This is a genomic window from Clostridium beijerinckii (assembly GCF_018223745.1).
Classification (GTDB): domain Bacteria; phylum Bacillota; class Clostridia; order Clostridiales; family Clostridiaceae; genus Clostridium; species Clostridium beijerinckii.
In genome coordinates this window covers 2,642,059-2,699,729 of the sequence record NZ_CP073653.1, presented here as the reverse complement: position 1 = coordinate 2,699,729, position 57,671 = coordinate 2,642,059, and the positions used below count along the sequence as shown (strand labels likewise).

Annotated in this window: 49 protein-coding genes (2 of these 49 only partly in view); 6 read left to right on the top strand and 43 right to left on the bottom strand. The window is 29.4% G+C overall.

The annotated features are described in order from the left end of the window. The 7 genes from KEC93_RS12375 to KEC93_RS12345 all read right to left on the bottom strand — a co-directional run. Positions 1–551: the 5' portion of a DUF3793 family protein gene (locus tag KEC93_RS12375; protein WP_039769757.1), read on the bottom strand. 85 nt of this gene lie to the left of the window's left edge; 551 of the gene's 636 nt are visible here — the first part of the coding sequence; the start codon lies at positions 549–551; the stop codon falls past the left edge of the window. 22 nt (positions 552–573) lie between these two features. Next, positions 574–990: a flavodoxin gene (locus KEC93_RS12370; RefSeq protein WP_023976532.1), complete on the bottom strand. Its 417-nt coding sequence runs from the start codon at positions 988–990 to the stop codon at positions 574–576. A gap of 142 nt (positions 991–1,132) precedes the next feature. After that, positions 1,133–1,993 carry a DMT family transporter gene (locus KEC93_RS12365; RefSeq protein ID WP_077869251.1) on the bottom strand — a complete coding sequence of 287 codons (861 nt, stop codon included), beginning with the start codon at positions 1,991–1,993 and terminating at the stop codon, positions 1,133–1,135. Positions 1,994–2,069: 76 nt separating this feature from the next. Then, positions 2,070–2,840 (bottom strand): hypothetical protein, encoded by a 771-nt coding sequence (locus KEC93_RS12360; protein ID WP_077306714.1) that lies wholly within the window; start codon positions 2,838–2,840, stop codon positions 2,070–2,072. Positions 2,841–3,032: 192 nt separating this feature from the next. Next, complete coding sequence (locus tag KEC93_RS12355) at positions 3,033–4,100, bottom strand: hypothetical protein (protein ID WP_077869252.1); 1,068 nt, start codon at positions 4,098–4,100, stop codon at positions 3,033–3,035. Positions 4,101–4,192: 92 nt separating this feature from the next. After that, positions 4,193–5,233 (bottom strand): phosphodiester glycosidase family protein, encoded by a 1,041-nt coding sequence (locus KEC93_RS12350; protein ID WP_077869253.1) that lies wholly within the window; start codon positions 5,231–5,233, stop codon positions 4,193–4,195. Between the two features lie 227 nt (positions 5,234–5,460). After that, entirely contained in the window at positions 5,461–9,774 is a 4,314-nt protein-coding gene (locus tag KEC93_RS12345; RefSeq protein ID WP_077869254.1) for a 2-hydroxyacyl-CoA dehydratase, read from the bottom strand. A 216-nt stretch (positions 9,775–9,990) separates the two neighbouring features. On the opposite strand from KEC93_RS12345, the gene KEC93_RS12340 reads away from it, so the two are divergent. Continuing rightward, a complete protein-coding gene (locus KEC93_RS12340) occupies positions 9,991–10,347 on the top strand; it encodes a tetratricopeptide repeat protein (protein WP_012058618.1) in 357 nt (118 codons plus the stop codon). 1 nt (position 10,348) lies between these two features. On the opposite strand, the gene KEC93_RS12335 is transcribed toward KEC93_RS12340, so the two are convergent. From KEC93_RS12335 to KEC93_RS12325, 3 genes are all read right to left on the bottom strand, one after another. Next, a complete protein-coding gene (locus KEC93_RS12335; protein WP_039769764.1) occupies positions 10,349–11,068 on the bottom strand; it encodes a transglutaminase-like domain-containing protein in 720 nt (239 codons plus the stop codon). A gap of 138 nt (positions 11,069–11,206) precedes the next feature. Beyond that, complete coding sequence (recX, locus tag KEC93_RS12330) at positions 11,207–11,848, bottom strand: recombination regulator RecX (protein ID WP_023976720.1); 642 nt, start codon at positions 11,846–11,848, stop codon at positions 11,207–11,209. 35 nt (positions 11,849–11,883) lie between these two features. Further along, positions 11,884–13,125 carry a M16 family metallopeptidase gene (locus KEC93_RS12325; RefSeq protein ID WP_017213110.1) on the bottom strand — a complete coding sequence of 414 codons (1,242 nt, stop codon included), beginning with the start codon at positions 13,123–13,125 and terminating at the stop codon, positions 11,884–11,886. A 717-nt stretch (positions 13,126–13,842) separates the two neighbouring features. Between KEC93_RS12325 and KEC93_RS12320 the strand changes: the two genes are divergently transcribed. After that, a complete protein-coding gene (locus tag KEC93_RS12320; RefSeq protein ID WP_012058614.1) occupies positions 13,843–14,514 on the top strand; it encodes a response regulator transcription factor in 672 nt (223 codons plus the stop codon). Further along, positions 14,515–16,035, top strand: a complete 1,521-nt coding sequence (locus tag KEC93_RS12315) for a sensor histidine kinase (protein WP_065417356.1) — start codon at positions 14,515–14,517, stop codon at positions 16,033–16,035. 11 nt (positions 16,036–16,046) lie between these two features. On the opposite strand, the gene ymfI is transcribed toward KEC93_RS12315, so the two are convergent. From ymfI to KEC93_RS12200, 23 genes are all read right to left on the bottom strand, one after another. After that, positions 16,047–16,790: an elongation factor P 5-aminopentanone reductase gene (gene ymfI, locus KEC93_RS12310; RefSeq protein ID WP_065417357.1), complete on the bottom strand. Its 744-nt coding sequence runs from the start codon at positions 16,788–16,790 to the stop codon at positions 16,047–16,049. Positions 16,791–17,025: 235 nt separating this feature from the next. Further along, entirely contained in the window at positions 17,026–17,961 is a 936-nt protein-coding gene (locus KEC93_RS12305) for a dipeptidase (protein WP_065417358.1), read from the bottom strand. 31 nt (positions 17,962–17,992) lie between these two features. Then, positions 17,993–18,925, bottom strand: a complete 933-nt coding sequence (locus tag KEC93_RS12300) for a metallophosphoesterase (RefSeq protein ID WP_077869255.1) — start codon at positions 18,923–18,925, stop codon at positions 17,993–17,995. 737 nt (positions 18,926–19,662) lie between these two features. Beyond that, entirely contained in the window at positions 19,663–20,673 is a 1,011-nt protein-coding gene (locus KEC93_RS12295) for an asparaginase (RefSeq protein ID WP_039769772.1), read from the bottom strand. 257 nt (positions 20,674–20,930) lie between these two features. Then, positions 20,931–21,659, bottom strand: coding sequence for an amino acid ABC transporter ATP-binding protein (locus KEC93_RS12290; RefSeq protein ID WP_012058608.1), 729 nt, complete (start codon positions 21,657–21,659; stop codon positions 20,931–20,933). Then, complete coding sequence (locus KEC93_RS12285) at positions 21,643–22,305, bottom strand: amino acid ABC transporter permease (protein ID WP_017213116.1); 663 nt, start codon at positions 22,303–22,305, stop codon at positions 21,643–21,645. The genes KEC93_RS12290 and KEC93_RS12285 overlap by 17 nt, the downstream gene beginning before the upstream one ends. A 15-nt stretch (positions 22,306–22,320) precedes the next feature. After that, positions 22,321–23,103, bottom strand: a complete 783-nt coding sequence (locus KEC93_RS12280) for a transporter substrate-binding domain-containing protein (RefSeq protein ID WP_077869256.1) — start codon at positions 23,101–23,103, stop codon at positions 22,321–22,323. 480 nt (positions 23,104–23,583) lie between these two features. Next, positions 23,584–24,369, bottom strand: coding sequence for a transporter substrate-binding domain-containing protein (locus tag KEC93_RS12275; protein WP_065417362.1), 786 nt, complete (start codon positions 24,367–24,369; stop codon positions 23,584–23,586). Between the two features lie 168 nt (positions 24,370–24,537). Continuing rightward, complete coding sequence (locus KEC93_RS12270) at positions 24,538–25,206, bottom strand: GntR family transcriptional regulator (protein WP_065417363.1); 669 nt, start codon at positions 25,204–25,206, stop codon at positions 24,538–24,540. Positions 25,207–26,252: 1,046 nt separating this feature from the next. Further along, positions 26,253–27,725, bottom strand: a complete 1,473-nt coding sequence (locus tag KEC93_RS12265) for an L-fucose/L-arabinose isomerase family protein (RefSeq protein WP_111944686.1) — start codon at positions 27,723–27,725, stop codon at positions 26,253–26,255. A gap of 282 nt (positions 27,726–28,007) precedes the next feature. After that, the gene (locus tag KEC93_RS12260) at positions 28,008–28,631 is read right to left on the bottom strand and encodes a DUF4867 family protein (RefSeq protein ID WP_077870070.1); all 624 of its coding nucleotides are present in this window, start codon (positions 28,629–28,631) and stop codon (positions 28,008–28,010) included. A 327-nt stretch (positions 28,632–28,958) separates the two neighbouring features. Next, the gene (tkt, locus tag KEC93_RS12255) at positions 28,959–30,950 is read right to left on the bottom strand and encodes a transketolase (protein ID WP_111944685.1); all 1,992 of its coding nucleotides are present in this window, start codon (positions 30,948–30,950) and stop codon (positions 28,959–28,961) included. A gap of 607 nt (positions 30,951–31,557) precedes the next feature. Next, on the bottom strand, positions 31,558–32,205 hold the full coding sequence (gene fsa / locus KEC93_RS12250; RefSeq protein ID WP_012058602.1) for a fructose-6-phosphate aldolase: 648 nt from the start codon (positions 32,203–32,205) through the stop codon (positions 31,558–31,560). Positions 32,206–32,552: 347 nt separating this feature from the next. Continuing rightward, the gene (locus KEC93_RS12245) at positions 32,553–33,701 is read right to left on the bottom strand and encodes an ROK family transcriptional regulator (protein WP_012058601.1); all 1,149 of its coding nucleotides are present in this window, start codon (positions 33,699–33,701) and stop codon (positions 32,553–32,555) included. Positions 33,702–33,890: 189 nt separating this feature from the next. After that, a complete protein-coding gene (gene xylB / locus KEC93_RS12240; RefSeq protein WP_023976123.1) occupies positions 33,891–35,393 on the bottom strand; it encodes a xylulokinase in 1,503 nt (500 codons plus the stop codon). A 459-nt stretch (positions 35,394–35,852) separates the two neighbouring features. Next, a complete protein-coding gene (xylA, locus tag KEC93_RS12235; RefSeq protein WP_023976124.1) occupies positions 35,853–37,178 on the bottom strand; it encodes a xylose isomerase in 1,326 nt (441 codons plus the stop codon). Positions 37,179–37,714: 536 nt separating this feature from the next. After that, a complete protein-coding gene (locus tag KEC93_RS12230; protein WP_012058598.1) occupies positions 37,715–38,884 on the bottom strand; it encodes a sugar ABC transporter permease in 1,170 nt (389 codons plus the stop codon). 1 nt (position 38,885) lies between these two features. Next, positions 38,886–40,463, bottom strand: coding sequence for a xylose ABC transporter ATP-binding protein (locus KEC93_RS12225; RefSeq protein WP_012058597.1), 1,578 nt, complete (start codon positions 40,461–40,463; stop codon positions 38,886–38,888). A 64-nt stretch (positions 40,464–40,527) separates the two neighbouring features. Continuing rightward, entirely contained in the window at positions 40,528–41,607 is a 1,080-nt protein-coding gene (gene xylF, locus KEC93_RS12220) for a D-xylose ABC transporter substrate-binding protein (RefSeq protein WP_077869840.1), read from the bottom strand. Positions 41,608–41,900: 293 nt separating this feature from the next. Further along, complete coding sequence (locus tag KEC93_RS12215) at positions 41,901–43,241, bottom strand: response regulator (RefSeq protein ID WP_077869839.1); 1,341 nt, start codon at positions 43,239–43,241, stop codon at positions 41,901–41,903. Further along, entirely contained in the window at positions 43,219–44,715 is a 1,497-nt protein-coding gene (locus KEC93_RS12210; RefSeq protein WP_077869838.1) for a sensor histidine kinase, read from the bottom strand. The genes KEC93_RS12215 and KEC93_RS12210 overlap by 23 nt, the downstream gene beginning before the upstream one ends. Next, positions 44,705–45,685 (bottom strand): substrate-binding domain-containing protein, encoded by a 981-nt coding sequence (locus KEC93_RS12205; protein ID WP_023976127.1) that lies wholly within the window; start codon positions 45,683–45,685, stop codon positions 44,705–44,707. Before KEC93_RS12205 ends, KEC93_RS12210 begins: the two co-directional genes overlap by 11 nt. Positions 45,686–46,163: 478 nt before the next feature. Beyond that, entirely contained in the window at positions 46,164–46,709 is a 546-nt protein-coding gene (locus KEC93_RS12200) for a cysteine hydrolase family protein (RefSeq protein WP_023976128.1), read from the bottom strand. A gap of 125 nt (positions 46,710–46,834) precedes the next feature. On the opposite strand from KEC93_RS12200, the gene KEC93_RS12195 reads away from it, so the two are divergent. Next, positions 46,835–47,248: an Lrp/AsnC family transcriptional regulator gene (locus KEC93_RS12195; protein ID WP_077869508.1), complete on the top strand. Its 414-nt coding sequence runs from the start codon at positions 46,835–46,837 to the stop codon at positions 47,246–47,248. Between the two features lie 43 nt (positions 47,249–47,291). Here KEC93_RS12195 and KEC93_RS12190 read toward each other — a convergent pair whose 3' ends face one another. Together KEC93_RS12190 and KEC93_RS12185 are read right to left on the bottom strand one after the other, a co-directional pair. Next, the gene (locus KEC93_RS12190; RefSeq protein ID WP_077869507.1) at positions 47,292–47,813 is read right to left on the bottom strand and encodes an HXXEE domain-containing protein; all 522 of its coding nucleotides are present in this window, start codon (positions 47,811–47,813) and stop codon (positions 47,292–47,294) included. Positions 47,814–47,863: 50 nt separating this feature from the next. Continuing rightward, a complete protein-coding gene (locus tag KEC93_RS12185; RefSeq protein ID WP_077869506.1) occupies positions 47,864–48,226 on the bottom strand; it encodes a MerR family transcriptional regulator in 363 nt (120 codons plus the stop codon). A 79-nt stretch (positions 48,227–48,305) separates the two neighbouring features. On the opposite strand from KEC93_RS12185, the gene KEC93_RS12180 reads away from it, so the two are divergent. After that, a complete protein-coding gene (locus KEC93_RS12180) occupies positions 48,306–48,671 on the top strand; it encodes a carboxymuconolactone decarboxylase family protein (protein ID WP_023976132.1) in 366 nt (121 codons plus the stop codon). Positions 48,672–48,928: 257 nt separating this feature from the next. Here the strand turns inward: KEC93_RS12180 and KEC93_RS12175 are convergent, their stop codons facing one another. From KEC93_RS12175 to KEC93_RS12140, 8 genes are all read right to left on the bottom strand, one after another. Continuing rightward, positions 48,929–49,108, bottom strand: coding sequence for a hypothetical protein (locus tag KEC93_RS12175; protein WP_023976133.1), 180 nt, complete (start codon positions 49,106–49,108; stop codon positions 48,929–48,931). A 20-nt stretch (positions 49,109–49,128) separates the two neighbouring features. Next, entirely contained in the window at positions 49,129–49,986 is an 858-nt protein-coding gene (locus tag KEC93_RS12170; RefSeq protein WP_077869505.1) for an AAA family ATPase, read from the bottom strand. Between the two features lie 35 nt (positions 49,987–50,021). Further along, the gene (locus KEC93_RS12165; protein ID WP_077869504.1) at positions 50,022–50,456 is read right to left on the bottom strand and encodes a GNAT family N-acetyltransferase; all 435 of its coding nucleotides are present in this window, start codon (positions 50,454–50,456) and stop codon (positions 50,022–50,024) included. 41 nt (positions 50,457–50,497) lie between these two features. Beyond that, positions 50,498–51,199, bottom strand: coding sequence for a ribose-5-phosphate isomerase RpiA (gene rpiA / locus KEC93_RS12160; RefSeq protein ID WP_077869503.1), 702 nt, complete (start codon positions 51,197–51,199; stop codon positions 50,498–50,500). 702 nt (positions 51,200–51,901) lie between these two features. Further along, the gene (locus KEC93_RS12155; protein WP_065416495.1) at positions 51,902–52,504 is read right to left on the bottom strand and encodes an NUDIX hydrolase; all 603 of its coding nucleotides are present in this window, start codon (positions 52,502–52,504) and stop codon (positions 51,902–51,904) included. Between the two features lie 252 nt (positions 52,505–52,756). Next, positions 52,757–53,548, bottom strand: coding sequence for an HAD-IIA family hydrolase (locus KEC93_RS12150; RefSeq protein WP_017209295.1), 792 nt, complete (start codon positions 53,546–53,548; stop codon positions 52,757–52,759). A 4-nt stretch (positions 53,549–53,552) separates the two neighbouring features. Further along, on the bottom strand, positions 53,553–54,725 hold the full coding sequence (locus KEC93_RS12145; protein WP_077869502.1) for a sn-glycerol-1-phosphate dehydrogenase: 1,173 nt from the start codon (positions 54,723–54,725) through the stop codon (positions 53,553–53,555). A 111-nt stretch (positions 54,726–54,836) separates the two neighbouring features. Continuing rightward, entirely contained in the window at positions 54,837–56,789 is a 1,953-nt protein-coding gene (locus tag KEC93_RS12140; RefSeq protein ID WP_077869501.1) for a glycoside hydrolase family 127 protein, read from the bottom strand. 189 nt (positions 56,790–56,978) lie between these two features. On the opposite strand from KEC93_RS12140, the gene KEC93_RS12135 reads away from it, so the two are divergent. Then, on the top strand, positions 56,979–57,671 hold the 5' portion of the coding sequence (locus KEC93_RS12135; RefSeq protein ID WP_077869500.1) for an AraC family transcriptional regulator. Its footprint extends 204 nt past the window's final position; the window shows 693 of its 897 coding nt (coding positions 1–693); the start codon lies at positions 56,979–56,981; its stop codon lies beyond the right edge, outside the window.

The following is a 57,671-nucleotide window of genomic DNA, read 5'->3' as shown; positions in this document are numbered from 1 at the left end:
ATTGTATATTCTTTAACTGTGTCATATGCGTTAAAAATCATCTTTGCTTTCTTACTATCGTTATATACCTTCCAGTATCCACATAGTAAACATTTTTTAGTAGTACATTCCATAAAATCTTTAACATCTTCAAATGGTATTCCTAGGAATAATCCAAGCTCATGAGGGCAGTGATATTTATTATATCTAAATTTTAATGTATCAATATATCTATCTATTTTTATTTGGGAAGGATACCCTATGTTTGCTAAAAAATCTATATGTGATTTTTTATTTAACTCTTTTTCTAATATATTTTCATCATAAATCATTATTATCATACAATCATTATTTTCTCTTAACTCTATGAATTTTAGATTTATATTCTTTATAAATTTTTTTCCGAAGTCATTCCAGCCAATATACATCTTTTCATTACTTTTTTTCAAATTTATAGTTACAGCCGGTTTAACTCCTGCGATAACTAATGATGAATTATATACCAAGAAATTTTCTATATATTCCTTCTCATCCATCAAATCTAATCTTTTGTAAAAATCTAGATATTTCATATCATATCACCACCAAATTTAATTATATATTAGCAATCTTCTTACCAAAGTCTATGCAATCTTGTTCAGCTTCATCTGGCTCATTTTGAACTATTAATGGTGTTTCTACTACAACACAACCATATCCATTCATTCTTTCTTCAAAATCTCTCATCCATTTTCCATCGCCCCAACCATAAGAACCGAAAAGCGCAACTTTCTTACCTGATACCTTAGTTGAAATTTCCTCTATAAATGGCTCAAACTCTGACTCTTCTAATACTTCATCTCCCATTGCTGAACAACCTAGAATAAGTATATCCTCATTTAGTAATTCGTCTATATTTACATCTGAGACATTTATAGTATTAACATCTTTCCCACTTTCTATGATTCCTTTTGCAATTAATTCTGCCATTTTTTCTGTGTTTCCTGTTCCTGACCAATATACTATTTTCATTACTTATACCACTCCCTATTAATTTAAATAATCTTGAAAATCATTCTCAATTAGATAATATTATATATAACCACTTTTGTCAAGTTTTATTAATAAATTTTATATTTTTTTCCTTAACTAATATTTTTTATATTATTTATAATCAATCTTTATTGTATACAAACATATATAAGGATGCACTGAAGATGATAATATATCCCACAAGACTTAAGTAATCAGGAAGAATTCCAAATAAACATAAACTTATTATTGCTGAAAAAATTATATTTGTATAATCAAATATTGATATTTCTTTTGCCGGTGCATATTTATACGCTAAAGTTATTCCAAATTGTCCAAGACTTGCAAAAATACCAGCTAAAAACAAATAAATAAGTTGCATTATATTCATATTTTCATAGTATATTATCATTAATGGAAAAGTAATTATACTAGAAATGAAAGAAAAATAGAACACAATAGTTTCTGGATGTTCTTTTCCACTTAAAGATCTAACACATGTATAAGCTGCTGCTGCTGTGACACCACCTAAAATTCCAGCTATTGCAGGCATTATTTCTAAATTTAATGAAGGCTTTATTATGAATAAAGTTCCTATAAATGCTATAATTATTGCTATAATCTGTTTTATATTCACTTTCTCTTTTAAAAATATCCCCGAAAAAATAATTACGAAGAAAGGGCTTAATTTATTTAGCATATTAGCATCTGATAGAACTAATTTATCTATAGAGTAGAAATTAAATAAAATTCCTAAAGTTCCAAATATTGATCTAAGCAATAATGTCTTTTGATTATTTTTTTGTCCAAAAAAGTTTCCTCTGTGTTTTGATATTAGTGCAAATGCCACCATTAGTGATACTATATTTCTAAAAAAAGTTTTTTGAAATGATGGCAAATCACCAGAAATCTTAACAAATGCCGACATCATTGCAAATCCAAATGCAGATGCAGTTATAAATATTATTCCTTTCTTTCTGTTGCTTAAATTTGTTAATTTCATTTGTCCTCCTATTAGTATCTATTTTTAATATAAAAGCGCATAAGCTACTATAAATAAGTGCTCACACGCTTATATTTTATTCAATCAATTCTAAAACTGGCCTATACCCTACAGTTTCATATTTTAAGTCCTTAACTGACTGCTTAGAATATGTCGTTGAATAATATCCTCTTATTATGCAGAATTTTTCACTTCTTAAGCCTTCGCTTTGAGTGAAAGATGAGAAATTATACCAATGCCATAAAGCGTTATTATTTCCATTAATCTTCTCATCATCAAATTTCTTTATATTATTATCTACATCATAATCTTCACTTGGTGGAAGTCCATCAATTTTATTAGGATTTACTATATACTTATCCCATTCATTATTCTTATAATTTTTCTTTTCACTATATCCAGTTAAGAGCCTTAAGATGTATTTTTCCCCTTCTACTATCACTACTTTACCAAAAACTAAATTTTGATCATTAAGTTCATTCCATGAAATATTTTTCAAAATATTTCTATCACAAATCAATAATTTCTTTCCAGCATCATTTATCTCTATCCAAGACAATTTATAATCATCATCTTTATCAGTATCTTTAATTTCTATTTTTTGGCCTGCAAATGAAGTAATGTCTTTGAACTGCAAGAAATCTCCTGGCACCTTTTGCTTTTCATCATTTAAATATAAAGTACCAAAGCTCCTTATTACACCTGTTGAATATGTCTTAATATCAATGATTTTTTTTATTTTTCTATTTCTAAATCTCTTCCCCATTGCTATGGCACCACTTAATGCTGCCATGGATCCAACAATAACTCCTGTTCCAATTAACTTATTTTTTTTACTTTTATCCATAAGTTCCACCCCTTTTACCATTGATTTTATATTTACATAAATTTAATTATATGACTTTTTTTATATTTTATTCTTTTAAAACTTATATGAATTATTATATCTTATTATGATAGATCATTAAATATAAAAATTTCTTATATTTTTGCATTATTAAAATCATGATTATTTAGCAAAGTAATTTTATTAAGCATATTATTGCTTAATCGAAATTCTGTTTTCTCCAATCTCGTACTTTGTTAACTTATTTCCATTTATAGAAATAATCCCTTTAGAATAAGATTGCAAAAGATCTCCTTCATACTTAATTGTCTTCTTACTAATAAGCTCTAAAACACTTTCAGCAGATTTATCATTAATATAAACCTTTCCTGAATAATCTACAATTATATCTTCCTTACTTACTGGCTTTGGCAAAATCAGCATATTCCATTTTATTTTCCCTTCGTTTAATGCTGAATAATATATTTTAGTAATATTTCCGCTAACTTCTTCACCAAAATATACATTGTCATTAATATCATTGCCTAGTATTTTTATAACTTTTGCATTTGGTATTTCTATGTTATTGGGACTATTTAATATGGTTGCTCCATTCCCCATTTCCATTACCGCATTTGTACTTGTAGTAGGAACCACTATATTTCCAATTTCTTTATTTGATCTGACTTTCTCTAATTGATTCATTACATTAGCATAATATAGATCACTTTTTCCATTCGCTTTATCAATTTTTATGTAAAGACTATGTGTTGCAGTAGAAAATACTACATTACCTACTTTATCGCTTGTATTCCTTGTATCTATTTTCAACTCATTTAAATTAAAATCTGCAAGTTGTCGTGTTTCTCCTTTCTTTGCATCAAAAGAGACTGGCTCAAAGTAAGCTCCTCCTTTTTTTTGCACTTTTTGTATAACTATTATATTGTTTTCATTTGTTAACCATTTATAGAACACTACATCTCCGCCATCATCACATTGAAATTCTTTTTCACTATTATCATTGCTATCTAATACCTTAAGTTTACTATTTTCTATATAAGCAACAAATCTGCCATCTGAGGATACTGATGCTTTAGAAACCCCATCTTTAATGTTAATTTCATTTTGCTTATTATCTTTTGGAGTTTCCTTTTCTTCAACTTTTTCAGCTTGAATTTTTACATCTGAAGATAAATATATATTTTCTACATATAAAAATATACCTTGTTGAATTACTATTGCTATAAGTGTCCACACTACTATTCTTATCAAGTTTTTCATTAACTATCCTCTCCTACAAAGATACTTCAAAATCACTTCTACTTTTGTGTTATATGTAATATTTATTATAATAATTTTTATTATAATTTATTTTACTCAACGTAAAAAGCTGTGGCAACAGATCTTTCACCATCCCAAGCATTTGGAGAATTTATCACTTCTCCCTTATAGTACATTGTAGAAGAATAACCACCATCAAGAGCTCCCGCATTAATTGCACCTCTATCTAACATTATTTCTTGAACATCATACAAACTTGCTCCAGGCGCTGTGATTTTTCGCCCATCAATAACTAAAAATATAACTGTACCATCTTCTTTTTGCCCCACTGCAGTTCTAGGGTTAAGCCCATCAGAGGTCTTATCTTTAACTTGAGGCTTACCATTTATAATAATATTAGGCCTTCTAAAACACATTGCTTCTTGTACTCCTAGCTTTTGAAGCTCATCAAGAGTATGATCTCCCACAATAAGCTGACCACCTTTAGTAAAGGCTATAACATTTTCAACATTAGTCCTATTTACATTGCTCTTAGGATATACAACTTTTCCACCTGATATAACAAATCCTCCTGGCTCTGCCCCAGTTCCTGCATAAAGCGTTCCATCAGAAGATTTATCTACAAAAGATCCACCATTAATAGCTGCAATAGCATTATTCTCTTCTGCCATTTCGCTGGTTTTCTGTCCCATTTTTCCTAAATATTTTGTCATTGCAACTTTAACTCCTAATGGATTTTTTATTTCAAGTATATATCCATTATACCTGTCCGTATGTATATCATATCTAGTTATTTCATTTCCACTAGTATATTTAACTTTTACTTTATTTAAATCTGTTTCTGTATTTTGGGTACTGTCATCTTTCGTTTCTTCTGTATTTTTGTTAACTCCTAAGATTTTATTTATTTCTTCCTGAGACATAAAATCAGTTAATAGATATGCATGTCTTGTTCCAAGTAATGTTGAAACAAATACTTTTCTTGTATTTTCATACGGTCCAAAAAATAACACTAGAGGTGTACTTATACACAGAAAGAGAATTATGTATATTATCCCCAAAAAGAATACTAACGGTTTAAATTTTTTATTTTTAATTTCCTCTTTTTCTTGATGATTACTTTGCGTATCCATCGATTACCTCCTAATAAATTGCACATTACTTTAATAGCCTATAAAACTGTACAATAACCATTATATAAACTAAAACTAACATAAAACAATAATTGTAATAAAAACAATTACATGTAAATTCCTTCAAAAGCTTTAATGCATAATGTACGTTAATTATAAATTATGTACATTATGCATTATAAATACATGATTATGCTAACTAAAACATTAAATTTAACACAATTTAATTAAATATTGTCTTCAAGTGTTAAACCTGCCTCATTATGAAATTGCTGCTCCACAATACTTTCATTTTGTTTTTTATGATATTTAAGTTCATCACCTAAATTTTTAAAGGCAACTGACAACATTAGCTTAATTCTATTTAACTGGTTTACATTTGAGGCACCAGGATCATAATCTATTGCCACTATATTTGATTTTGGATATCTTTCTTTTAGTGCTTTTATCATACCTTTTCCAGTAACATGATTAGGCAAACATGCAAAAGGTTGAAGACACACTATATTACTTGTACCAGACTCAATAAGTTCTATCATTTCTGCTGTTAAAAACCAACCTTCTCCAGTTTGGTTTCCAAGAGAAAGTATAGGTGATGCCATACCTGCTAATTCTTTTATGTGCTTTGGCTTAGAAAATCTAACGCTTTTTTCTAGTTGTTTTTTCATAGTTTTTCTGTATGTTTCAATATACGAAATAGCCATATTACATAAATTTTTTGAAAGCTTACTTCCTGCCAAATATTTTGCTTTAAAGTCTGCGTCAAATGCTGAGTAGAAAAAGAAATCTAAAAGATCTGGCACAACTGCTTCTGCTCCTTCATTTTCTAAAATCCCTACAATATCATTGTTTGCTGTTGGATGGAACTTAACCAATATTTCTCCAACAACACCAACCTTAGGCTTTTTAACATTTAGTAGTGGTAATTCATCAAACTCTTGAATGATTTCTTTTATGTTGTTATTAAACTCTCTCTTGCTTCCATTGACTAAATTTAATTTTACCTTTTCATTCCACTTCTTATAAATATCATTGGCAGATCCTTTAACTTTTTCATAAGGCCTTGTCCTATACAATACTCTCATGAATAAGTCTCCATATACTAATGCCATAATAGCTTTATGAAGCAATTTTGGAGTAATCTTAAAACCTGGTTGTTTTTCAAGCCCTACTGCATTTAACGATATAACAGGTATTTGTTCAAATCCAGCATGCTTTAAAGCCATCTTTAAAAATCCAATATAATTTGTTGCTCTACAACCACCGCCAGTTTGAGATATTATAACTGAAGTATTATTCAAATCATATTTTCCAGATTTTAAAGCTTCAATTATTTGACCGATTACTATAATTGATGGATAACAAGCATCATTATTAACATATTTCAATCCTTCATCAACAGCTTTCATGTCCATTGATGGTAAAACTTCTAAATTATAGCCTGATGCATTCACTGCTGTCTCAATTAAGTCAAAATGAATAGGAGACATTTGAGGGCATAAAATCGTATGTTTTTTTCTCATCTCTGGTGTGAATACTGGATTTTGGTATACTATTTGTTCTTCAACTGGTTTATAATTTTTTCGTTCTCTTTCGCCCATTGCAGCTTTTAATGATCTAATTCTAATCTTAGCAGCTCCTAAATTATTTCCTTCATCTATTTTTAAAACTGTATATATCTTTCCTTTTGAAGATATAATTTCAGAAACTTGATCTGTAGTAACTGCATCTAATCCACAACCAAAGGAATTTAGCTGAATCATATCTACACAAGGCTCATCAGCAACAAAAGCAGCCGCTCTGTATAATCTTGAGTGATACATCCACTGATCTACAACTCTAAGTTTATCTTTTAATATACCTAAATGAGACACACTATCTTCTGTTAACACAGCCATATCGAAAGAATTTATTATATCAGGTATTCCATGATTTATTTCAGGATCTACATGGTAAGGTCTTCCACTTAATACTATTCCTTTTTTATTATTCTCTCTTAAGTATGAAATAACTTCCTCACCTTTTTTTTGAATATCCTTTTTGAAACTCTCTCTTTCTTTACTTGCTTCTTCCACTGCTATTTTAGCTTCTTGCATGCTTACATCAAATGCCTTGAATTCATCCACTATTCTTTTTATAAGTTCCTTTTCGTTATCCAAAGATAAAAATGGTTCCATGAAATTAATGTTGCTTTCCTTTAATTCATCCATATTATTTTTTATCGCTTCTGGATAAGAAGTTACCATAGGACAATTGTAATGATTTTGAGCATCCATAAACTCTTTTTTCTCATATGATATACAAGGATAAAATATATTTTTAATTCCTCTATTTATTAAATTCATTATATGACCATGCGCCAATTTTGCTGGATAACAAGCTGACTCTGATGGAATTGTTTCAATTCCAAGTTCATATATCTTCTTGCTTGAAGGTGCTGATAATTTAACGCTAAAGCCCAAGTTAGTTAAAAGTGTAAACCAAAACGGATAATTTTCATACATGTTAAGAACTCTTGGAATTCCTATAACTCCACGTTTAGCTTCTTCTTCTTTTAAAGGCTTATAGGCAAATGTTCTCTTATATTTATAATCGAATAAATTTGGTAGTTTGTTTTCCTTAGACTTTTCTATTCCAAGCCCTCTTTCGCACCTATTTCCTGAAATAAACTCCTCATCTGTAGAGAATTTATTTACAGTAAGCAAACAATTATTCCCACACTTTCCGCATCTTCTAAATGATGCTGTCATTTCAAATTGATCTATTCCATCTCTAGGTAATAAAGTTGACTTTTCTCCTTCAATATATCGTTCCTTTGCAATAAGCGCACAACCAAATGCTCCCATTAGTCCTGAGATATCTGGTCTTACTGCTTCTCGGCCTGATATAAGTTCAAAACTCCTAAGTACAGCTTCATTATAAAATGTTCCACCTTGTACTATAACTTTTCCACCTATGTCTTTTTCATCTCTTAACTTTATTACTTTAAACAAAGCATTCTTTATAACCGAATATGAAAGGCCAGCTGATATATCTGAAATTTCAGCTCCTTCTTTTTGAGACTGTTTAACTCTAGAGTTCATAAATACTGTGCACCTAGAACCTAAATCCACTGGAGCTTTAGATTTTAAGGCTTCATTTGCGAAATCCTCTACCTTCATATCAAGAGACTTAGCAAAACTCTCAATAAAAGATCCACATCCTGATGAACAAGCTTCATTTAAAAGTATTCCATCAATTGCATCATTTTTTATCTTTATGCACTTCATATCTTGTCCGCCTATGTCCAAGATAAAATCTACACCTGGTAAGAAATGGTCTGCAGCCTTATAATGTGCAATTGTTTCAATTTCTCCTATATCTATATGAAGTGCTGCTTTAATAAGAGCTTCTCCATAACCTGTAACAGAAGAGTTTACAATCTCTATTGTTTCAGGAAGTTTTTCATATAAATCTTTCATGATTTCTACAACTTTATTTAACGGATTTCCTTCATTGCTTCCATAGTAAGAATATAAAAGCTCGGAATTCTCACCTATAAGTGCTACTTTAGTAGTTGTAGAACCAGCATCTATTCCTAAAAATGCTTGTCCTTTATATTCCCTTAACTCTCCCCTTTTTACAACATTTTTATCATGTCTCTCTTTAAACTTGTTGTAATCTTCTTTATCTTTAAATAACGGTTCAAGTCTTGGTTCAGTATCATCCTTTATATTAGAAATATCAGAAATTTTATCTACTATATTTTTTAAAGATGTTGATTTTTCCTTTGTTGACAATAGAGCCGCTCCCATCGCAACAAAAAGTTGAGAATTTTCTGGTGCAATAATTTGGTCATCCTTTAAATTCAATGTTTCAATAAATCTTTCCCTTAATTCTGAAAGGAAAAATAAAGGACCTCCTAAAAATGCAACATTGCCTCTTATAGGCTTACCACATGCAAGTCCTCCTATAGTTTGGTTAACTACAGCTTGAAATATCGATGCGGCTATATCGCTTTTTTTAGCGCCTTCATTTATCAATGGCTGAACATCTGTTTTCGCAAAGACACCACATCTTGATGCTATAGGATATATTACTTTATATTCTTTAGCATACTCGTTTAACCCCATTGCATCAGTATTCAATAATATGGCCATTTGATCAATGAAAGCTCCAGTACCGCCGGCACAACTTCCATTCATTCGTTGCTCTATTCCACCTCTAAAATATGTAATTTTTGCATCTTCCCCGCCTAATTCTATTACAACGTCAGTCTCAGGAATAATTGTTTCAACTGTTTTTGAACATGCAATTACTTCCTGTACAAAACCAAGATTAAGCCATTTTGATACTGACAATCCTCCTGATCCTGTTATATTAATTTTGCAATTAACATTCCCTAATTCATCATAGCATTCCTTTATTAAGTCAATTATTGTACTTCTTATATCTGAAAAATGTCTTTTATATTTACTATATATTAAAATGTTCTCATTATTAAGAACCACTAATTTTACTGTTGTTGATCCTATATCTAAACCAATTTTATAATTTATCATATTTATTTCACCTACTCTGTTTTTTCAATGTACATATTGGTTATATAATTTTAAAGCTTAAGCACATGAAAGAAAATAATCCCTCATGCATACTGGTCTGTTATTTTTTTGATTATGCCTTAATAAATACTTCCATATGTATACTAATATAAAGTATTGTCTATAATTATAAAGAATTTAAGTTAATATTTACAATTTTGCTATTGGAGGTCACAAATGAATTATTTTACTGAAGGAAACAAATTTTACAATATGAAGGATTACGAAAAAGCCATGGATTTTTATAAAAAGTCCGCATCAGAAAATTTAAACACGGCTTGTTCATACTATAATTGTGGAGTTTGTTTAATTAAACTCAAAAAATTTGATGATGCAATAATTATGCTTAACAAAGCAATTTCTCTTAAGCATGAAAGTAAATACTTTTTTAATCTTGGATATTGCTATGTCATGAAAGAAAGCTTTAATACAGCTTTACGTTTCTTTAATTTAGCATGGTCAATAGATCCTAATGACAAAGATTGTGAAAAGGCCATAGATCTTATTATTTCAAAATTTAAAAAAGCAAACTAATTTACCATTCACCAGCAATTTCTTCTACATCATGCTTATTAAATAAATTGGAATCAAAATAATTTCCTCCATCATAGAAGGTTGTATCTACATTGATCCATTTATTTTCATCCGCTAAATAAACTTGGTTCCATGCATGGCCAACATATTGTTCTCCATCATAGGCTTGGCCTCCTAAAAGCCTAACTTTAAGATTAGCAGCTCTAGACATCGCTACATAAAGACATGCCTTATCAAAACAAATACCCGTTCTACTACTGAACGCTGGAATTGCACCGCTTTCTGGCATTTTTTCAGTGTCGCCTCCACTTAAAACTTCTTGAGCCTTTTCATTATCGTACTTTATATTACTTCCAATCCAACTATATAATATTTTTGCTCGTTCCCTATCAGTTTTAGCGCCCTGAGTTAATTTTAGCGCTTTATTATCAATTTCTTCATTTGATTTAATACCGTCTTCTATAGTAACTCCATTATAAATAATAATTTCTTTTGATGATGCATTTTTAATTGACTGTATGTTCTTAAATAATTTACTATTTACAATCTTGCTATTTTCACTTGGTGAATATTCTTGTTTAAGAACATTTTCTGTAAATGATTGAACTGACGTGGAATTAAATATTATACTAGGAAAGACTAATAGTGCAATTATGATACTTACTTGGATACATCCTGAGATGATTCCATTAACTACTAACATAGTTTTATTTTCATTCATAATTTTTCCTCCACAAATAATATTTTCACCCTATTATAATGTATATTCTAATTATATCAAAAATGAGAACATAAGCATATTAAAAATACATCTAAAATATGTGCTTTGAATTTCAACGAGCGAAATATAAAAACACTATTAAAAATCATTCACGTCTACAGCCATAACTTTTTTGATTACCTGACTAGTAACCTCTGTATTATATCCCTTTGAAATTAAATACCTATATAATTTTCCTGAAATTTTATAAGTATCGGTCTCTTTATTCTTTATTAAATTATATTTTTTTTGTGCTATATCAAATGCAACATCTTTTTCATTTTCTTTATCTAGATTTAATAATTCCTCATCAATGATTTCTTTGCAAATTCCTTTGCGAAGCAATGTATATTTTATTTTCTGACTTCCCATTGATCGTAATTTATCTTTTATAAAAATTTTTGTATAATTGCCATCATTTATAAAATTATATTCTTTAAGAAATTCAATAGCTTTGTCAATAGATGATTCGTCATACTCTTTAAGCTTTAGCTTATCTCTAACCTCTTTTTCGGTTTTATATGTTTTTTCTATTATTCTCAAAGCAGATTCCTTACACCTCATAAAGTTTTCACTTTCTGCTAGTGTCCTCAATTTCTCAGGATTTATTTCACTATTTACTTTAAGACTTTCTTTATAAACCAATTCTGCTGAAATAGAAAATGCATACTCACCATCTAAGAATAAATTAACTCTTTCTTTGTTTCTCTTTTGAATTTCTATTTTCGTTATTTTCGCCATAGTTAAAACTTTCACCTTTTTTATTATTTAATTTACTAGTTAGACTTTAGTATGTGTATCGTTGGGCTTTTTAAAACTTTTTTCCCAACTTCATTAATCTTTAATATATCCACCATATTTAATCTATCCATATCTTTAACAAATTCAAATATGTCCTCGCCCTCTAATGCCTGATGAAGCATGTAATTGCATAACTCAGATGAATCCTCTAATGTTGATATTACAGCTGTCTTATGGACTTTCTTCATTATATTTAAATCTCTATCTCCTATTTGAATCTTTCCATCAACTACGCTTTTTATTGTTTCCTCAATGGCCGCTTTAGCTTCATCAACGTTTTCCTCACTAACTGCTGTGTATATATAGAGAGTTTTTATATTATTGGTTATTTCTAAATGAGTATAAATATCGTAAGCTAATCCCCTATTCTCTCTAATTTCTCTAAAAAGAAGTGAATTCGAACTTTCCCCAAGTCTATGATTCAAAATTCTTAGTGGAAGTTCATTTGATTTTTCTAAATCATTGAAGGTATATAAATAGACTATAGTGCTTTGCTCTATATCCTTCTTATAACTTATTCCTGTTATTTCTTTATTTTTTTCTATTATGATATTTATAGGTTCCGGCTTTTGCCCTTCCCATTGACTGAAATAGTTTTTCACTAAGTTTATAGCTTCATCATGCTCTAAAGGCGATACCATAGTTATGAGAGAATTTTTTGGTGTATAGTACCTTTTATAAAAAGACATCAATTTCTTTCTGGTGAATCCAGAAACATTCTCTTCAAGTCCAGTAACTTCATATTTCAAAGCACTTTTATTAAATGCAAGTTTATTTACATTTTTAAAACTAAAATCCTCTATATCATCTTTGCTCATCCTTATTTCTGATAAAATTACACCTCGTTCTTTTTCTATTTCATTTTTATCAAATGTTGGATTTACAATCATATCGGCCAAAAGCTCTGTTGCTTTTTTAAATTCTTCAATCAAGCAGCTAATCGTATAAACCGTAACATCATAATCTGTATAAGCATTATATTCTCCACCTAAAGCCTCTAATTCATCATTTAACTCTTCACCAGTTCTATTGATGGTTCCTTTAAACAAAGTATGTTCAATAAAGTGACTTATACCTTTTTCTTTCATATTCTCATATAGAGCACCGACCTTAACTCCTATATTAATAGATGCAATTTGAGTATCCTTCTTAATAGTTATTACTTCCAAGCCATTTTCAAGTGTATGTCTCTTCACATCAAAATTTAATTTTATCATTCACTATTCTCCTAATTACATATCAAATATCCTGATACTTTGCGATCTTTTCATTTAAAATAACACTAGTAATGCTAATCACGTTTTAAAGTATAAATATGCCATTCATAATCATATCACAAAACAAAAGTAAATTTCTATAATCAAAAATAATCTATACACCTATATAATAACACAAATATATGTTCCAATTCAAAATTAGTATTATTATCCACACAAGATGTCTGACGTATATTCTTAAAAATCTTTTTATTTCTTCTAAATTCATGATAATCATTATAAATTTATTATTTATAGATAATTATTATCCAATATAATATATGAGAGTATTTACATTATTATACTATAATGAATTTAATATATACCTTGTAATTGAGCTTGCAGATTTTAGTACTGCTTAGATCTTGTTTTATTGCAATCTTAAATGTAGATTTACTATTATAACATACATATTGATCTTTATATGCTAAACTTAATATAATATGTATGTTGCAATTCACAATACACATTTCACAATTCACAATTACAACCAAAATTCTTGTAATATTTTTAGAATTTTGATAAAGGATTATTTTTGCAATATTATATTGCGCTTAGGACATAAAAAATTGTACAATGTGATATATAATTGTAATAGAATTGCCTTATTTGTAAGGTATTATGTTATTATAACCATTGTATGAATTTACACGTTCACATATAAGGAGATGAAATGTTATGAGAAAGTCTATTTTAATTGTTGAAGATGAACTAAGAATTAGATTTTTACTTAGAGATTATTTAATAAAGGAAGATTTTAATGTTTTTGAAGCCTCAAATGGCGAAGAAGGATTATTTGTATTTAGTACACAAAAAATTGATTTGGTACTTTTAGATATTATGATGCCTGTTATGGATGGATTAACTATGTTGGAAAAATTGAGAGAAGTCTCTACCGTTCCTGTAGTTTTACTCACTGCAAAAGGTGAAGAAGAGGATAAACTTCAAGGTTATGATTACGGAGCTGATGATTATATAACAAAACCCTTTAGCCCTAAAGTTTTAATTGCTAAAGTTAAGGCTCTTCTAAAAAGAACCAGAGAAGACTTAGATTCGAGCTTTCAAGATTTTAATGGTTTAACTATAAACAAACTTTCGCATGAAGTAAAAATTGATGGTAAAGAAATAATATTATCTCCAAAAGAGTACGAACTTTTAATGTACTTAGTTACTAATGAAGGAATTGCTTTAAGTAGAGATAATATATTGGATAATGTTTGGGGGATTGACTACTACGGAGATATACGTACAGTTGACACTAACGTTAAAAGACTTCGTGAAAAGCTGTTAGATAAATCTAATTATATAATTACAGTTCGTGGCAGCGGCTATAAATTTGAGGTTAAATAAATGAGGCGTAGTTTATCTAAAAGGCTATTTAGCATAACATTAGGCCTTGTTCTTGCATTAATGTTCATAACTTACTTTGCACAAGCTTTTTTCTTTGAAAGTTTTTATTCTTACAAAAAAACAATTTCATTAGTTAAAGAAGTTAATAAGTTTCATGATTTATATTCACTTCATATAGACAATGATGCTGACTTGTATAAGGCCTTGCAAAAATTTGAGAATGATAATAATGCTAAAATCATCATTACATCAACAAATGGAGATATAAAATATTTTTCTAACAATATTTATAGTGATAAGGAGAGTTTTGATACCTTAACTTCTTTTGGTAAAGAATTAATAAATAATAGCGATTTGATTAATGATGTTATTACTCATTCTCAAACCAAGTATACAACTTTTACCAATGAGAGCAGCGGCTTAAGTAAAATTGGTGTAATTAGCCCTATGTCTATAACCACAAAAAATGATAGTCTTATTTTTTGCGTTGCTTCAATTCAGCCAATAAAGGAAGCCTCTGAAGTTATGAGTGAATTTTTTGTATATTTGTTTTTTGGATTGATTGTTATATCAGTAATACTTTCTTCAATTTACTCTAACCTTATATCTAAGCCTCTTGTAAACTTAACCAATACAGCAAACAAAATATCTCATATGGATTTCTCAGCAAAAGTTTGTGAAACTGATAGAGATGATGAAATAGGAAGCCTTGCCAAATCGCTAAATTTTTTATCTAAAAATCTACAAGCTGCTTTAGTAGATTTACAGCAAAAAAACAAGAAATTAAAAGATGATATTGAAAAAGAAAGACAATTAGAAGATATGAGAAAAGATTTCATATCTAACGTTAGTCATGAACTAAAAACCCCAATAGGAATTATAGAAGGATATGCAGAAGGTATTAAAGATGGTATTGTGTCTGGCGAAGACGCCAATTTATATTTAGAAACTATAATTGATGAGTCGAAAAAGATGACTGTATTAGTCACTAACATGCTAGAACTTTCAAAACTTGAATCTGGGATTATAAAACCAAATTTTGAATCTTTTAATATTAATAGATTAATTAATAAAATATTAAAGAAGCATAAGCTAGACTTTGAAGAAAATAAGTTCAATGTAAACTTTAATTCATCAATACCTTATAGCTATGTTTATGCAGATCCATTTCAAATGGAGCAGGTTTTAACTAATCTCATAACAAATGCAATTAAATATACTCCTCCTGGCAATGACATAAACGTAAATATTGAAGAAGGTCTAGACAAGTTTAAAATATCTGTTCAAAATATTGGCGTAGTTATTCCTGAGGCTGAAATAAGCAAACTTTTTGATAAATTCTATAGAATAGATAAATCTAGAGAAAGAACTCAAAAGAACAGTACTGGAATTGGCTTATCAATAGTTAAAAATATACTACGTCTTCATAACAGTGAGTTTAATTTACAAAACATCAATAATGGTGTAGAATTTTATTTTTACTTGGAGAAAATAGTATCACCTGAAGGTGAAGAAGAGTAAGCGGATATACATTAAATATATCCACCATCTGCTCTTATTATTTGCCCTGTTATATACGATGACTCTTCACTAGATAAAAATACAGCAATTTTACCAATCTCACTTGGAAGTCCAAATCTTCCTAGAGGAATTTCTTCCTCTAGGGATTTTTTTTCATCTCCTTCTAAAAATGAGTTCATTTTTGTATCTATTACTCCTGGAGCTATACAATTGACTCTTACATTAGAAGGCGCCACTTCTTTTGCAAGTGCTTTTGTGAATGAATTCAATCCACCTTTTGTAGCTGAATACAACACTTCACAAGAGGCTCCAACTTCTCCCCACATAGAAGAAATATTTATGACAGTTCCACTTTTTCTGGAAATCATATTATTTAGGACATGCTTTGTTAAATAAATTGCTCCTAAAAGATTTGTATTCAATATCCTGCTTATTTCTTCTTCTGTTGAATCCATAAATAAACCTATATGACTTATGCCTGCATTGTTTACTAGAATATCAATCTTCCCCATTACTTTTAAAACTTCTTCAACTATCATTTGGCAATTATCAAAAGCTGATATATCTCCTTTTACTATAACTCCATAGCCGTTTATACTCTTTATCTCTTCCAAAGTTTCCTTTGCACCTTCGTCATCAGTAGAGTAATTTATTATAACGCTTGCCCCTTCTTTTGCGAGCTCTACTGCTATAGCTCTTCCTATGCCTCTTGATGCACCTGTAATTAATGCAACTTTACCCCTTAATTTATTCATAACAAACCTTAGTCAGATATTATATAACTGAATATCTGACAAATTCACCACCTTTTAAATTTTCATTGTATTCTATTATATAATTTCTAAATAACATATTCACTCTTCATAAAATTATTTAGTTTGTATTGACTGATAATTTAAGATAATATTTTATAAATTAAAATTTTTTATAACACATGCATTTCAAGAATTTGGTCGTAATTTTCAATTGCATCATATATATGAATTTTTATTATTTAAAGTTTTCTTCAAAAACCCTTAGGACATTTTTATAAAATATTTTTTCTATCTCTGATTCCTTAAAATGATTTTGTTTAAGTGCCAAATATAATTTATTAAATTCTGAAGCGTTTTCTATTTCCACCTCATTGTGTATTCCATCAAAATCGCTTCCAAGGGCAAGTACATCAATTCCTCCAATGTTCCTAATATGTTTTATATGACAAATCATTTCTTCTATTAACGATACACTTTCATTTCCTAAAAAATCAGAACAAAAGTTTATCCCCATTACTCCACCCTTTTCAGCTAATAATTTTATCATATTATCATCTAAATTTCTAGGATGCTCTGTGATCGCACGTGCATTAGAATGTGAAGCTATAAATGGTTTTTTGCAAATTCTAATCAAATCATAAAATCCAGCATCTGATAAATGAGATGCATCAGGAATTATGCCTAAGGTTTCACATTCTTCAATAACTTCAACTCCTTTTCTAGTTAATCCTTTATTTCTATAAGTATAACCTGCGTTAGGATACCCTAATGAGTTTTGATAATTCCAAGTAATTGTTATGATTCTAATCCCCATATCATATACAGTTCTTAGCTTTTGTATATCTCCTTTGATGACTTCTCCTTCTTCTATGGATAAAAAAGCTCCAATCTTACCTGATTTTTCAGCATTTTTTAGCTCAGCTGTATTTCTTACAATTTCTATCTCTCTTTTGTTTTTACTTATTTCTTGAGTAAAGCTATTATATAATTTTATAAATTCATCATATGGATCTTCAATTGATTCTTTCTCTATGAAAAATGCAAAAACCTGACCTAAATTTTCGCCTCTTTTTAAATTTTCAATATTAACTTTGCACTTCTTATGATTAAGATTTAACTTTTCATAAAAAATTCTACTTGCAGTATCACAATGTAAATCAATAAACTTCATATATAATCTCCTTTTCAAACGTTCTTCTACTCTAAAACTGTTTTGCATAATAAAAGTACTTTTCTAAATTTTCAGGACCTCCAATTATAGTTTTATTAATGTATAAAACATCTTTACTATCAACTTCTATAGCCCACTTAATTAATGATATTTTACCACCTGTTAATTCAATACAAGTTACTGCTGATGGAAACACACAGCAGCCATCATTGAAATAAATCCCCTCATCTGCTTCAGGAAATATATCGTTGTGAGTATGCCCGCAGATTATAACTTTTTTCTCCTTACGAGCTAAATGTCCAAGTATATGATCTATTTTTGTTCCTTTATCATAATTACTTGCTGGACTAGTTGGAGGTTTAAACCCTGCAACTCCCTCCATAAATCTCCATACATGTCTTACTAGAAACCTGCTAGTTTTCCACATCTCACAATTAATAAAATCTACTTGATGCCCATGAAATGCAATTATATCCTCTTTTGATGGCATATATCTAAGTATAACTCCTTCATAAAAAGTTATATTAGAATATAAGTTTATCATCTCACGTCCAAAGCCATTTCCGGCATTTGCAAAAAGTCTTTCTTGCCGTTTTATGAATTCTGGGTTAGCTTTTACTATATCATGATTTCCGTATACCAAACACAACCTATTATCATCATAAAAGTCATTAAGCATTGAAAAAACATCTTTATAATTATAGGCGATATCTAAACAATCTTTATTTTTCCATAATTCATCACCATCACCTAATTCTATTAAAGTATATCCATTTTCATAATAAAATCCAAGAGCAGCTTTATAAATATTTCTGTTTTGTCTTAAAGAATCAGCATACCCACCGTCGCCCCTATGAACATCACTTATAAATACTATTTTAGATTTTTCATCAAATTCAATTAATTTACCATTTTTATATAACCTCTTAAAAAAGTCATTGCTTTCTGTGCATTGTTCTTTCATATAAAAAGCCCTATAACATTATATTGATTTCATTTATTATATGAATACGAAGTTTTATTTGATGACTAAAATATTTCTTAATATCCAAATTTAAAACTGTATTTACGTGATAACTTACCGAAATCATAAATATTTTGATTCCGAAAAGCTATGAAAATATCGCTGAAGGTTCTAAGCAGCAGGTTGTATCCACTTTAGCATGCTCCCACTTTTCTACTGAAGCTCGACTCATTACATTCGCTGAGGAAGTTCGAGAACCCAAAATAAAATTTTGGACTCTCACTTCACAAGCTAAAATGGAACAACTGTTAGCGGAAACTCGACTCACGTTCGTTCACTGAGTAAGCGATTCTCACCAAATCAAAGATTTGGGTTCTCTGCTTAAGAACCTTTAACAGCTCATTTTCAAATGTTTTCTACACAAATATATTTATGATTTCTAATGAAGATATGAACTTAAAATCTTAGCCCCCTATAAGCCAGCACTTTGGGTGCAAATTTATAGTCTTAGAATTACCCATCAAAATAACCTAGAAACTGGAACAAAAGTATATTATTCATTTCGGTGAGTTATACGCATAAGTATAGATTATAGTTGGGTTATCTATAAATAAAAAGGTAAAGATAGTATTTTTATAAACTATCTTTACCTTAAGTATAACTTTTTCAATTAGTATGAGATCTATGAAACATTTTATAGCAAACTACATTTAGTTAAAATTTTTATAATATTTGAATTAATACTCTGCAAATATTCTTTTTATTTCAGAGTAGTCTTTAGTCTTAGTAAGTGCCAGTGTAAGTAATATCCTAGATTTTGGAGGTGATAATGTATAACTTGGAATGCAATTTGAGTATTTATCTATAGTTGAATCTGTTAATATTATACCGTTTCCTATTCTTGAAGATCTCACAACTGGAATCCCCTTTGTTTCAAGATTCCTGATTTCTTCCAACCAATTTGAGCTGAAAGTACCACTTCCCGCACCCGCTATTACAATTCCTTCCGAGTTTTGAGCAAAGTAGTCAATAATCGAAGGATCAGCGTCAATATGGAAATATGCGATAGAAACCTTAGGCAGCTCAGTTAATCCTGTAACATCAAATTGTGAATAAATTGTATGTGGTTTTATTGACTTATTAAAAAAGAATGGTATATTGTCTCTCATGTAACCAAGGCATCCAAATTCAATTGAGTTAAAGGCATTTGTTTTAAAGGTGTTGATTTTTTGGACATTTCTTCCACTATAAATTCCATCTGAAAAAACAACCATTGCTCCATGCCCTCTTGATAAATCGCTAGCAGCTAATGCTACTGACTGATATAAATTTAAAGGTCCATCTGCACTTGTTGCAGTTGAAGGTCTCATTGCTCCTGTTAGTACGACTGGTTTATCTGTTTTAACTGTTAAATCTAAAAAGTATGCTGTCTCTTCTAATGTATCAGTACCATGGGTTATTACAAAGCCATCGACATCGTCTTGCTTTGAAAGTTCATTTATTCTATTGGCAAGAGTTAACCAATGATTCATAGTTATATCATTACTATCAACATTAGCAATCTGCTCACCATATATATTAGCTATTTTATCAAGATTTCTGACACTACTAACTAGCACTTCTATATCTATGTTACCTGCTGTATAATTAGTAGTCTTCCCCTCTTCTCCCGTACCAGCTATAGTTCCCCCAGTAGCTAGAATTATTATATTTTTTAATTCAGAATTTTTCGGATTAATTTGTATCATTTTTATCCTCCCCAATTTCTATGTGCTATATTTTCTAAAACAATAAATCGAAAATATAATGTACTTCTTTATATATTTTAACGAGTTAGTGTATAGATTTATTATTCTACTTATAATACCTAATAAATATAAATTATAGCATATTAATAAATAAATCAAGTAAAAAACCATGAAAAATATATAAAAAGAACATTGTTTCTCAATGTCATTAAATATTGAAATTGAAACAATGCTCTTTATTTCTCATATAATAAATTTTAATTGTTAATTACTTTATCTAAGAACTCTTTACATCTATCGCTAGTAGGTGCAGTGAATATTTCTTCTGGAGGACCTTCTTCAACTATATATCCTTGATCCATAAATATAACTCTATCAGATACATCTCTAGCAAAATTCATTTCATGAGTTACTACAACCATTGTCATTCCTTCTTGAGCTAAATCTTTCATAACCTTAAGTACTTCACCAACCATTTCAGGATCTAGTGCAGAAGTTGGTTCATCAAATAACATTATCTTAGGATTCATTTCAAGGGCTCTGGCAATTGCAACCCTTTGTTTTTGTCCCCCAGATAAAGTATCTGGATAAACATCTTTTTTATCTTTTAATCCAACTTTGTCCAATAATGAAAGAGCTTTTTCAGTTGCTTCAGCTTTGTTCATCTTCTTCAATTCTAAAGGTGCTAATAACATATTTTGAAGAACTGTTAGGTGTGGGAATAAATTAAAAGATTGAAACACCATTCCGATTTCTTCTCTTAATTTATTTATGTCCTTATTATTTACAAGCTCTTGGCCTAGTATTGTAATACTACCTGCTTGAATTTCTTCTAAACCATTAAGACATCTTAAGAAAGTACTCTTTCCTGATCCTGAAGGACCTATAATGCAAAGAACTTCACCTTCTGTAACATTTACTGATATATCTTTAAGAACTTCTAATTGTCCATAACGTTTTTTAAGATTCTTAGCGCTTATTACCATAGCTGATTTTCCTTTCTATATAACTTGATATTAAAGTCAATACTGTTATTACTATAAAATACATACAAGCTACAATTGCATACATCTGAAGTGCCTTAAAGTTTCTCGCAATAATAATTTGTCCTGACGATGTAAGTTCTCTTATACTAATAACTGTCAATATTGATGTATCCTTCAATGTAACAATAAATTGATTTAATATAGATGGAATCATAATCTTAACAGCTTGAGGTAAAATTACCTTTCTCATAGCCTTTGAGTAATTAAGTCCCAAACTTCTTGCAGCTTCCATTTGACCATTATCTACAGCTTGTATTCCTCCTCTAAATATCTCAGCCATATAAGCTGTTGCATTTACTGTAAGAGTTATTACACCTGCAACTATAGGGTCAAATCTTATACCAAATGCCTGTCCAACACCAAAATATAAGAATAAAGCTTGAACCATAAGTGGTGTTCCACGGACAATGTAGATATATATTGTAGATATACCTTTTAAAATTTTTGAAGTACTTATGCTAAATATTCCTAAAATTATCCCGAATATAACTGCTAATATTAATGATATTACTGCAACTTCAATTGTTACTGAAAGCCCACTTAATAAACTAGGCAGACTATCTTTTAGTAATTGAAAAATCTCCATTTTTAATTCTCCTTACTATTTTCCTATATATTGACCAACGATTTGGTCATACTTTCCACTATCTTTTAATTTCTTTAATCCTTCATTAAATTTCTTTAATAAATCTTGATTTTCACCTTTTTTAACTGCAAATCCATAATTTACAGCATCTAATTTATCTCCAACAATTTTTAACTTTGCTCCATTATCTACTTTAATCTTGTATGCAATAACTGGATAATCTTCCATTAGGAAATCAGTATTTCCATTTTCCACAGCTTGGAACATTGATGGAGAATCTTCAAAATAGCTTAAATTCAATCCATATTTTGATTCGTTATCTTCAGCAAATTTTGCTCCTGCAGTTCCTTTTTTTATTGAAACACTTTTTCCATTTAAATCATTAACACCATTAATTGACGTGTTATCCTTATTCGTAACTATTGATAATCCTGATACAAAATATCCATCTGAAAAATCTAATGTTTGTTTTCTTTCATCTGTTATAGTAATAGCTGCTATAGCTCCATCCAATTGATTAGCTGTAAGCCCTGGAATTATTCCGTTAAAATCCATTGGTTTTAATTCATATTCAAAATTTTCTTCTTTTGAGATTGCATCTAAAAGTTCTACATCTATTCCTTTATATTTTCCACTGTCTTCGAAAGAGAATGGTGCAAATTTTGCATCACATGCAATCACATATTTTTTATTTCCTTCACCTGATCCTGTATCACTCTTTGATGCACCACATCCAGTCATTAGCCCTATAGACATTACTGATGCTAATAAAATACTTAATAATGATCTTTTGTTCATTTTTCCTTGCCCCTTTGCAATATTTATTTAATTTTAATTAAAAAATCTAATTTATTGCACTCTGGAAAAACTATTCCACACAATAAATTTCAAATGATTTTTTTACTTCATTATGAAACTTATTATATAGTTTAATTCAAAAACTGTCAATGCATTAAGTATATGTATAAATATAACAAGACATATAACAAAATAGTTATACCTAATATATATGCGCATTTATAGGCAATATTTACTGTTTGAAAACAAAGATTTTACAAAAGCTATGTTTTTCTAATTATGAATCAAGCGATACATTCTCCTTCATTTTTGATATTTAATACTTATTTTATGAATTAAGTTTTTATTTCAGTTTCAAATTCAATTTTAATAGGAAAAAGCTATAAATTAGAAACATCGTTTCCTAAGTTCATAGCTTTTTATTTTAAAATAAACTCATAGCTTATTTTAATCATTAGTAGTTCATATTTTATCTACTATTTATTTAGCAATATATTGATCAACGATCTTATCATATTGCCCATTTTCTTTTAATTTTTTCAAACCTTCATTGAATTTCTTTAATAAGTCTGCATTCTCACCTTTTTTAACTGCGAATCCATAGTCAACATTTGTTAGCTTATCTCCTGCAATTTTTAATTTTGAATCAGGATCTACCTTAATTTTATATGCAATAACAGGATAGTCTTCTAATAAGAAATCACAATTCTTATTTTCAACAGCTTGGAACATTGATGGAGAATCATCAAAATAGCTTAGATTTAATCCATATTTTTTTTCATTATCTTCAGCAAATTTTGCTCCTGCTGTACCTTTTTTAAGTGATGCATTTTTACCTTTTATATCATCTGCACCTTTTATATCAGTGTTATCTTTATTAACAACTAATGATAGCCCTGAAACAAAATATCCATCTGAGAAATCTAAAGATTGTTTTCTTTCATCTGTAATACTCATACCTGCAATAGCACCATCTAATTGATTAGATGTAAGTCCAGGAATTATTCCGTTAAAGTCCATTGGCTTTAAATCATATTCAAATTTCTCTTCCTTTGCAATTGCATCTAAAAGTTCTACATCTATCCCTTTATATTTTCCATCTTCCTCAAAAGAGAATGGTGCATATTTAGCATCACATGCAATTACATATTTCTTGTTTCCATCACCACTTTTTGCTGAATCATTTTTTGATGACCCACAACCTGCCATTATACCTACTGTCATAACTGATGCTAGTAAAATTCCTACTAACGATTTTTTGTTCATTTTTTTTCCCCCTTAATTAATTAAAAAAGTATTTTATTAATAATTCTTATTTTATAATAAGTTAAAATTTTTATACATTCTTTGTAAATATAGAAGTTCTTATCATACTTTTACATTCAAAAAGCAAAACTCTTCTTCTAACTAAAAGCTTACCCTAAACTTTACTTCTTATACTATAATGCTTTCATTAGTATTTACTCTTGATTCTAAATGTAGAAGATGCTCTGTTATAAGTTTTTCTGCATTTTTACTATCTCTGTGAATCAGTGCTCTTGCTATATTTATATGTTCTTCTTTTTCATTCACAAACTCTAAATGTTTGCTGTCTGTCATTAGTATCCGTGATAAATTTTCCATAACTCCTTCACACATTTCAATCAGAAGAGAATTGTGAGTTGCTTTTATAATCGACATATGAAACATATCATTCAACTCATTAAACAGTGCAATCTCATTTTCCTGCGAGACTTCTGGAAATTTCGCAGCTAATTGCATTATATTTTGCAATTCCGAATCACTAGCCAGTTTTACTGCTAAACTTACAGCTACTTTTTCAAAAATAAATCTCATTTGAAAAGATTCTCTTATATTTTTCTGTGTTATAGGTTTTACTAAATAACCTTTTCTAGGTAAAGATTTAAGATATCCTTGAATCTCTAACGCTCCTAGCGCATCTCTTACAGGTGTTTTACTCACATTGTACTTATCAGCTAGTTCTGATAATGTAAGAAAATCGCCATCCTTTATTCTTTGGTTCAAAATATCTAACTTAATTTGCTTATATATTTCTTTAGCATACGACTTTTCAGCTTGACACAGATTTATCTCTCCTTTCACTGAAATTCATTGAAATCCCACTGATATATCAGCAATAATAAATAAAAAAAAGCAATAAAACACCTATATAAAATAAATGCTCCATTGCTTTATCTATGTCTTATTATATTTTATAGCACTACCATTTGTCAATATTTTATTGATATTTTTTTATATTTATCACAAAACTTATTAATATATTGAGAATTTAACAATTAATAACAAACAAATCTAGATTCTCCCCCTTATGCACTTTCTAAAAAACACATAAAATAAAGACTGAAAGCCATAAATATTATGCTTTCAGCCTATATCTTTATATAAACAGAATTAATTACATGCTAAGAACTTATCTCTATAGATAAACCACTATAATCTATACTTATGCGTATACCTCACCGAAATCATAAATATTTTGATTCCGAAAAGCTATGAAAATATCGCTGAAGGTTCAAAGCAGCAGATTGCATCCACTTTAGCATGCTCCAACTTTCCTAGAGAAGCTCGACTCATTGCATTCGCTGAGGAAGTTCAAGAACCCAAAATAAAATTTTGGACTTTCACTTCACAAGCTAAAGTGGAACAATCGTTAGCGGAAACTCGACTCACGTTTGTTCGCTGAGTAAGCGATTCTCACCAAATCACAGATTTGGATTCTCTGCTTAAGAACCTTTAACAGCTCATTTCCAAATGTTTTCTCCACAAATATATTTATGATTTCTAGTGACTATATGAACTTAAGGTTTTAGTAACTTTGTAAATATATTTATCTAATAAGTCGGATTCTTAAATTGGATAGATTTACGCTATGAAATATATCCTGACTAGAAATAAGAATTATGCTTTTGTGAAATGTTTCATTAGGAATTTGATGGCTCTGATTCTTAGATTAAAAGTTGTTCCAAGTATGCTAGTTCAAAGCTCGCCTTTGAGGCTAGCATCTTGGGTGCAACTTGTGATCTTAGAATCATCCATCATAATTTCCTTAGAAACTGGAACAACAGCATAATCCTTATTTCGGCGAGCTATATGCATATGTTCAGATCTTAAGTATAGTAAATTTTAAACTATGCAAATGGATTTTCAGTTTTGTAAAGCATACCTTTTGGTTGATTGAATCCAACTTCTTTAACACCTAAATATCTAAATAAGTTGTAAGCTGCTTTTCCAAAGTGTCCAAATGCAACTGCTCCATGATGAGGATATCTGCCTTCTACTAATACGTGACGATAGAATCTTCCCATTTCAGGAATTGCAAATACTCCTATAGCTCCAAATGAACGAGTTGCAACTGGTAATACTTCACCTTCTGCTACATAAGCTGTAAGCTCTGCATCTGCATTACTTTGTAATCTGAAGAATGTAATATCTCCTGGTACTATATCTCCTTCAAGTGTTCCTCTAGTTATATTTGGTTCTTGATTTGGTTCAAGAGCTCTTGCCATAATCATTTGGTTTTTCATTGTTCCACATGTTAATTTACAAGCTGCTGTATTACCACAGTGGAATGCCATGAATGTATCATTTAATGAATAATTAAATTTCCCTTTAACTTCTGATTCATACATATCAGCTGGAACTGTATTGTTTATATCAAGTAATGTTACAACATCTTGGCTTATGCAAGTTCCGATGTATTCACTTAATGCACCATAAATATCAACTTCACATGATACTGGGATTCCCATAGCTGTTAGACGACTGTTTACATAACATGGTACAAATCCAAATTGTGTTTGGAATGAAGGCCAGCATTTATTGGCAAATACAATGTATTCTCTTGAACCTTTATGTTCTTCCATCCAGTCTAATAATGTAATTTCATATTGAGCAAGCTTTGGTAAGATACCAGGCATTTTATTTCCTTCACCTAATTCTTTTTCCATGCTAGCTATAACGTCTGGAATTCTTGGATCATCTTTATGAGCATTAAATGCAGCAAATAAATCTAATTCTGAATTTTCTTCTATTTCAACACCTAAATTGTATAATTGTTTAATTGGTGCATTACAAGCTAAGAAATCTTGAGGTCTTGGACCAAAAGAAATTATTTTTAAGTTCTTTAATCCTAATAATGCAGTAGCAACTGGCACAAATTCTGAAATCATTCCTGCAACTTCTGGAGCTGTTCCTACTGGATATTCTGGAATGTATGCTTTAATGTTTCTTAAAGCTAAATTGTAGCTAGCATTTAACATTCCGCAATATGCATCTCCACGTCCGCCTATTAAATTATCTCCGCTTTCTTCTGAAGCAGCTGCAAACATAACTGGTCCATCAAATTCTTTAGCAAGTAAAGTTTCTGAAGTTTCAGGACCAAAGTTTCCTAAATATACAACTAATGCGTTTACTCCAGCTTCTTTAACTTCAGCTAAAGCTTTTCTCATATCCTTTTCATTTTCAACAGTTGTTTGACATTCAAAAATTTCTCCATTAAAAGCTTCTACTACTGCTTTTCTTCTATTTGCTGATAATTCCATTGGGAAACAATCTCTGCTTACTGCAACAATTCCTAATTTTACTTGTGGTATATTATTCATTGTCTAATTCCTCCATTTTACTCTGATCTTTTCATTTCATTTAATTTATAATGTCTTTCTTATTTCTTATAGTTTATTCTTATAGCTTATTCTTATAGTTTATTTAATAATTTTTATGCTTATTAAGTCTTCTTATAGTTTATTTAAATTTATTATTATCAAGTAAATATCAGCTATATTTCTTTGCTGATTTATATAATAAGCAAACATATTTAAATCATAGAGTCCATATGTCTGCTTAGATTCAAAACAAAATTATGGATTTTAATTTCTATTTATAATCTATTTTATTGAGATATTTTCTCCAACTAACCCTATAAATGCTCCTTGTTCACCTAAATCTGTATCCTTGTGACCAATTAGCCATTTATTTCTAGCAAATAATAATGCATCTTCTCCACTTTTTTCAGCCTTGTTTTCTAAAGGTAAATTTGTGTCCCTTGGTAGAACTACAACGCATCTAAAACCTTCTTCATTTACATTACAAGGTGCATAATGAAGAGTAGTTGCATATACTTCAATTGCAGTTCCAGCTGGAACTTTGAAAGCTTCAATTTTAGATGTATCATATGAGTAATCGTCTTCAATATCTTGTTGACTTCCTATAAGTAATATAAGATCAGTTGCTGCGATATTAATCTCAGATGAACGATGATATTCTACTGCATTTAACATATAGTTGTTACCATTACAGTATCCTATTTGTATTGGTAATTCTCCATATTCTCTATCTTGTAACTCTTTAGCTATAGCTAATTCTTCAAGTTCCTTAATTGATGGTTCATATATTACATCTTCTGGTAGTGGTGTACTTTTCATTTTTTCAATTATTTCTGTACAATCATAGTTTTTTAGTACTTGTCCATACTTTTTAAACTCTTTATCATTAACATTTTTAATAATCATATTAATCTCCCTTTCTTAAATATACATTTATTAAAAATCTATAAATATATTTCTAACCAATGATTTATTATTGTAGTTACATAATTTCACACTAATCTTTTCACACATCTTTATACATATCTTTTAATAATTTTAACTTTTATAATAATGAATAAATTGATTTTAATATATTTATAGATTAATTAATTTACACACTTTTAATCCAAATCTTTTTATATCTGTTTCGCTATATTTATTAATATTTTAAGGTTAAATCTATTTTTCTAAAGTTTTACTATAATCGCTAAATTTTCTCTACTATAATCGTAGATTTAATTACTGTAACTTCTATTTCTTTGCTACATTAATAGCCTTTTCAACAACATTTTCTACAGTGAATCCAAATTTCTCGAATAGGATTTCTGCTTTACCTGATGCTCCAAAAGTATCTAAAGATATAACATCTCCATCAAGACCCACATATTTGTGCCATCCAAAGCTTGTTAATGCTTCTACTGCAACTCTAGCACGAACTTTATTTGGCATAACTGATTCTTTATAAGCCTCATCTTGAGCATCAAATAATTCAAATGATGGCATACTGATAACTCTTGCATCTATTCCTTTAGTTTCTAATTCAGCTGCTGCTTTGTATATTAATTCTACTTCTGAACCTGATGCCATTAAAAGTACATCTGGAGTTTCTTTCTTAGAATCTTTTAAGATATATCCACCCTTTAATGCTCTCTTAGGACATCCATCATATAGTGGTAACTTTTGTCTTGTTAATACTAATGATGTTGGAGTAGTTCCATTAGTTACAGCATAGTACCAAGCTGCTGCAGTTTCTTTTGAATCTGCTGGTCTAAATACTGTCATGTTTGGCATACTTCTAAGAGCTGCTAATTGTTCTATTGGTTCATGAGTTGGCCCATCTTCCCCTACTCCAATACTATCATGTGTTAATACATAAGCTACTGGAAGATTCATAAGAGCTGATAATCTCATAGCACCCTTCATGTAATCGCTGAATACAAAGAATGTTGCACAGAATACTTTAAGTCCTCCATGAGCATACATTCCGTTAGCGATAGCTGCCATAGCATGTTCTCTAACCCCAAAGTGAAGGTTTGATCCGCTTCTATCTTCTGCTGAGAAATCTCCTCTATCGTTCATATGAGTTTTGTTAGATGGAGCTAAATCTGCTGATCCTCCAATGAAGTTTGGAATTAGTTTAGCTAATCTATTTATCATTATTCCTGAAGATTCTCTTGTAGCCATTTCTTTATCAAATCTCCAAAGTTCTTCATTGTTTAATAAAGCTTCTTTATCAAGTTCCCCACTCATCCATTTAGTATATTCTGCTGCAAGTTCTGGATAAGCTTTTGCATATGATTTAAACAACTCATTCCAAGCTTCTTCAGTCTTTTCGCCTTTTGCTATGTGTTCATTCATATTTGTATACACTTCGTCTGGCACGTAGAATGCAGGCTCAGTCTTCCATCCTAAGTTTTCCTTCATAGCAATTACATTGTCTGCTCCTAAAGGTTCACCATGTGCTGAAGCTTTTCCTTGTTTTGCTGGGCATCCAAAACCAATTTGATTTTTAACTATTATAATAGAAGGTTTTGTTGTTTCTGCTTTAGCTGCTTCTATTGCTTTTTCTATTGTATCTATATCATTTCCATCTGCTACATTTAGTACTTGCCATCCATAAGCTTCGTATCTCTTAGCTACATCCTCTCTAAATGCTATGTCTGTATTTCCTTCAATTGAAATATTATTTGAATCATATAATACGACTAATTTTCCAAGACCTAAAGTTCCAGCAAGAGATGACGCTTCTCCTGAGATACCTTCCATAAGGCATCCGTCTCCAACTATAGCATATGTATAGTGATCAACTACGCTATAATCTGGTTTATTGAATTTTTCTGCAAGATGTGCTTCTGCTATAGCAAAACCTACTGCATTACAAATACCTTGTCCAAGTGGTCCTGTTGTTATTTCAACACCTTTTGTATGACCAAACTCTGGATGTCCTGGTGTTAAACTTCCGAATTGTCTAAAGTTTTTAATATCTTCAACTGTAAGTCCATATCCAAATAAATGTAGCAATGAATATTCAAGCATTGAACCATGTCCTGCTGATAATACAAATCTATCTCTGTTATCCCATTCAGGGTTCTTTCCATTATGATTCATCTTTGTCCATAATGTATAAGCCATTGTAGCTGATCCAAGTGGTAAACCTGGATGTCCTGATTTTGATTTTTCAATAGCATCTGCTGATAATACTCTTATTGCGTTAATAGATAATTTATCTAATTCTCTACTCATCTTTATCCTCATTTCATAGACATATTTTTTTATAAGTTCTTAGTTGTGCTAATTAAGTCCCATGCTGCGCTTCGAATTCATTTCAAACCTGAAATAATCTTAGCTATCCTTCATTATCTTTTCAAAAGGTTCCTATTTTACCACACCTTTTGAAGTTGTTTTATGTTTTCATTTATAAATTCTTAAATTCCTATATTCTTAAATTCTTTCATTCTTATATTCTTATATTCTTAAGAATATATATTTTTATCTCTGTCATTTGGAACATGAATAAATCATAAATGATAGTCATACTTTTGCGAAAGCATTATATCAAAATATTTATCCATATACATTTATGCTTTCCTAATTTCAGAATCTAGGCATTATATCTCTAAATTACTCTTCCATTTTCGAAATATGTCTGCACTAGAAATAAGTAACATATTTTGTGGAGTGTTCATTAGAAATTGTGTTGGTAGTGCTTATTGATTATAAGTTGTTCCAAATGTGCTTGTTCAAAGTTTACCTTTGAGGCCAAGCATTTTGGGCACAACTTATAATCTTAGAAGCACTCAACAAAATTTCTTAGGAACCGGAACCAAAATATGTTTCTTATTTCGGCAATCTATTTTCCAAATGCTGCTGCCCAGTCTGCTTTGAATCTTTCTAATCCTTGATCTGTTAATGGGTGTTTTAACATTTGCATTACTAAACTATAAGGTACTGTTGATATATCTGCGCCTGCTTTTGCTGCTTCTATTACATGAATTGGATTTCTTACGCTTGCTGCTATTATTTCTGTTTCTATTCCATGAACTGCAAATATTTCTGCTATATCTCTAACTAAATCCATACCTATCATTGAGATGTCATCTACTCTTCCAAGGAATGGGCTTACATATGTTGCTCCTGCATTTGCTGCAAGTAAAGCTTGTGTTGCTGAGAATATTAATGTTACATTTGTTTTAATTCCTTCACTAGCTAATACTTTAGTTGCCTTTAATCCTTCAGCTGTCATTGGAATCTTTACTATCATATTCTTATGAATTGCTGCAATTTCTCTTCCTTCTTTTATCATTCCTTCAGCATCTTCACTTACAACTTCTCCACTTATTGGTCCATCAACTATTTCTGTAATTTCTTTTATTACTTCATTGAAGTCTCTTCCTTCTTTTGCTATTAATGATGGATTTGTTGTTACACCACATATTACTCCCATTTCATTTGCTTCTTTAATGTGTTCCACATTTGCTGTGTCTAAGAAAAATCTCATTTTATTAACATCTCCTCTTTGTTTAATTAAAAATCATTTAATATATAAGGTTATCTCAAATAAGAAATTTTAATTTCTTACTTAAGACTCACCTTTATGTAAATATTTATTTAATAACACATAAGAAATTTGCTCTTAATTCGGAGTTCCAATCAAAAATCAAGAACATAAATCTAATATGAAATAAATAGATATTTAGTTTTATATAAAAGGCTTGTCTTAATCTGGAGTTCCAATCAAAGATTAAGACTCCCCTTAATATAGCTATGCTTACATAACTTTAAAAATATATTTTAAAAATTTATTTAATAAGTTTTTAAATTAATAGAGCAGCTTTCACCACTCCATTATTTAATTTCTAAGAATTCTTCTATAGGCATCATAGCAGCTCCTAGTAGATAAGATTCTTTAAAACTTGCAATACTTATACTGCAATTATTTTCATTTGTAAATAAGTTATCTTTATAAACCTCTTTTTTTAGCATATCTATCTTATCATTAAGTAAATTATTTATATCTCCACCTATTACTATGCTGCTAGGATCAAATATCATAACCAAATTCGATAGACCTAAAGACAATGTTTTTAAATAATCATTTAATACATCATGAGCATCTTTGTCATTTTGATTATATCTTTCTTCAAATTCATCAATATCACTAATATTTGAACTATTAGCTTCATTATAACTATCAATCAGAGAATTCATAGATGTGTATGCTTCTAAACAGCCTCTAGCTCCACACTTACATTTTTTTCCATCAATTGCTATCTTAGTATGACCTAATTCTCCTGATGAGTTATTGTCACCTCTGTAAATTTTTCCATTTATTATTATACCGAGGCCTAAACCTTCTGTTATTGATACATATAATAGATTTCTTAGTATATCTCTTTTATTTAAAAACTCGTAGTAAGCAGATAAATTTGCTTCATTATCTACATATACTGGAATGTCTAAGTATTCGAACTTTTCCTTTAAATTAAAATCTTTGGCGCCTAACAAATATGAATACTTTATTATGCCTTCTTTAAAATCTACGGTTCCAGGTAATGAAATCCCTATTCCTAATAAATTTGCAGAGCATAAATTATATTTCTTCATTAACAAATCTATATTTTCATTAAGTAAATTTATTATGTTCTCTATTCCATCACTATTATGTCTAACTCGCATACTTTCAATAACTTTTTTCTTTATATTTACTAATGATATCTTTATATGATTCGGTGTTAGTGCTACTCCAATTGAATATCTACAGTTTTCATTCAACTTAATAGCAATTGCTTTTCTTCCTCCTGTAGATTCCAACGATCTTACATCTTCTACAATACCTTCGCTTTTCAATTCTGTAATATTTGTAGAAACTGTTGTTATACTTATATCTAATATTCTAGATATATCTAATTTGGTGATCTCATTTTTCTTTAATAATAATGCTATTATCTTTTTTCTGTTAGTTTCTTTTATTTTACTGTGATTTACTTCTATCAAACTTTAAAATACTCCTCTCGACTATTATCAGTAATAGTAGCTTTTTCTTAAATAATATCACTATTATTATTTTTGTTAAAGTATTTAAAAAACTATATGATTTTTTTGCTAAAATTCGATACTACTACACACCCTTAATTAATTATACAATTACTTAACTAAGATGATTGATTTATATCTTTAATATATTTAAATATCTTTTATTCTTGGATAAGCTGAATTATATGTTTCATATACTTTTGAGTATACTTCTTTTAATTCTTCATTTGGAGAAACTTTCTTGTTTCCTTTTACGATTCTATCACAAGCATCTTCTACAGAATCATAGATTCCTGCTCCAACCCCTGCTAGTATTGCAACTCCAAGCGCACCACCTTCAGATGCTTTAACTGTAGTTAATGAATATTGGAAAATATCAGCTAATATTTGTCTCCATACAGCACTTTCTGCTCCACCGCCACTTACTCTTATTTCATCAATGTTTACATTCATGTCTTCGATTAAATCAAGGCAGTTTTTCAAACTAAAGCTAACACCTTCTAATATACTACGTACAAAATCATCATGGTTATTTATTAGTGATACTCCTAAAAATGCACCTTTTACATTAGGGTCTATATGAGGTGTTCTTTCTCCCATAAGATATGGTAAGTAAACAATTCCATTAGAACCAGGTTTTGATTTTGCTGCTTTTTCAGTTAATAAATCATAGATATCTCTTCCTAATTTCTCGCTTTCTTCAACTTCTTTAGCGCAGAATGTTCTTTTAAACCAGTTCAATGATAGACCAGCTCCTTGAGTAACACCCATTATATGCCACTTACCTGGTACTGCATGACACAAAGTATGAACTCTTCCTTCTTTATCAAATCTAGGTGTATCAGTTGCCGCAAATACTACTCCTGAAGTACCTATTGTTGTTGATATTATTCCTTCTCTTACTATTCCATTTCCTATTGCTCCTGCTGCTTGGTCTCCAGCACCGCCAACAACTGGTGTATCTACTGCTAAGTTTGTTAATTTTGCAACTTCCTCTGTAACTTTTCCACTAACAACTACTGATTCATAAACATCTGCTAATATGTTTTTATCTATATTTAACTCATTAAGTAATTCTTCGCTCCAGTTTCTAGTATTTATATCTAACATTTGCATACCACTAGCATCTGAAACTTCTGTTGCAAAAACATTAGTCAATTTAAGTCTAATATAATCTTTTGGAAGAAGTATTTTGTAAATTTTATTATAGTTTTCTGGTTCATTATTTCTAACCCACAATAATTTTGAAAGAGTAAATCCAGTTAATGCAGGATTACCAGTGATCTTAATTAGTCTTTCTTTTCCGATTACTTCTGTCATGTAATCACATTCTTTTTCTGTTCTTTGATCACACCAGATTATAGAATTTCTAATTACATTAAGATCTTTATCTACCATAACAAGCCCATGCATTTGGCCACTTAATCCAATACCTTTAATATCAGAAGCTTGTACACCACTTTTTTCAATAACATCTTTTATTCCCTTTACACATGCCTGCCACCAATCTTCTGGATCTTGTTCTGCCCATCCTACCTGTGGTTGGAATAAATCATATCCATAAGTTGCAGTTTTTATTGTAGTTCCATTTTCATCAAAAAGAGCTGTCTTTGTTCCTGATGTTCCAATATCCAATCCTAATAAATATCTCATTAATAAACCTCCTAAGTTATATATCTTTTCTAAATTAACATAATTACAAACTTTTTACTCATTTTTTTAAATAACTTTTTAAATGTATTTTAATAAGTTTATTATACTTCCCTTTTTCATCGCGGTCAATAGTTTTTTGAATACATTTTCATTTTTTATTTTACTAGTTATTTTTGTATTTAGAAAGTTACACTTATTATAAAATATCTAGTCAAATAGAGTCTCAAATAAAAAGGAACTTCTTGCAATAATAATACTAAAAAATATTACAAGAAGTTCTTTTAACTATAAATTTACAAGTTAGAAGTTTTTTCAAATGTATTTACATAGAGCTTACCTTTAAGGCTAGCCTTTGGATACAACTTCTAATCTTAGAATCATCCATAAAATCCCGTACAAGTCGGAATAAAAGCATGCTTCTTATTTTGGTGAGATGAATAAATCTATATGATATATTATTTATTTATGATCCTCAAATATATATTGATTAACTATAGATTCTAACAACTCTTGTCTTCCAGATTTATTTATTATAGGGTTATTGTTTAACGCATATGCTTCTAATTCTTTAAAGCCAACTTTTCCTTCAACAATTTCTTTACCTATTCCTTGTGTAAAGCTTGAATATTTTTCTTTTATAAAGTCTTCTAAATCACCATTTTCTAAAAGTTTATAAGCTACTCTCAATCCTTTAGCAAATGTATCCATTCCTGCTATATAAGCTAAGAATAAATCTTCTTTTTCAAATGATGCCCTTCTAACTTTAGAATCAAAGTTAACACCACCTGGTGCAATCCCTCCATTTTTAAGGATTTCATACATAGCTAATGTAGCATCATATATATTTGTTGGGAACTGATCTGTATCCCATCCAAGTAACGGATCTCCTTGATTAGCATCTATGCTGCCTAAGAAATTATTGATTCTTGCAAAATGAAGTTCATGTTGGAATGTGTGTTGTGCCAAAGTAGCATGATTTGCTTCAATGTTAACTTTAAAATACTTATCAAGGTTATAATTTTTAAGGAATCCTAAAACTGTTGCTGTATCAAAATCATATTGGTGCTTTGTTGGTTCCTTTGGCTTTGGCTCTATTAAAAATTGTCCTGTAAATCCTATTTCTTTAGCATAATCAACAGCCATTTGAAGTAATCTAGCAAAGTTATCTAATTCTAAGCCCATATCTGTATTTAATAGAGTTTCATATCCTTCACGTCCACCCCAAAAAACATAGTTTTCTCCATCTAGCTCCTTTGTTATTTCAATTGCTTTTTTAATTTGTGCTGCTGCATAAGCAAATACATCCGCATTACAGCTAGTACCTGCACCATGAACATACCTTGGATTAGTAAAACAGTTAGCTGTTCCCCATAAAAGTTTTTTATTATACTTTTTCATTAAACTTTTACACAACGCAACTATCTCATCTAAATTTTTATTAGTTTCTTGTAATGTTTTTCCTTCTGGTGCTATATCTCTATCATGGAAGCAGAAATATTCTATGTTTAGCTTATCCATTAATTCAAATGCTGCTTCCATTCTTGCTTTAGCTAAATCCATTTCATTAGTTTCGCTGTCCCATGGACGAATCATAGTCCCAACACCAAATGGATCTGCTCCTGTAGCTGTTAATGTGTGCCAATAAGATAAGGCAAATCTTAAATGTTCTTTCATTGCTTTATCCCCAATAATTTCGTCTGGATTATAATATTTAAATGAATATGGATTTTTAGAATTTGCCCCCTCGTAATTTATTTTCGAAACATTTTCAAAGTATTCTCTCATATGATACCCTCCTCATTTTTCTATATTGAATATAAATTATTTCTAGTAAATAGCGTAATAACTTATTAAGCCATTTATCTATCTATTTATAAAAGCCAACGTTAGTAATAACTAGCCCTTATATATAAATCAAATTTGTTTGATTTTAATGAATATTCTGAATTTTATTTTGTATAACAAGCTTTAATCAAAATAATTATTAAAGTAAGTCAAAGTACTTATTCTTTTGATATTCACTACTTAAAATATATTTTGAAATAACTTTTTAAATGTTGTTTTATAAGCTTATAATACTTTCTTTTTTTTATATAGTCAATAGTTTTCTGAGTACATTTTTATGTTATTTTTTAATAAATTAATTCATTATAATTATGTCCGTTTCATACCTTTTTATGTTAAACAAAATATAGAATTAATATACCATATATACAGATAACAGCAGACAATATTAATTATAGCCTGCTGTTATTCAAATGATTTTTCGTCACTAATTTATATAAAGTTTTAATTAAGATTATATAATCATTTTCAAAGAATTATTTCTTGTTTTTAGATGATATATCCATCCATACTGCTATTAGTAATATTAAACCTTTAACGATGTATTGCCAGAATGTTGGAGTATTCATCATACTCATACCGTTATCTATACTAGCCATTACAAGTGCACCAACTAATGCTCCAGCAACTGTACCACTACCACCTGCTAAACTTGCTCCTCCGATAACACATGATGCAATTGCATCCATTTCTGCATTTTGACCAGCTGAAACTGATCCTGCATTTAATCTTGATGTAAGTAATATTCCAGCAACTGCGCAAAGTAATCCAAGTACTGAATATATAACAATAATATGTTTTTTTACGTTTATACCAGATAATCTTGCTGCATCTCTATTTCCACCAATTCCATATATTCTTCTACCAAATATAGTCTTTGTTCCTACAAATGCTAATATTAAAGCTAAAAGTAACATAATGAAAACTGGTATAGGAAATCCTTGATAGTCATTAAGAATTAACACTAGAACTAATGATATAACTCCAATTCCTACTATTGTAAGTACATCTAAAGCCATTGGTCTAACTTCAATATTATATTTAATCTTATTCTTTCTATTTCCTAATATTAAATATGCTGAACCTACAATTGCTAGCACTACTAATATATAACCTACAACTGTTGGTAAATACGCTTGTCCTATAGCTTTGAAATCTGCTGTTAATGGTGCAACAGTATTACCACCTGTAATTCCTATTAATACACCTCTAAAAACAAGCATACTTGCTAAAGTAACTATAAATGATGGCACATTTCTAAAGGCTATCCAATATCCATTCCAAGCTCCCATAATAACTCCAAGTATTAATGTTATTACCACTGTTGGGATAGCTGAAAAACCAAACCAAACATTTAATATTGCTGCAATTCCTCCAAGTAAACCTAAAGTTGATCCTGCTGAAAGATCTATTTCACCTAAAATGATTACAAAAACCATGCCTATTGCAAGTACACCAGTAATTGACATTTGTCTAAATAAATTTGATAAATTTCTTGTTGTCAAAAAATTTCCATCTGTTAAAAACGTGAACAAAACCCATATTGCTGCTGTTGCTATTAATATTGCTGCCATCTTAGATTTAAATATAACCCCTAAACCTAATTTCTTTTCTTTTTCTGAACTTGTACTTTTACTTAATTGCATCTTATATTCCTCCTACAGAAGTTTTAGTTTCTTCGCTATAACTCTCACTAACTTCTTCATTTTTCTTTCCTACAGAATAATTCATGATCATCTCCTGAGTTAACCCATTATTCTCAAGACTTGCCTTTATTTCCCCTTCATTCATTACTAGAACCCTATCACTAATTCCAAGTACTTCTGGAAGTTCTGATGAAACCATTATTATAGATATTCCTTGTTTAGCTAGCTTAAATATTAACTTATAAATTTCATACTTAGCTCCAACATCAATTCCTCTAGTAGGTTCATCTAATATTAATATTTTAGGTTCAGCAAGAAGATTTTTTGCTAGTATTACTTTTTGTTGATTTCCACCACTTAGATTTTTTATTGCTAATTCAGTTGATGCAGTCTTTATTTTTATTTCATCAATAAATTTTAAAACATCCATCATTTCCTTATCTTTATCTATTACGTTTAATGGCCTTTTATATTTCACTAAATTACTCATTGTCATATTTTTAGCTACACTCATACCCGCAATTATTCCATCTTTTTTTCTATCTTCTGGAACCATAGCTATTCCTTTGCTTAAAGCATCATTTGGATTTTTTATGTCAATTTTTTTACCCTCAAAATATACTTCACCGCTCTTTTGACCTTGGAAACTTCCATATATGCTTGCCACCATTTCTGTTCTACCTGAACCTACTAAGCCTGAAATTCCAAGTATCTCCCCACGTCTTAAGGTAAAACTCGCATTTTTTACTCTTTTTATGTTCTTATTAAATGGATCTAAAACGTTAAAATTCTTTATCTCAAAAAATTCTTCACCTATTTTATGTTCTTCTCTAGGGAATAGATTTTTCATTTCTCTTCCAACCATCATTTGTACTAGCTTATCTTGATCTATCTCACTAATAGGAACTTGTCCTATTGTTGAGCCATCTCTAATTACAGTAACATTGTCACATATTCTTGTAACCTCATTAAGTTTGTGAGAAATATAAATACATGTTACTCCATCTCTTCTTAAATCATCTAATATTCCCATTAACACTTCTACTTCACCTTCGCTTAAAGAGGCAGAAGGTTCGTCAAGAATCAATAGTTTTGCATTTTTAGATAGAGCTTTTGCAATTTCAACTAATTGCTGATGTCCAATTCCAAGATCCCCCGCTCTAGTAAGCGGATTAACATTCAGCTTAACCCTATTTAATAATTCATTTGTCTTATTTAACTGTTCACTAAAATTTACTAGTCCACGTGCGCCAATTTCATTTCCTAAAAAAATATTTTCTGCTATAGATAATTGTTTTATAAGTGCTAATTCCTGATGAATAATTGCAATACCAACGCTTTCAGAATCTTTTATACTTGTTTGGCTTAATTCTTTTCCTTCAAAAATTATTTTTCCAGAGTAAGACCCAGCAGGATGCTCTCCGCTCAAAACTTTCATCAGTGTGGATTTTCCAGCTCCATTTTCACCACAAAGAGCATGGATTTCTCCTTTTTTAACTTTTAAAGTTACTCCATCTAATGCCTTTACTCCAAAGAATTCTTTGACTATATCTCTCATTTCTAAAATATACTCACTCATGAAATGCTTATCTCCTTTCTATATTGGAGTCTGACACAATATCTTCAGACTCCAATATTCTTATTTATTTGCTTGGTCTTTTATCTTCTGGTACATTTTTATATACATCATCAAATTTTTGGAAACCATCTTTAATTACAGTATCTTTCATGTTATCTGCTGTAACTGCTATTGGAGTAAGTAATACTGAAGGGACATCTTTTTTACCATTGTTAGTTACAGTACCACCTGTTTCAACATCTTCACCCTTAGCCATCTTTACAGCCATTTCAGCTGCTTTTGCAGCAATATCTTTTATAGGTTTGTATATTGTCATTGTTTGAGTTCCTTCAACAACTCTTTGGCAACCAGCTAAATCTGCATCTTGTCCAGAGATTGTAATTTTTCCTGCTAAGCTTTGTGCTTGTAATGCTTGAATAGCACCACCTGCTGTACTATCATTTGATGCAACTACAGCATCAATTTTGTTATTATTTGCTGTCAAAGCATTTTCCATTATCTTTAATGCTTCCTCTGCTGACCAATCTTTTACCCATTGATCCCCTACTAGTTTTATATCTCCCTTATCTACATAAGGTTTTATTATGTTCATTTGTCCTTGTCTAAATAATTTTGCATTATTGTCTGTTGGAGATCCTCCCATCATGAAATAATTTCCTTTTGGAGTTTTATCCACGATAGCTTTAGCTTGTAATTCTCCAACCTTTACATTATCAAAAGATACATAGTAATCTAAGTCACTATTTGTAATCAATCTATCATAAGCCAATACTTTTATTTTATTTTGGTGAGCTTCTTCTACAATTGGTGCTATTGATTCACCGTTATGTGGTATTACAACTAAGACATCTACCCCTTGAGATATAAGATTCTCAGCTTGTGACATTTGTGTTGGATCATCCCCATTTGCAGATTGGAAAACAACATCTGCTCCAAGTTTCTTAGCTTCTTCTTCAAAGATTTCCTTATCATGCTGCCATCTTTCAAGTCTTAGGTCGTCCATACTTACACCAATTTTTATTTTCTTATTTCCATTGCTAGATGTTTGTGCATCTTTTTTAGCTCCACATCCTGTCAATGCTGAAAATATTAGTACCCCACTTAGTGCCAAACCTAATAATTTAATCATTTTTTTAGATTTCATCTTTTTCTCCCCTTTTTTTTAATTATAGATCTCTTTTACAGTTTTAATTATATCCGTTATAGTAAACGTTTCAAATAGACTGGTTTGCTAATTTATAATCTTATATTGCTATCTTTTTACAGCAAATTTTTACTAGTAAATAATTCAAAACATAAAGAAAATCCAGACTAATATCTAAATATAAGAAATAGTCTGGACTTTTTTATTGTTGTGATATGTTGTTAGTAATATATTGCTTTTTATAAATTAAAAAATTCCTGAATAATAAGTAACATATCTTTCGCTAATTGATTTTAAAAAATCTTTTCTTCCATATTTCCTTTAAAATTTGCAGGACTGACACCTTCATATTTCTTAAATACTTTGCTGAAATAATTAGGATCATTGTATCCTACTTTGTAGCAAACCTCTTTCACATTCATTTCTCCAGTTGAAAGTAATTCCTTTGCAACATCTATTCTGCATTTATTCACATATTCCGAAAAATTAATGCCGGTTACTTCTTTAAATGTCCTACTAAAATAATAGACACTTAATCCAAAATTGCTTGCTACCTTCTCTAGTTCTAATTCTGTTTCAATATTTTCTCTAATAAATTGTTTTACACTTTCAAATAGTTTCATCTTTATTTTATTTGAATTTTTATTTTTACCTAACTTGGTATCCCCTGATATACCACCTGAAAAACTATCATTCATCAATTTTCCTTCTATATCATCAATATAAATAATATTTACATTGTCTGAGTTGTATACTAAACACTTCATAGCTTGTCTATAAGATTCCACAATTTGCTCTACTGAATCAAATATTTCTCCAAGACCTGCTCTTATTGAAATATTAAATCTCTTTTTTATTTCTCTTCTCAAATTAAATGCAAGGTCAATTTCTAAACTTTTAAAATCTTCAGTTTCCTCATTATCTATTTGTATAAAATACGTTAATTCTTCATAAAATACATAATTTCCTATGCATTTATATCTTCTGTTTATATATTCTTTAACATATTCTCCTATCTTAATCCTAATTTGATCTCTTTCAACCCTACTAATATCTTTATAAGCATATTTGTCTTTTATTGAAATAACCATTGCATAGCTATTCATAAAACTCATATCTAAACATTGCAGATACATTCCATAATCAACGCCTTTAAGTTTATCATTAATTATTAGATCACTTAATTGATTTTCAAGCACAGGCAATAAAGTATATATTTTCTCTTTATCTTTAATTTCACTTTTTCTTTTCTCCTGTTCTTTTTTCACCCATTTAATTCCCACAGCAATTTTTTCTATAATCTCTTCCTTAGTAAACGGTTTTAGAAGATATTCTTTCACATTTATTTTTACAGCTTCTAATGCAAAATCAAAATAATCGTATGCTGTCAAAATTATGCTATATAAATTTGGTAAAGTTGCTGTCATTTCTTTCAATGCCTGTATTCCATCAATTCCTGGCATTTTTATATCAATAATAACTATATCTGGTCTGATACTTTCAGATAGTTCAATTGCTTCTCTCCCATTTTTAGCTTCGTATATTTCTAACTCTCCTAAAAAATTCTCTTTTATTATATGTTTAACGGTCTCCCTATCATACTTTTCATCATCAGCAATTAATATTTTCATCATTATTCTCATCCCCCATTATAGGTATTTTCAAATAAACTTTAGTCCCTTTGCCTTCTTCACTTTCTACTTTAAACATATTTTTCTTGTTATATAAATATCTAAGCCTCTTTTCTACTATATTTATTCCAAGGCCTGTTGTATGCCATGTATGTTTTGCATCATAATTATAATTATTAATCTTATCCAAAACTTCTTTAGAAATGCCAACACCATTATCTTCAATTAAAACATTACACTCACCATTTTCCTCATCAATATATATATTTATATATCCACCATCTTCTTTCCCTTCAATCCCATGTATAAATGCATTTTCTACTAATGGTTGTATTGTCATTCCAGGAACTTTAACTTTTTTCATATCCATATTTGTACTTAGATTAAATTTTACCCTATCATCAAACCTGCACTCCTGAATATAAATATAATCCTTTACAATCTTTATTTCATCTTCTAATAGTGCATTTGTACTCATACTTCTTAAAGAATATCTTAAAATATTAGATACTGATTTAATTAATTTACTTGTGGTTATCGCATTTTCCATTATTGCTGTCGCGTTTATACAATTTAGAGTATTAAATAAGAAATGTGGGTTTATTTGAGACTGTAATACCTTTAAATCAAATTCTTTTAAAGCATTCTCATATTTTAGATTTTTCATCTCCTCCTCTTTTAATTTTTTTTCTAATACGATCTTCCCATTAAGGGAGCTAATAAGATTTTTTATATCTGTAATCATGGTATTAAATGTTTTTGTTAAAATATCTAACTCATAAATGTCGGTTTTGTTACCTTCATAATATTCAAATTGACCTTTTGATACTTTGTTTGATATTTCAACCATACCCTTTAAGCCCTTAGATATATGTCTTATAAATGTTAATGCATAAACTACACATAAAGCTAAAATTAATATAAGATATGTAGCTAGTCCTATATATATTACGCTGCTATTTCTATTTAGTTCTTTATATGCTATACTATTAGCCTCTAGAAAATTTTGCATTAAAGTAGATGCATATGCATCACAATATGATGCAATATTCTTGGCTGCTACAAAATCATCATAGTAAAAAATGTATCCCTCCTTATTTTCATACGCAGATATTGTATTTTTAGAACTTTCTATATAAGAATCTACAGTATTATCTAAATCTCTCAAAATATATTGATTTACATCATCAGAATTTTTCTTAAGCTTACCAATTTTTTGTTTTGCAAGAATCACCTCATTATTATAACTTTCTTTTTTACTCGGGGTTCCATTCAATATATATTGATTAAAATTATCTAAAGAGCTATCAACATGCTGCTTAATTTCATTAGTAATGAGCATATTGTTAAGCATATTAACATACCCATCCTCGATTTTTTTGCTCATCGCTAGGGATATTATATTGCATATACATATAGGAATAATTAAGCATATAACAAACATTATAAATTTACTATTTAAACTCTTAGTTTTCAATTTTATCATCTCCTCGCTTATAGCTCCATATATTACTATTATTAATTACATTCACATCGATTAGTGATTTTGAAAACTTATTTGATTTTCCTTCAATTTTGTCCATAATAATATTAACTGCCCTATAACCCATTTCATTACTTTTCTGCACTATTGTTGCTGAAACTAGTCCATTTCTAATATTGCTTAAAGTATCATCCAAATCATCAAAACATATAATTTTTACCCTATCCTTATAATTTAAATCTTTTACTGCTCTTGCAGCGCCTATTCCGTCAAGAGCTGAGGTACAAAATAAAGCATTTATGTTATCATTTCTATTTAATATTTTTCTTGTTATGATTTCTGCCTCAAGAAGCATCGCATCCGATGAATCTGTATCTACAATTTTCAAGTTAGAATTCGATTTTATATATTCTGTAAAGCCTTCTACCCTTTCTTTCTGATTCTTTACATTTTTTCCTCCCATTACTATTGCTACATTTCCAGACGTTCCTATTTGCTTGACCATTTCCTTTCCGGCAACTTGTCCAGCTAAAACATTATCTGTACCAACATAGGCTATTCTATTGCTATCTTCTTCATCTGAATCTATTGTAACTACTGGAATACCTTTCTCCATTGCGCTATTAATTTTCTTTTTATATTGTCCTTCTTCTTGTACATATGTTATTATACCACTCACCTTTGCTGATGTAGCCATATCAAAAAGTTTTAGCCCATCTTCAGTACTTGCAGTTGTAGGTCCTAAAAATTCAACCACTGCACCTCTTTCTTTAGCAGCTCTTTCTGCGCCAGCTTTTATATCAAGCCAATATGGATTAGTCTTTATATGAGAAATCAGCACTATCTTAGGTTTTATCGGTTCCTTTTCTACTTTCTTGTCCCTTAATAAGTTAATAAAATATAAATTACTCCCTAAAAAAAGAGCAATAAGTATAATGACCAAAACGCTCTTTAAGAATTTCATTACTAAGATCTCCTTTTTAATAAAATTAATGAAATAAATAATATTATAAAACCACTTTTAAAATGTCCTTTAATAATGTTATTCTATATTTGTTCTTTTTCTAAGTCAATATATTTTTGTATAGCTTTTCATAAGAGATAAAATAACAATATCATAAATAAACATTTATTAAAATTATAAAATAGTTTATTTAGTAAATTTTCAAATCTTTTATTACTCACTTTCACATTTGTAATTTTATGTAGATACTTTAATATCCTTTAACAAAAAAGAATAAGATAGCTGTGAATGCTTAATTGGCTGCACTTTAACCATTCTATAATTCTCAAATATATAGGAATTTTTCAAAACTAAACTTCTTTATTTTTCTAGTTATAAAAATAATAGGATTAAAAGTAACAAAGAAAGCTACTTTTAACCCTAGCATCATTTATAGATATAATTCATATTCTATTTATAATATAAGTACTATGCAAAATTAAATGTTAGATAATTTCATCCATTCCATAGTACTTATTACATTACTAAATTTTAAACTTTGAGCAATTAAAGTAGCTTTATGAAGATCTTTACTACTTATAACACCTACTTCATTATTTACATCTATAGTTCCTGTAGCATCTGACAAGAAATCAACGTGGTAACCTCTATGGAAAGCTTCCCTTGCTGTCGTGTCACAGCACATTTGAGTCATATATCCTGAAATAACTATCTCAGTTATATTTTCTTTTTTTAATATTTCTTCCAAATTTGTTTCATAAAAACTGCTTGGCTTAGTTTTCTCGATAATATAGTCGTACGATTTCTCAAGAATCATTGGTTGTAATTCCCATCCATTTGAATTCTTAATAAATGTGTCTCCAAAAAGTGCTGTATGCTGCACAATTATAACAATCATATTATTCTCTTTTGCATAATCCATTACCTTCAATATATTATCAAAGCTATTATTAGGATAAGTTACTTTTAGTTTACCTGTAAAATATTCATTTTGCACATCAATTACTAGCAATGCTTTTTTCATTTTCATTCCACCTTTACATTTGCTGATCTACTTATATTTGTTATACTAATAGTATCTTAAATTAAGGTTGAAATGTGAAAGAGATTCGTTAGTTTCTCTTTAAAAATGAAAGGATTTTAGGCTCTATGTTTGATGAAATAGATTTGAAGATTTTAGACATACTATTGATTAATTCAAAAATACCACTTAAGGAAATTGGCGAGCATGTAAACCTAACCCCTCAAGGAGTATCCAATAGAATTATACGACTTCAGGATTTAGGTATAATAACACAGTATACTGTATGCATTAATAATTCTATGCTGGGCAAAAACATTACTGCATTTATTACTATTTTCATGAAAACCACACAACATGATAAATTAACAAAATTTATTAAAGAAAATACAATTATAACTGAGGCACATAGGATTAGTGGAGATGGCTGCTATTTGCTTAAAGTCATATGCTCTAATATGGATGAAATTAATTTATTACTTGATAAAATCATGGAATATGGTACCTACAGATTAAGTTTATCTACCTCAACAATAAAGTAATAACTATTATATATGTTGTAATAGTTAATTTAAATTTAAATTTCTAATACCTAAATAACTGTTTGGAAAATAAGTCCATACATTTGTGAGCAATATATAAATTCACTAACATAATTATGAATCCCAAAACAGAATATGAAATAATAATATTTGATGTATACACTTTGGCTATACTTTTAATAATATAAATACAAATTGGCAAAAAGATAATGCTTGTAACAATTGCTGGAACATATTTTCTTATTATTAATGCTTGAAAACAATGTATTATTAAATGTGTGGTAAAAGCAATAAATAGGCCAATCCATAAATTAAACCAATTTGCTTTGTACGAAATAATAGTAATTATGATAATTAAAATAAATTCTTCAGCAACCCCAAAAGCAAAAGATGCTGTTGTAATATTATCGAAATGAGGCAATAACTTTTTTGATAACTTTGGAAACTTTTCAGATAAATAATACCTATTTTTATTTATCCATGATTGGATAAAAATTATTTCTTCAAAATCATGGATTATAAATAGCATAGGAAAAAACCATATAATTGCTTTCATATTGCTCATTTCAATCCTCCCATATATTATTTCATAAAAATTAGATTAACAGACATTAGTTATTTTTTATCTATCATTTCCTTATATATACTAATCTTTTTATCCAAGTGTATTATATTTTCTTCAATTTTTCTTTTTTCAATATTTAACCTGTCCATTTGTTCTTCAAGTAATTCTAATCTTTCCTTAATTGTATCATCGCCATCATATCTCAATTTAGAATAGTATTGTATCTGCTTAATTGGCATATTTATTTCCTTTAATCGGATTATAAATTTTAGCCACTCAATATCTTTTTCAGAATATACTCTTTTGTTAGCTTCATCTCTTTCAGGATAAATCAGACCAAGCTTTTCATAATATCTTAGTGTATCAATGCTCAAACCAATTTTTTCAGAAAACTCTCCTATATAATAATTCAAAATAATCACCTACCTCTTGACATGGAGTTAACTCCAGCATATATGATAATATTATCAAAAAGTAGGAGGTATTACAATTATGGAAAATAGATATGAAAAAGGGCTAAATAAACTTAACGAGGTTGATGGAAACGCTGGAACAGCTGTAATAGAATCACTTAAGGATATAGCTCCAGACCTTGGAAAATACATTATTGAATTTGCTTTTGGAGATATTTATACAAGGCCAACATTTGATTTAAAACAAAGGGAACTTGTTACTTTATCTGCTCTTACTACACTAGGAGGGTGCGAAAACCAATTAAAAGTTCATATTAATGGAGCATTAAACGTTGGGATCTCTAAAGAAGAAATAGTAGAAGTATTCTTACAATGCATTCCATATGTCGGCTTTCCAAAGGTATTAAATGCTGTAGCGGTTGCAAAGGAGATTTTCAATAATTAATTTTATAATTAATTAAGAGCTCAGAATTTTTATAATTTTAAGGCATATTAAAGAAAATAGCAAGTCCAAAATGTTATGATTATTTCTCATCAGGCGAGGAAGCAAATTAGTCTCATAGCAGGTCTCTATTAGGGTAATTTACTGACGCAGGATGGTAAAAAATAGGCTTGGCAGATGGACTTCTTATTTTTTGATTATGCCTAAATTCTAAAAAAATAAGTTTTATATTATTCTTTATATTGTTTTTAATATTAAATTTATCTACAGTAATAATCATCATATATAATGAATTTTTTGTTAATTGGCTTATAGCCCATCTCCATTAATGAATTTATACGTTCAGTTGCCATTGGAACTGCTTTCGTTAAGATATGCTTAACATCAAAAGATACGGGCTTCAAAAATAATCTTTCAGATTCTAAAAATTCTTTATTCACTCTAACACTCCCATCTTTTATTATTTAAACTCTTTTTCATGCATTTTGAAAAAGTCATAATATGTACGTACATTTTCCAATTCTGTCCACCGTTTTACATCAACAGGATTTTCATCGAGATCATATATTTTCGCGCCTTTCATAGCAAGTATAAATGGTGAGTGCGTTGATATAATAAACTGACATCTTAAAAACCGTGCGGAGTCCTCAATAAAATTCATTAATTCCATTTGACGTTTTGGCGAAAGACTATTTTCAGGTTCATCCAATATATATAGTCCATTCTCATCAATTTTTTCAGTAAAATATATAAATGCGCTTTCTCCATTTGAATATTCTCTGAAATTATCCATTAATCTATTTCTCACAAATTTTGATTGTGTTTTACTCCTAGCAGTATTTACTTTTTTTAATTGTTCATAATCTGCCATCGACTTCATTTGGAATCGAGAATATTTAGACTCCAAATATTCTTCAAAAAGCTTTTCTCTCTTTATGTCAATTCCTTCATTTATACTACGAATATTTAGGATATAATCAAATACATCATCACTAGTAATAATCTTACTATTTTTAGGAATATCTGTTTCAACATATATATCACACATATTGACATAATCAGGAAAAAAATTAGATTTATTATAGATAGAATCACGGCTTACTCCTATTTTTTCTGCTATAACATTTAACGCTGTTGATTTTCCAGAACCATTTCCTCCATACAGAATAGTAACTGGTTCAAAATCAATTCTTTTAAGACCATGTTGTGACAATACCTTAAACGGATAAAACGAGTCATAACAGGTTCTTTTTACCTTCATGAAAAAGTCAAATTCCATATCCTCATTAGGGAATGTAAAATAATTCAAATAAACCATCTCTTTTCTCCTTCTCAGATAAATTGCAATTTATATTATATCCACTGTATAAAAGCGGTCTTATCATTTTGATTATATCCTGCTTGTTCATAGAAGTTTAGCGTACTATCTTTTTTAGAGCCAGTTAATAGCATTAATTTATAACACTTCTCTTTAAGTGCTATTTCTTTTGCGTAGTTCAAACAAGCTGTTGCTAATCCTTTATTTCTATAATGTTTATCAGTCACTACATTTTCAATAAATGCATATGGTCGTTGATTGTGTGTCAAATTTGGTATTATGACACAAACACACGAAGACACTATCTTTCCTTCTTCCTCTGCAATAATAATATGATGTTCTTTATCTTCCAAAATTCTATTCCATACTTCCATTATTTCTGGTGTTTTTCCTGGCATAGATTCACCATGAAGTTGCATATATAATTGCATTAATCCATTAAAATCTTCATTTATTATTTCCCTTATCATGTGATCATCCCCCCTGCATACATTCTAAGATGAGATAATATCTATCTAAATTGCTCCATCTTCACATTTTGACTGTTGCTATTATTAATAATCTTGGTGCCACTACTTGTTCCAATGATAATACGATCACACATATTAATAAATAATCCAGTTTCTAGTACTCCAGTTATTTTATTAACTTTATTATAAACATCATTAATGTTCATTGGCTTTCCTATATGCAAATCAACTATATAGTTACCATTATCAGTTACAAAAATCTCTTCTTCCTTCATTCTTATTTTGGGATTTAATGAATAATCCTGTAATTCTTTAATTACATGTTTGTATCCATATGGTAATATTTCAACTGGTAAAGGAAATTCTCCAATACCATCAACTAATTTACTTTCATCCATAATCCATATAACTTCATTAGCCAAACTCGCCACAATTTTTTCTCTAAATAAGGCTCCACCACCACCTTTAATAGCATTAAATTCATTATCTATTTCGTCTACGCCATCAATTGCTAAATCAATCTTATCAACTTCATCAATTGATAATAAAGGGATCTTAAGTTCTCTTGCTAAACTCTCAGTACTTTTTGATGTTGCTACAGCTTTTATCTTCATTCCATTTTTAATCAATTCTCCAACTTTTTTAATCATGTAATAAGCTGTCGAGCCTGTTCCCAATCCTAATATCATCCCATCTTTTATATATTCTGCTGATTTTTCTCCTGCAACTCTTTTTTGATCCATACTTACCTCCAAAGATTTTATAATTCTATTCCTACTTTAAATTCTCTATCTGTATAAATTTGTTTTTTCTTGAATATCATTTATATAATATTTTTCCCACTACACATTTTTCAATATTCACGACTCGTAAATATTGCCGTAAAATAGCTTTGATTCTTTTGACTTAAATATTACACATATATTCTTATCGTTTAAATCATGGTATCAGAGAATTTCATTTACCAACAAATTGTTAATCCAACCTATCATACAAATTATAATTTCGTTTCGCTTTATGTAAATTATATCATTTCCTTACAATTATTTTCATTAAATATAAATAAATTTATCACTATCTAATAATACTCGCGACTTTCATTCCACTTATATTTAATTTTTCTCCTTACTAAACCGCCCCCATATTAATGCTGTACAATAATATAATTTTTAATTATCATCTTAAAACCCTATAATTCTCTATAATCCATTAATGTATTTGTCTGTAGCTTACTACTTAATCCAATCTTATTTCCCCCCTAATTCTATTTCTAGGTATGAAAAAAGAGCCAAGATTTTACTCTCAGCTCTAGACTTCTTTTGTTAATTCCTTTTTATACATATTTCCAAGCAATATAGCTATTCCTGCAATGTTTAGAGTAAAAAAACTAATTTTTATGGGAATTGTTATGATATTGATAGAAATGATTCATTTTTTATGGTTAGTTACAAATTCTCCAAAAAATCTTGTAGCATCTCAGCTGTGATTCCCCATATATTATAAGTTTCATATTTATAAAATAAAGATCTATAATTAGCTTCTCTAAATTTATAGTTTTCCCTATTAACAATTAAATCATATGGAAATTCTTTATCTCTTTCAATATTTATTTTATTATTATATATACGAGGCTTATTATCTAAAAGATAAGATAACGGTACATAAAACACATGATCAACCTCATCTTCACTTATCTTTATCTCATCAAGATCTTTAATAATTCCTACATACGGATGAATTATTATGCCATCATACCTTACTATAGTATCTAATTCATTTACTATATTAATGCTTTTTACGCCAAGTTCTTCGGATATTTCTCTAAGCGCGGCTTCCTTAGGAGATTCATTTCCATCTATTTTTCCACCTGGAAAGCATATATCTCCTGGCTGGCTCCTTAATTTTTTAGACCTAACTTCAAATAACACATGTACTTCATTATCAATCTCAACTAGTGGAATAATTATAGCTGACCTTCTCATTCTTTTCCAGCCATTAATATATGGTTTCTCATCTTTCAACTTATTCATAATATATTCTAAATTCATATTCTATAATCTCCTCCTATCTAGTTATGTTATAAAAATATTATATCAAAATCATTATCTTAGCGATACGAAAATTATATTCTTCTAATAATTATTATAAACAAATTGTATAGAATTAATTAAGCACATAAAATAAATAATAAGTCCAAAACTATCATGGAATGTTATTATCTACAGTATAAAAAAGCTGCTAAAAACAAAATTTCAATTTCATTCTTAACAGCTTGTAATACTTGCTTTACTAAAAGTATATTAAAAAGCTAACTTTTCATATAACTCTTTGATTGTACTAAAGCTATATGTTGGTCTAAATTCTGTATCTTTCAAATCTTCCTTTGTTGCTTCTCCAGTGAATACTACAGCTGTATCAACACCACCATTAATACCGCAGGCAATGTCTGTATACAATCTATCTCCTATAACTAAAGTTTGCTCCTTTGTAAATCCAGTTTGTTCTAGACACATTTCCACTATCGTTTTATTAGGCTTCCCAATGTATAAAGGTTGTCTTTTAACTGCATTTTCAATCATTTCGCATATTGATCCACAGTCTGGCACAAAACCAAAGCTAGTCGGACAAACAAGATCTGGATTAGTAGCTATATAATCAATATCTCTTGTTGATAGTAATTCACATATATCCTCTATCTTTTTATAATTTAATTCATTATCAAAGCCTACTACTGCACAAACAATATCTTCATCTTTATCTTCTGTAATATTAAGCTCAAATCTTTTTAGTTCTTTAATAAATGATTTTGTTCCAAGAACAAATATTTTTTTATCTTTATATACTTCTTTTAGATATATTGCGGTTGCATAAGATGATGTTACAAAACTTGTTTTATCAACTTTAATTCCAAAGTCATCAAACTTCATAATATAATCTTCTATACTTTTTGTTGAATTATTTGTTATAAATATATATTTACCACCTATACTTAAAACATAATCCATAAATTCTAATGTACCATCGATTAATGTTGTATCTAAAGCTATTGTACCATCAATATCTAATAAAAATAATTTTTTATCTTTTAGCATATTATCATTCTCCGTAAAATAAATTCGTTAATTCATTTGCACATTCTTCTAACATATTTTCAGTTTTTGCATATTGCAAAATCGTATATCTAGGTCTGATTTCAAGAGCATGAATTACACTCCTATGAAATAATTCTTTCTCAATTCCTAACGCCTTTGGATTAGACTTAGCTCCAATAGAATTTAATAAATTTATTATTATTTCTGGCACAGGAGTCTCTATCCCAAACCTTTCTTCAATATTAAGTTTTTTATACACCCATGCCGATATTACTGTGCCAACTCCAACTGAATTGCCATGCAAAGGATGCTCTAGTCTTCTTGAAAGCTTATCAATTTCCCAATAATGAGAAAGATGATGTTCTGCTCCTGATGCTGGTCTTGAATTTCCTGAAAGAGTCATTGCTATTCCTGATAGTATAAGTGCTTCTGATATATATTCTATTGCTTTAACATCTCTCTTAACAGCTCCTTCTATATTTTCAAAACATTTATACATAGCATTCCTTACTAGCTTTTCTGTTGTATCACAAAAATATTCGTTATGAATCGTATTAGATAATCTCCAATCAGAAAGTGCTGTATATTTTCCTAGTATATCACCAAATCCAGCACATATCATCTCAAATGGAGCATCTTTCATAATATTTGAATCAGCTATAATAGCATATGGATTAGTCCCAGGATATGTTACCTTTGCTCCATCAATAATTAGAGGTGATACTGTTGATGCATATCCATCCATTGATGGAGCTGTTCCCATTATAACATAAGGAATATGAGTTTTTGCACTTATTATTCTACATATATCATTAATACTTCCAGATCCCACAGCAACTATAAGCTCTGTTTCATTATTTACTTCAACCAATACTCGTCCAATTGCTTTTTCATCTGGAATTAAATCTCCATCACTAAATAATATAATATTATTTATCTTATAACCTGATTCAGTAAGTTCATTTTCTACACACTTGCCAAGTGCTTTATAAGTATTATTATCACTGACCAATAAGATTTCTTTTGGTAAAATTTCTTTTGCGACATCTAGAATTCTATTATATACATTTTCTCCAACATAGATATGTTTTATGTCTATTCTATGTTTTTTTCCGCAGCCACAGTCAAATTCCATATCCGCCATTTCTTCTATTGTTTTAGTCAAAATTTCATTCAAAACTAAGTACCTCCTACGTTTATGCTTTTTGCTTTAGGTTCATTTAAAATTATATACTATATTCATCTGCATAAACAGCGTACAAGTTACTTAATTTTAAGCTTTATTGAACTAAATACATTTTCTTACCCACACTATCATTTCTCCTGGTGTTCTGTTAGCCCATAAATAATATGGAATCCATTTTAACTTCTTTTCATTAAATTCAATTTTAGAGTCATATACATATAACTTATCTTTATCACAATCTTGTTCTTTAACTACTAGTCCATCACTTTCAAGTACTATTGCACCACCTAAGAAGTCTTTGTCATATTCATAAGTAAATTTAGGATTACTCTTTAAATAAACTCTGTGCAGATCAGGTCCATTGTCTTCTTCCTCTAAGCAATAAACAACTGGTCCCCTCATTACAGCAACTTTTCCCATGTCTTCTCTTACATTTATATTTGCTCTAACTATTTCTACAGGCATCTTAAATAAAATGCTAATTCTATCACTATCTTTCCATTTCCTATTAATATAAGCATATCCATCGACTACACTGTAATTTATCTTTTCTTCATTAACTTTTATTTCATAATTTCTACACCATTCAGGAATTCTTAATGCAAATTCAAATTCAGCTTCTTCCTTCATGTTTAAATTAATGTCTATACTCTCATCCCATGGATAGTTTGTTCTAATATTAAATTCTACACTCTTTCCAGAGAAATTAGCTGATATTTCTCCTCCCATGTATAAATGCATAAATATTGTATGATCTCTTAATGTATATGCATAACTTCCTATAGAAGTCAAAAGTCTTGCTAGATTAGGCGGACAGCATGCACATCCAAACCATTTTTGACGTTCAACTTTTACATGTGCTCTCAAATGATCTTTTTCAGAAGCCTCTGGAACCACCTCTAATGGATTTACATAGAAAAACTTAGTTCCATCAATTGACATTCCGCTTATAATTCCGTTGTATAAGGCTTTCTCCATTATATCTGCATATTGTGATTTAGGTTCAATTTCAAGCATTCTTCTTGCAAAAAAAACTAATCCAATAGACGCACAAGTTTCAGCATAAATAGTATCATTAGGCAAATCATAATCACAAGTAAATGCTTCTCCATATTGTGATGATCCGATTCCACCTGTTATATACATTTGCTTTTTAGTCATATTACTCCATAATCGCTTGCAAGCTTCTAGCAGCTCATCGTCATTTGTTTCTCTTGCTACATCAGCCATTCCTGAATATAAATATACAGCTCTTACAGCATGCCCTTCTGCAACTTCCTGCTCTTTTACTGGTTTACCTGCTTGATAATATTGATATTTAAAGTAACTATCTTCCCACCAGAACTTATTATTGTACTTTTTCCCCTCTTCTTCAAAATATAATGGTGATTTGCCTCTTTCATCTATAAAGTATTTTGCTAAATTTAGATATTTTTTATCTTTTTTTATTTTGTACAGTTTAATTAAAGCCAATTCAATTACTTCATGACCTGGATATCCATGCAATTTGCCATCTTCTGGTCCAAATATAGTATCCACATAGTCTACATATTTTACGATTGCATTTAATAACTTATCTTTTTCTGTTGCCTCATAATAAGCTACTGCCCCTTCAATCAAATGACCTAAACAATACAATTCATGATTATCACGTAAGTTTGTCCATCTTTTATCTAATCCGTTTATAATGTAATAAGTATCTAGGTATCCATCTGGCTGCTGTGCCGCACAAACAATATCAATTGCTCCATCTGCAATTTTTTCAAGTCCTTCATCCTTATTCCACATAAGAGAATATCCAACCGCTTCTATCCATTTTGCAAAATCACTATCTTGAAATACAAAACCTTTAAATTCACCTTCCATCATCCCAGCTGCAATCTTAAAATTTTGCATACAATAACTTGGCTCCGCACCTTCTATTCTATCATTCAATGCTTCCCATTGATAAGGAATCACATGAGTTCTTGCTAGCTCCATCATTTTCTTCCAAAAATTATCTTTTACATTTATACGATTTATTTGCAAAGGTTTACTAAAGGTATTTGAGTTCATTATTAATTCCTCCTAAATTTATTTTTATGGTGGTTAATTTATTATAATTATCAAAAACTATTTTATTCATTCCTCTAAAATACAAATTCCCTTATTTAAGCATATGACTAGCTTTTATACATATAACTATAGTATATTTATTATATAGAAACAACTTTCATTTTAGTATAATAGGTGGTGAAATCCTATATGTTTTATTTTATCTCTGATAATAAATATCCCCTTACTCATTGTTCTAGTGGAAAATTGATAAATAATGAAAATTTTATACATTCTAAAAGAAACCTCGATACTTTTGTTATTCTAATTGGTTGTAAGGGAACACTATACATTGCACAAGATGATAAAAAATATGAACTTACTCCAAATAAGTTTATTATATTATTTCCCTTCCATACTCACTACGGTTATAAAAAATCTGAAGGGAATCTTTCTTACTATTGGTGTCATTTTAGAATTACTTCTGCTGAATATAAGCTTTTAAACGCTGAACAAATTAATGATTCTATATTCAATCTTGATAATGAATTAAAAAAAGCCTCTTCAGATGTTTATATTTTACCTGAATATGGTTCAATTTCTTCTGCCGCAAGAACAAGCCTTATTTTTCGTCAACTACTTGATCTATCAAACAAAAAGAGTTATTCAGAATATTTAACAAATTATGCATTAAGCCTGTTGGCAATGGAAATCTCTCAAGATTTCATGGATAATATAATTCATCAAAATGAAAAACTATCTAATACCAATTGCAAAATAAATGAAATTGCAAACTGGATAAATATAAATTATAATTCAAATTTAACTGCACATAAAATCGCCAAAACATTTAACTACAATCAGGATTATCTTTCTTCGGCATTTAAAAAATATACTGGTACG

Excerpts from the sequence above, each read along its gene's own strand:
- KEC93_RS12370 (WP_023976532.1), bottom strand. The coding sequence starts at position 990 with ATGAAAATAGTATATTGGTCAGGAACAGGAAACACAGAAAAAATGGCA.
- KEC93_RS12365 (WP_077869251.1), bottom strand. The coding sequence starts at position 1,993 with ATGAAATTAACAAATTTAAGCAACAGAAAGAAAGGAATAATATTTATA.
- KEC93_RS12360 (WP_077306714.1), bottom strand. The coding sequence starts at position 2,840 with ATGGATAAAAGTAAAAAAAATAAGTTAATTGGAACAGGAGTTATTGTT.
- KEC93_RS12355 (WP_077869252.1), bottom strand. The coding sequence starts at position 4,100 with ATGAAAAACTTGATAAGAATAGTAGTGTGGACACTTATAGCAATAGTA.
- KEC93_RS12350 (WP_077869253.1), bottom strand. The coding sequence starts at position 5,233 with ATGGATACGCAAAGTAATCATCAAGAAAAAGAGGAAATTAAAAATAAA.
- KEC93_RS12345 (WP_077869254.1), bottom strand. The coding sequence starts at position 9,774 with ATGATAAATTATAAAATTGGTTTAGATATAGGATCAACAACAGTAAAA.
- KEC93_RS12340 (WP_012058618.1), top strand. The coding sequence starts at position 9,991 with ATGAATTATTTTACTGAAGGAAACAAATTTTACAATATGAAGGATTAC.
- KEC93_RS12335 (WP_039769764.1), bottom strand. The coding sequence starts at position 11,068 with ATGAATGAAAATAAAACTATGTTAGTAGTTAATGGAATCATCTCAGGA.
- recX (WP_023976720.1), bottom strand. The coding sequence starts at position 11,848 with ATGGCGAAAATAACGAAAATAGAAATTCAAAAGAGAAACAAAGAAAGA.
- KEC93_RS12325 (WP_017213110.1), bottom strand. The coding sequence starts at position 13,125 with ATGATAAAATTAAATTTTGATGTGAAGAGACATACACTTGAAAATGGC.
- KEC93_RS12320 (WP_012058614.1), top strand. The coding sequence starts at position 13,843 with ATGAGAAAGTCTATTTTAATTGTTGAAGATGAACTAAGAATTAGATTT.
- KEC93_RS12315 (WP_065417356.1), top strand. The coding sequence starts at position 14,515 with ATGAGGCGTAGTTTATCTAAAAGGCTATTTAGCATAACATTAGGCCTT.
- ymfI (WP_065417357.1), bottom strand. The coding sequence starts at position 16,790 with ATGAATAAATTAAGGGGTAAAGTTGCATTAATTACAGGTGCATCAAGA.
- KEC93_RS12305 (WP_065417358.1), bottom strand. The coding sequence starts at position 17,961 with ATGAAGTTTATTGATTTACATTGTGATACTGCAAGTAGAATTTTTTAT.
- KEC93_RS12300 (WP_077869255.1), bottom strand. The coding sequence starts at position 18,925 with ATGAAAGAACAATGCACAGAAAGCAATGACTTTTTTAAGAGGTTATAT.
- KEC93_RS12295 (WP_039769772.1), bottom strand. The coding sequence starts at position 20,673 with ATGATACAAATTAATCCGAAAAATTCTGAATTAAAAAATATAATAATT.
- KEC93_RS12290 (WP_012058608.1), bottom strand. The coding sequence starts at position 21,659 with ATGGTAATAAGCGCTAAGAATCTTAAAAAACGTTATGGACAATTAGAA.
- KEC93_RS12285 (WP_017213116.1), bottom strand. The coding sequence starts at position 22,305 with ATGGAGATTTTTCAATTACTAAAAGATAGTCTGCCTAGTTTATTAAGT.
- KEC93_RS12280 (WP_077869256.1), bottom strand. The coding sequence starts at position 23,103 with ATGAACAAAAGATCATTATTAAGTATTTTATTAGCATCAGTAATGTCT.
- KEC93_RS12275 (WP_065417362.1), bottom strand. The coding sequence starts at position 24,369 with ATGAACAAAAAATCGTTAGTAGGAATTTTACTAGCATCAGTTATGACA.
- KEC93_RS12265 (WP_111944686.1), bottom strand. The coding sequence starts at position 27,725 with ATGAATAATATACCACAAGTAAAATTAGGAATTGTTGCAGTAAGCAGA.
- KEC93_RS12260 (WP_077870070.1), bottom strand. The coding sequence starts at position 28,631 with ATGATTATTAAAAATGTTAATGATAAAGAGTTTAAAAAGTATGGACAA.
- tkt (WP_111944685.1), bottom strand. The coding sequence starts at position 30,950 with ATGAGTAGAGAATTAGATAAATTATCTATTAACGCAATAAGAGTATTA.
- fsa (WP_012058602.1), bottom strand. The coding sequence starts at position 32,205 with ATGAGATTTTTCTTAGACACAGCAAATGTGGAACACATTAAAGAAGCA.
- xylB (WP_023976123.1), bottom strand. The coding sequence starts at position 35,393 with ATGAGATATTTATTAGGATTGGATATTGGAACATCAGGAACAAAGACA.
- xylA (WP_023976124.1), bottom strand. The coding sequence starts at position 37,178 with ATGAGAGAATACTTTGAAAATGTTTCGAAAATAAATTACGAGGGGGCA.
- KEC93_RS12230 (WP_012058598.1), bottom strand. The coding sequence starts at position 38,884 with ATGCAATTAAGTAAAAGTACAAGTTCAGAAAAAGAAAAGAAATTAGGT.
- KEC93_RS12225 (WP_012058597.1), bottom strand. The coding sequence starts at position 40,463 with ATGAGTGAGTATATTTTAGAAATGAGAGATATAGTCAAAGAATTCTTT.
- xylF (WP_077869840.1), bottom strand. The coding sequence starts at position 41,607 with ATGAAATCTAAAAAAATGATTAAATTATTAGGTTTGGCACTAAGTGGG.
- KEC93_RS12215 (WP_077869839.1), bottom strand. The coding sequence starts at position 43,241 with ATGATGAAAATATTAATTGCTGATGATGAAAAGTATGATAGGGAGACC.
- KEC93_RS12205 (WP_023976127.1), bottom strand. The coding sequence starts at position 45,685 with ATGAAATTCTTAAAGAGCGTTTTGGTCATTATACTTATTGCTCTTTTT.
- KEC93_RS12200 (WP_023976128.1), bottom strand. The coding sequence starts at position 46,709 with ATGAAAAAAGCATTGCTAGTAATTGATGTGCAAAATGAATATTTTACA.
- KEC93_RS12195 (WP_077869508.1), top strand. The coding sequence starts at position 46,835 with ATGTTTGATGAAATAGATTTGAAGATTTTAGACATACTATTGATTAAT.
- KEC93_RS12190 (WP_077869507.1), bottom strand. The coding sequence starts at position 47,813 with ATGAGCAATATGAAAGCAATTATATGGTTTTTTCCTATGCTATTTATA.
- KEC93_RS12180 (WP_023976132.1), top strand. The coding sequence starts at position 48,306 with ATGGAAAATAGATATGAAAAAGGGCTAAATAAACTTAACGAGGTTGAT.
- KEC93_RS12170 (WP_077869505.1), bottom strand. The coding sequence starts at position 49,986 with ATGGTTTATTTGAATTATTTTACATTCCCTAATGAGGATATGGAATTT.
- KEC93_RS12165 (WP_077869504.1), bottom strand. The coding sequence starts at position 50,456 with ATGATAAGGGAAATAATAAATGAAGATTTTAATGGATTAATGCAATTA.
- rpiA (WP_077869503.1), bottom strand. The coding sequence starts at position 51,199 with ATGGATCAAAAAAGAGTTGCAGGAGAAAAATCAGCAGAATATATAAAA.
- KEC93_RS12155 (WP_065416495.1), bottom strand. The coding sequence starts at position 52,504 with ATGAATTTAGAATATATTATGAATAAGTTGAAAGATGAGAAACCATAT.
- KEC93_RS12150 (WP_017209295.1), bottom strand. The coding sequence starts at position 53,548 with ATGCTAAAAGATAAAAAATTATTTTTATTAGATATTGATGGTACAATA.
- KEC93_RS12140 (WP_077869501.1), bottom strand. The coding sequence starts at position 56,789 with ATGAACTCAAATACCTTTAGTAAACCTTTGCAAATAAATCGTATAAAT.